The sequence below is a fragment of the Micromonospora desertarenae genome, from assembly GCF_056150265.1.
In genome coordinates this window covers 56,050-100,915 of the sequence record NZ_JAXCFQ010000005.1, presented here as the reverse complement: position 1 = coordinate 100,915, position 44,866 = coordinate 56,050, and the positions used below count along the sequence as shown (strand labels likewise).

General features: G+C 75.3%; 43 protein-coding genes, 1 tRNA gene and 1 pseudogene (1 of these 45 cut by a window edge). 24 read left to right on the top strand and 21 right to left on the bottom strand.

Annotated elements, in window-relative coordinates:
- Positions 1-490 precede the first annotated feature (490 nt).
- Complete coding sequence (locus SM577_RS12100; RefSeq protein ID WP_474586913.1) at positions 491-1,516, top strand: aspartate-semialdehyde dehydrogenase; 1,026 nt, start codon at positions 491-493, stop codon at positions 1,514-1,516.
- A 101-nt stretch (positions 1,517-1,617) separates the two neighbouring features.
- Positions 1,618-2,004 (top strand): PPOX class F420-dependent oxidoreductase, encoded by a 387-nt coding sequence (locus SM577_RS12095; RefSeq protein ID WP_474581974.1) that lies wholly within the window; start codon positions 1,618-1,620, stop codon positions 2,002-2,004.
- Positions 2,005-2,072: 68 nt separating this feature from the next.
- On the opposite strand, the gene SM577_RS12090 is transcribed toward SM577_RS12095, so the two are convergent.
- Entirely contained in the window at positions 2,073-2,654 is a 582-nt protein-coding gene (locus SM577_RS12090; RefSeq protein ID WP_474586912.1) for a nucleotidyltransferase family protein, read from the bottom strand.
- A gap of 88 nt (positions 2,655-2,742) precedes the next feature.
- On the opposite strand from SM577_RS12090, the gene SM577_RS12085 reads away from it, so the two are divergent.
- Entirely contained in the window at positions 2,743-3,159 is a 417-nt protein-coding gene (locus SM577_RS12085) for a CBS domain-containing protein (protein WP_302919133.1), read from the top strand.
- Between the two features lie 127 nt (positions 3,160-3,286).
- Here the strand turns inward: SM577_RS12085 and SM577_RS12080 are convergent, their stop codons facing one another.
- Complete coding sequence (locus SM577_RS12080; RefSeq protein WP_474586911.1) at positions 3,287-4,396, bottom strand: DNA glycosylase AlkZ-like family protein; 1,110 nt, start codon at positions 4,394-4,396, stop codon at positions 3,287-3,289.
- A gap of 239 nt (positions 4,397-4,635) precedes the next feature.
- Between SM577_RS12080 and SM577_RS12075 the strand changes: the two genes are divergently transcribed.
- Both SM577_RS12075 and SM577_RS12070 read left to right on the top strand, forming a co-directional pair.
- On the top strand, positions 4,636-5,010 hold the full coding sequence (locus tag SM577_RS12075) for an SCP2 sterol-binding domain-containing protein (RefSeq protein ID WP_302919131.1): 375 nt from the start codon (positions 4,636-4,638) through the stop codon (positions 5,008-5,010).
- A complete protein-coding gene (locus SM577_RS12070) occupies positions 5,007-7,067 on the top strand; it encodes an amylo-alpha-1,6-glucosidase (RefSeq protein WP_302919130.1) in 2,061 nt (686 codons plus the stop codon). Before SM577_RS12075 ends, SM577_RS12070 begins: the two co-directional genes overlap by 4 nt.
- Before the next feature lie 64 nt (positions 7,068-7,131).
- Here the strand turns inward: SM577_RS12070 and SM577_RS12065 are convergent, their stop codons facing one another.
- Positions 7,132-7,779, bottom strand: a complete 648-nt coding sequence (locus tag SM577_RS12065) for an alpha/beta hydrolase (RefSeq protein ID WP_474581946.1) — start codon at positions 7,777-7,779, stop codon at positions 7,132-7,134.
- A gap of 116 nt (positions 7,780-7,895) precedes the next feature.
- Here SM577_RS12065 and SM577_RS12060 point away from each other — a divergent pair, with 116 nt between their 5' ends.
- From SM577_RS12060 to SM577_RS12050, 3 genes are all read left to right on the top strand, one after another.
- On the top strand, positions 7,896-8,645 hold the full coding sequence (locus SM577_RS12060; protein WP_302919128.1) for a lysophospholipid acyltransferase family protein: 750 nt from the start codon (positions 7,896-7,898) through the stop codon (positions 8,643-8,645).
- Positions 8,646-8,834: 189 nt separating this feature from the next.
- A complete protein-coding gene (locus SM577_RS12055) occupies positions 8,835-9,443 on the top strand; it encodes a cysteine hydrolase family protein (protein WP_302919127.1) in 609 nt (202 codons plus the stop codon).
- 3 nt (positions 9,444-9,446) lie between these two features.
- A complete protein-coding gene (locus tag SM577_RS12050; protein ID WP_474586910.1) occupies positions 9,447-10,427 on the top strand; it encodes a GlxA family transcriptional regulator in 981 nt (326 codons plus the stop codon).
- On the opposite strand, the gene SM577_RS12045 is transcribed toward SM577_RS12050, so the two are convergent.
- The 6 genes from SM577_RS12045 to SM577_RS12020 all read right to left on the bottom strand — a co-directional run bounded on the left by SM577_RS12045 (position 10,309) and on the right by SM577_RS12020 (position 15,767).
- Positions 10,309-11,037 carry a hypothetical protein gene (locus SM577_RS12045; protein WP_302919125.1) on the bottom strand — a complete coding sequence of 243 codons (729 nt, stop codon included), beginning with the start codon at positions 11,035-11,037 and terminating at the stop codon, positions 10,309-10,311. The two genes, SM577_RS12050 and SM577_RS12045, sit on opposite strands and share 119 nt — an antisense overlap.
- Positions 11,038-11,111: 74 nt before the next feature.
- Positions 11,112-11,825 carry a response regulator transcription factor gene (locus SM577_RS12040; protein ID WP_302919124.1) on the bottom strand — a complete coding sequence of 238 codons (714 nt, stop codon included), beginning with the start codon at positions 11,823-11,825 and terminating at the stop codon, positions 11,112-11,114.
- Positions 11,798-12,955: a hypothetical protein gene (locus SM577_RS12035; protein ID WP_474587063.1), complete on the bottom strand. Its 1,158-nt coding sequence runs from the start codon at positions 12,953-12,955 to the stop codon at positions 11,798-11,800. The genes SM577_RS12040 and SM577_RS12035 overlap by 28 nt, the downstream gene beginning before the upstream one ends.
- A 46-nt stretch (positions 12,956-13,001) precedes the next feature.
- Positions 13,002-14,180: a sensor histidine kinase gene (locus SM577_RS12030; protein WP_474586909.1), complete on the bottom strand. Its 1,179-nt coding sequence runs from the start codon at positions 14,178-14,180 to the stop codon at positions 13,002-13,004.
- Between the two features lie 122 nt (positions 14,181-14,302).
- Positions 14,303-15,112: a class I SAM-dependent methyltransferase gene (locus SM577_RS12025; protein WP_474586908.1), complete on the bottom strand. Its 810-nt coding sequence runs from the start codon at positions 15,110-15,112 to the stop codon at positions 14,303-14,305.
- 40 nt (positions 15,113-15,152) lie between these two features.
- Positions 15,153-15,767, bottom strand: coding sequence for a DinB family protein (locus SM577_RS12020; RefSeq protein ID WP_474581942.1), 615 nt, complete (start codon positions 15,765-15,767; stop codon positions 15,153-15,155).
- A 227-nt stretch (positions 15,768-15,994) separates the two neighbouring features.
- On the opposite strand from SM577_RS12020, the gene SM577_RS12015 reads away from it, so the two are divergent.
- Positions 15,995-16,867 (top strand): alpha/beta fold hydrolase, encoded by an 873-nt coding sequence (locus tag SM577_RS12015; RefSeq protein ID WP_474586907.1) that lies wholly within the window; start codon positions 15,995-15,997, stop codon positions 16,865-16,867.
- 75 nt (positions 16,868-16,942) lie between these two features.
- Here the strand turns inward: SM577_RS12015 and SM577_RS12010 are convergent, their stop codons facing one another.
- The 4 genes from SM577_RS12010 to SM577_RS11995 all read right to left on the bottom strand — a co-directional run bounded on the left by SM577_RS12010 (position 16,943) and on the right by SM577_RS11995 (position 19,914).
- On the bottom strand, positions 16,943-18,043 hold the full coding sequence (locus tag SM577_RS12010) for a PLP-dependent cysteine synthase family protein (protein WP_474586906.1): 1,101 nt from the start codon (positions 18,041-18,043) through the stop codon (positions 16,943-16,945).
- A 219-nt stretch (positions 18,044-18,262) separates the two neighbouring features.
- Entirely contained in the window at positions 18,263-18,760 is a 498-nt protein-coding gene (locus tag SM577_RS12005; RefSeq protein ID WP_302919118.1) for a DinB family protein, read from the bottom strand.
- A gap of 46 nt (positions 18,761-18,806) precedes the next feature.
- A complete protein-coding gene (locus tag SM577_RS12000) occupies positions 18,807-19,211 on the bottom strand; it encodes a RidA family protein (RefSeq protein WP_474586905.1) in 405 nt (134 codons plus the stop codon).
- Positions 19,212-19,479: 268 nt separating this feature from the next.
- Positions 19,480-19,914 carry a YybH family protein gene (locus tag SM577_RS11995; protein WP_302919116.1) on the bottom strand — a complete coding sequence of 145 codons (435 nt, stop codon included), beginning with the start codon at positions 19,912-19,914 and terminating at the stop codon, positions 19,480-19,482.
- A 66-nt stretch (positions 19,915-19,980) separates the two neighbouring features.
- Between SM577_RS11995 and SM577_RS11990 the strand changes: the two genes are divergently transcribed.
- The gene (locus SM577_RS11990) at positions 19,981-20,322 is read left to right on the top strand and encodes a winged helix-turn-helix transcriptional regulator (protein WP_302919661.1); all 342 of its coding nucleotides are present in this window, start codon (positions 19,981-19,983) and stop codon (positions 20,320-20,322) included.
- A 130-nt stretch (positions 20,323-20,452) separates the two neighbouring features.
- On the opposite strand, the gene SM577_RS11985 is transcribed toward SM577_RS11990, so the two are convergent.
- A tRNA-Arg gene (locus tag SM577_RS11985) sits at positions 20,453-20,525 on the bottom strand.
- 168 nt (positions 20,526-20,693) lie between these two features.
- Between SM577_RS11985 and SM577_RS11980 the strand changes: the two genes are divergently transcribed.
- Complete coding sequence (locus SM577_RS11980; protein WP_474586904.1) at positions 20,694-21,386, top strand: hypothetical protein; 693 nt, start codon at positions 20,694-20,696, stop codon at positions 21,384-21,386.
- Between the two features lie 31 nt (positions 21,387-21,417).
- On the opposite strand, the gene SM577_RS11975 is transcribed toward SM577_RS11980, so the two are convergent.
- On the bottom strand, positions 21,418-22,467 hold the full coding sequence (locus tag SM577_RS11975; RefSeq protein WP_474581939.1) for an alpha/beta hydrolase: 1,050 nt from the start codon (positions 22,465-22,467) through the stop codon (positions 21,418-21,420).
- Between the two features lie 101 nt (positions 22,468-22,568).
- Positions 22,569-22,994 (bottom strand): HPF/RaiA family ribosome-associated protein, encoded by a 426-nt coding sequence (locus SM577_RS11970; protein ID WP_474581938.1) that lies wholly within the window; start codon positions 22,992-22,994, stop codon positions 22,569-22,571.
- A 432-nt stretch (positions 22,995-23,426) separates the two neighbouring features.
- On the opposite strand from SM577_RS11970, the gene SM577_RS11965 reads away from it, so the two are divergent.
- The 4 genes from SM577_RS11965 (at position 23,427) to SM577_RS11950 (ending at position 28,294) form a co-directional block, all read left to right on the top strand.
- Positions 23,427-24,290, top strand: a complete 864-nt coding sequence (locus tag SM577_RS11965) for a single-stranded DNA-binding protein (RefSeq protein WP_474586903.1) — start codon at positions 23,427-23,429, stop codon at positions 24,288-24,290.
- Positions 24,291-24,566: 276 nt separating this feature from the next.
- Positions 24,567-25,568, top strand: a complete 1,002-nt coding sequence (locus SM577_RS11960; RefSeq protein WP_474586902.1) for a cobalamin biosynthesis protein — start codon at positions 24,567-24,569, stop codon at positions 25,566-25,568.
- Positions 25,565-27,115 (top strand): cobyric acid synthase, encoded by a 1,551-nt coding sequence (locus SM577_RS11955; RefSeq protein WP_474586901.1) that lies wholly within the window; start codon positions 25,565-25,567, stop codon positions 27,113-27,115. Before SM577_RS11960 ends, SM577_RS11955 begins: the two co-directional genes overlap by 4 nt.
- 135 nt (positions 27,116-27,250) lie before the next feature.
- Positions 27,251-28,294 carry a hypothetical protein gene (locus SM577_RS11950; protein ID WP_474581934.1) on the top strand — a complete coding sequence of 348 codons (1,044 nt, stop codon included), beginning with the start codon at positions 27,251-27,253 and terminating at the stop codon, positions 28,292-28,294.
- 61 nt (positions 28,295-28,355) lie between these two features.
- Here the strand turns inward: SM577_RS11950 and SM577_RS11945 are convergent, their stop codons facing one another.
- Positions 28,356-28,757 carry a rhodanese-like domain-containing protein gene (locus SM577_RS11945; RefSeq protein ID WP_302919660.1) on the bottom strand — a complete coding sequence of 134 codons (402 nt, stop codon included), beginning with the start codon at positions 28,755-28,757 and terminating at the stop codon, positions 28,356-28,358.
- A 228-nt stretch (positions 28,758-28,985) separates the two neighbouring features.
- Here SM577_RS11945 and SM577_RS11940 point away from each other — a divergent pair.
- The 4 genes and pseudogenes from SM577_RS11940 to SM577_RS11925 all read left to right on the top strand — a co-directional run.
- Positions 28,986-29,694 (top strand): annotated as a pseudogene (locus tag SM577_RS11940) (uridine kinase family protein); the annotation flags it as partial.
- The gene (locus SM577_RS11935; RefSeq protein ID WP_302919659.1) at positions 29,684-31,036 is read left to right on the top strand and encodes a dipeptidase; all 1,353 of its coding nucleotides are present in this window, start codon (positions 29,684-29,686) and stop codon (positions 31,034-31,036) included. The pseudogene SM577_RS11940 and the gene SM577_RS11935, both read left to right, overlap by 11 nt.
- Before the next feature lie 77 nt (positions 31,037-31,113).
- Positions 31,114-31,320, top strand: coding sequence for a hypothetical protein (locus SM577_RS11930; protein WP_109902554.1), 207 nt, complete (start codon positions 31,114-31,116; stop codon positions 31,318-31,320).
- A 119-nt stretch (positions 31,321-31,439) separates the two neighbouring features.
- Positions 31,440-33,023: an ATP-dependent DNA ligase gene (locus tag SM577_RS11925; RefSeq protein ID WP_474586900.1), complete on the top strand. Its 1,584-nt coding sequence runs from the start codon at positions 31,440-31,442 to the stop codon at positions 33,021-33,023.
- A gap of 34 nt (positions 33,024-33,057) precedes the next feature.
- Here the strand turns inward: SM577_RS11925 and SM577_RS11920 are convergent, their stop codons facing one another.
- Entirely contained in the window at positions 33,058-33,882 is an 825-nt protein-coding gene (locus SM577_RS11920; protein WP_302919106.1) for an SURF1 family cytochrome oxidase biogenesis protein, read from the bottom strand.
- Positions 33,883-34,042: 160 nt separating this feature from the next.
- Here SM577_RS11920 and SM577_RS11915 point away from each other — a divergent pair, with 160 nt between their 5' ends.
- The gene (locus SM577_RS11915) at positions 34,043-35,434 is read left to right on the top strand and encodes a cobyrinate a,c-diamide synthase (RefSeq protein WP_474586899.1); all 1,392 of its coding nucleotides are present in this window, start codon (positions 34,043-34,045) and stop codon (positions 35,432-35,434) included.
- Positions 35,431-36,000 carry a GNAT family N-acetyltransferase gene (locus SM577_RS11910; protein ID WP_302919104.1) on the top strand — a complete coding sequence of 190 codons (570 nt, stop codon included), beginning with the start codon at positions 35,431-35,433 and terminating at the stop codon, positions 35,998-36,000. The genes SM577_RS11915 and SM577_RS11910 overlap by 4 nt, the downstream gene beginning before the upstream one ends.
- A gap of 118 nt (positions 36,001-36,118) precedes the next feature.
- Here SM577_RS11910 and SM577_RS11905 read toward each other — a convergent pair whose 3' ends face one another.
- On the bottom strand, positions 36,119-38,251 hold the full coding sequence (locus SM577_RS11905; protein ID WP_302919103.1) for a transglycosylase domain-containing protein: 2,133 nt from the start codon (positions 38,249-38,251) through the stop codon (positions 36,119-36,121).
- Positions 38,252-38,373: 122 nt separating this feature from the next.
- On the opposite strand from SM577_RS11905, the gene cobC reads away from it, so the two are divergent.
- The 3 genes from cobC to cobA are packed head-to-tail and all read left to right on the top strand — an operon-like array spanning position 38,374 to position 41,821.
- Positions 38,374-39,471 (top strand): Rv2231c family pyridoxal phosphate-dependent protein CobC, encoded by a 1,098-nt coding sequence (gene cobC, locus SM577_RS11900; protein ID WP_474581931.1) that lies wholly within the window; start codon positions 38,374-38,376, stop codon positions 39,469-39,471.
- The gene (gene cobT / locus SM577_RS11895; RefSeq protein ID WP_474587062.1) at positions 39,471-40,541 is read left to right on the top strand and encodes a nicotinate-nucleotide--dimethylbenzimidazole phosphoribosyltransferase; all 1,071 of its coding nucleotides are present in this window, start codon (positions 39,471-39,473) and stop codon (positions 40,539-40,541) included. The genes cobC and cobT overlap by 1 nt, the downstream gene beginning before the upstream one ends.
- A gap of 38 nt (positions 40,542-40,579) precedes the next feature.
- A complete protein-coding gene (gene cobA / locus SM577_RS11890) occupies positions 40,580-41,821 on the top strand; it encodes a uroporphyrinogen-III C-methyltransferase (protein WP_474587061.1) in 1,242 nt (413 codons plus the stop codon).
- Between the two features lie 75 nt (positions 41,822-41,896).
- Here cobA and otsB read toward each other — a convergent pair whose 3' ends face one another.
- Both otsB and SM577_RS11880 read right to left on the bottom strand, forming a co-directional pair.
- The gene (otsB, locus tag SM577_RS11885) at positions 41,897-44,458 is read right to left on the bottom strand and encodes a trehalose-phosphatase (protein WP_302919656.1); all 2,562 of its coding nucleotides are present in this window, start codon (positions 44,456-44,458) and stop codon (positions 41,897-41,899) included.
- A gap of 41 nt (positions 44,459-44,499) precedes the next feature.
- Positions 44,500-44,866 carry the final stretch of an alpha,alpha-trehalose-phosphate synthase (UDP-forming) gene (locus tag SM577_RS11880; protein ID WP_302919101.1) on the bottom strand. Its footprint extends 1,034 nt past the window's final position, so only the last 367 of its 1,401 coding nucleotides appear in the window; the start codon falls outside the window, past its right edge; it ends in the stop codon at positions 44,500-44,502.

The window sequence follows — 44,866 nt, the reverse complement described above, 5'->3', positions numbered from 1 at the left end:
GCGCTCTCCGTGGGGGTCGGCCGGGGGTGTGGCCCGCCGTGCCCGGCTCGGGGCGGTCAGGCTTGATCCCTGCGCCGGTCACGGCGGGCCACACCCCGTCGTGGGCCGGGTGCGTCCAGGGGTGCCGGGAACGAGACAGCGCCATGCTTCCTTGATCCACACCGGGTCGGGGATATGGGGGTGTCCGGCGGCGGATGGCGCAACTTCGGGGACCTTGAGTGGGATCAAGCCGGCTGTGATGTGGGTCGCTGGTGGGCTTCGGCGGGGTGGCGGGTTGGCGGGGGCGCCGGGCGTGGGACCGGTGGGGATGCTGCGGTGGGGGTGGCGGTGGTCCGCGAATCTTCCGGAGCGGGGCGCGTAGGGGCGAGGTCGTTGCGGCCGGCGGGCCGTTCCGGCGCGCGGGCGGCGCCGGCCGGGCCTGGTGTGGCGTGGGCCCGGGCGGTGGGAAAGCGTTCCCGGTCGGGGGCCGGGGCTGGGTAGCCTCGCGGGCATGAGGATCGGCATTGTGGGGGCCACCGGCCAGGTCGGTGGCGTGATGCGGCAGGTGCTGGGCGAGCGGGAGTTCCCGGCGGAGCAGGTGCGGTTGTTCGCCTCGGCCCGGTCGGCCGGGCGGGCGCTGCCCTGGCGGGACGGCGAGATCACCGTGGAGGACGCGGCCACCGCCGACTACACCGGCCTGGACATCGTGCTCTTCTCCGCCGGCAAGGGCACCGCCAAGGAGCTCGCACCCCGGGTCGCCGCCGCCGGCGCGGTCGTGATCGACAACTCGTCCGCGTTCCGGATGGACCCGGAGGTGCCGCTGGTCGTCGCCGAGGTGAACCCGCACGCCGCCGCCGTACGCCCGAAGGGCATCATCGCCAACCCGAACTGCACCACGATGGCCGCGATGCCGGTGCTGCGCCCGCTGCACGAGGAGGCGGAGCTGGTCAGCCTGGTCGTCTCGACGTACCAGGCGGTCTCCGGCGCCGGCCTGGCCGGCGTGGCCGAGCTGGACGAGCAGGTCCGCAAGGTCGTCGAGCACGCCAGCGGCCTCACCTTCGACGGCGCCGCCGTCGAGTTCCCCGCCCCGCGCTCCTTCGCCCAGCCGATCGCGTTCAACGTGCTCCCGCTGGCCGGCTCGGTCGTCGACGACGGCTCGGAGGAGACCGACGAGGAGCAGAAGCTGCGCAACGAGAGCCGCAAGATCCTCGAGATCCCCGGGCTGAAGGTCTCCGGCACCTGCGTCCGGGTGCCCGTCTTCACCGGCCACTCGCTCCAGGTCAACGCCCGGTTCGCCCGGCCGATCACCCCGCAACGGGCCCGCGAGCTGCTGGCCGACGCGCCCGGCGTGGCGCTCAGCGACGTGCCCACCCCACTGCAGGCCGCCGGGCAGGACCCGACCTACGTGGGTCGGATCCGGGCCGACGAGACCGTCGAGCACGGTCTCGCCCTGTTCTGCTCCAACGACAACCTGCGCAAGGGCGCGGCGCTCAACGCCGTGCAGATCGCCGAACTGGTGGCCGCCGAGCTGGGCTGACCCGGAGCGGGGATGACGGGGCGAGGCGACTCGACGAGGAGGACGCGGTGCCGGACGACCGTACCCAGGAAGCGCTGACCGACCTGATCGCCGGCCGGTGGATGGGGGTGCTGGCCACCATCCGCCGGGACGGGCGGCCGCAGCTGTCCACCGTGGTCTACGCCTTCGACCGGGAGCGCGGCCTGATCCGGGTGTCGGTGACCGACGACCGGGCCAAGACGGCCAACCTCCGCCGGGACCCGCGGGCCAGCTTCCACGTGAGCAGCGACGACGGCTGGGCGTACGCGGTCGCGGAGGCGCGCGCCGAGCTGACCCCGGTGGCCGCCGACCCGGCCGACGCGACCGTCGAGGAACTGGTCGGGCTCTACCGGTCGATCCAGGGCGAGCATCCGGACTGGGACGACTACCGGCGCGCGATGGTCGCCGAACGGCGGCTGGTGCTGCGGCTGCACGTCGAGCGCGTCTACGGCGCCCCGCCCCGCGGCTGACCCGCGCGGACCGCGCCCGCGCCGATCCGCCCGGCACAACGGGTCGGATCCGTCGGGTGCTTGGCGCGTCAGCCCGGCTCGACGACCGTGACACCGGGCCAGCGCTGGGCGGGGCGGTGCCGGGCCAGCCGCTGCCGCGACCGGGCCACGTCCACCCGGACCGGGTTGTGCCGCCAGACCCCGCCGAGCAGGTCGGCCAGCCCGTACGGGGCGCAGACCTCCAGCCGGTCGGTCGCGTCCAGGCGGACCGCCACCGCGGTGGCGTACTCGGGCCAGGTGGCCACCGCCTCGGCCACGCTCCGGTAGGGCGGGATCGGGTCACCGCCGAACGTGTCCGCGTACCAGGTGTGCACGGCGGCCTGGTTGCGCGCCTCCCAGGGCGGCTCGGCCCAGGCCGCCACCAGTCGGGCGGTGGCCCGGTGGTCGTTGTCGCGGCTGAGATCCCCGGGGTCGAAGAAGACCACGTCCACGTCCCGGACCGCCCCGGGATCGAACCCGTCCCCGTAGCGCTCGCCCCAGACCAGGTCGCGCAGGGTGCCCGCGCCGATCCAGGCGTCCGGCAACCCCGAGTCGCGTACCACGGCCAGCGCCCGCAGCACCCACGGGCTGCCCCGGACCAGCTCGCCCAGCTCCCGCTCGTCCCGACCCACGCCGACACGCTAGCCGGGCGCGGGGCCGGGGCGTTACCCCGGCGGGGCGGCGGGTAGACCGCCGGTGCCGAACCGAGAGGGGAGCACCATGACAACGGTCGGAGAGTTCATGACGACCCGGTTGGTGACGATGGACGGCAACGACACGCTCACCGCGGCGGCGCAGGAGATGCGTGACAGCGCCATCGGCGACGTGGTGGTGACCGACGGCGACAACGTGGTCGGCATCGTCACGGACCGGGACATCACGGTCCGGGCCGTCGCGGAGAACCTGGACCCGAACACCACCGCGCTCAACCGGATCACCAGCAAGGACGTGATCACGGTGAGCCAGTACGACGACGCGGTGGCCGCCGCGGACCTGATGCGGACCTACGCCGTGCGCCGGTTGCCGGTCGTCGACGACGGGCGCCTGGTCGGGCTGGTGTCCATGGGCGACCTCGCGGTCGAGCGGGAGCCCCAGTCGGTGCTCGCCGACATCAGCGCCGACGACCCGAACAACTGACCTGTCCGCCGCGGTAGGCCGGCTCTCCGGTGCGGGGAGCCGGCTTCGCGGCGTTCCGTGGCGCCGTGTGAGCCCGCGCCCCGCCGCGCCCGGGTGGCGTCGGCGCGGCCCCGCGGCGTGCGGGACGTCAGGCCGGTTCGACGCCCACCCGCACCTCGGTGGCGCCCCGCGCGGCGGCCACGACGGACGCCTCGGCTTCCAGCTCGCGGCGGGCGCGGCCCGGCAGCGCGCGGCCGTCGAACGGGGTGACCGTCACCTCCAGAGCGCCCCGGCCCGCCACCTTCGCCCGCCAGACACCGGCCACCTCGCCGTCGACCAGCAGCGCGCCGGGATTGCCGATGATCCGCCAGAGTTGCTTCTGGTGGGCCTTCTCCGGCACCAGCACGTCGCGGTCCCGGGCCTGGAGGAACGGGTCACCGGGCGGCAGCAGCCGGACTCCCGGCGCCGGCCGGGCCTCGCGCAGCGCGTCGAGCCGGTCGGCCGGCAGCCAGGCCCGCCGCCCGGCCACCCGCACCTCGGCCAGCCCTTCGGGCCACACCCCGCGCAACGCGCCGGCGCTGGTGCCGAGGAAGCCGGCCACCTCGGCCGGGGCGGCCGGGCCGAGCAACCGCAGGTAGGCCAGCACCAGCGCGTCGGTGCCCGCCGCGCGCTCCGGCGGGCCGGTCCAGCCGGACAGCGGGGCGAGCGTCGCCGACCGCCCGGAGACCGCCAGGCGTACCCCGCCGGCGAGGCCGGCCTGCTGGAAGAGCGCCCCGGAGATGTGCCGGGCGCCGCACGGCTCGCAGTCGTACGTCAGCTCGGCCGGCACCCGGTCGCTCACCGCGCGGCTCACGTCGCCGCGGGCCATCGGCGCGGTGACCACGGCGGCGAACGCGTCCGCCGTGACCCGGAAGGCGGCCAGCCCGAGCCGGGCCCCCTCGCGGATGCGGCCGGGCAGGCGTCGGGTGGCGTCCGCGTCGTCCAGCGGCCAGATCGCGGCGGCCAGCTCGGGTAGCTCGGCGCGCCGGTGCAGGTGCGGCGCCCCGCGCATCGACCAGACCAGCTCCAGCCGGTCGTCGCCGGTGGGCGCGCCCCGGGCGGCGAGCGCCAGCCGGGCCGAGCCGTACGGAGTGTCCTGCACGCCCAGGTCGAGCACCGCGAGGTCGGCCGCGGCGCGCCCCGGGCGGTGCAGCTCCTGCGCGGCCGCCCGGTAGGCGAGGACCTGCTCCCGGCTGACCTCCGTCCCGCCCCTGGCCATCCGACCTCCCGACCTCCACCCCGGCTCTCCCGGGGCTCCTGCGCCCGGCTTTCCCGGAGGCTACTGCCCGGCCGGGAGAACCGGGCGCCGGCTCACCCGATCCGGGCGAGGTTGACGCCGCTCCGGCCGGGGACCCGGTGCACCGAGGCCGAACGCCGGACGGTGGGACGTACGTGGCACAACGCCCCCACCCGGGCCGGCGGGGAGCCGGGACCGACCGACGGGGAGGAGAGGGCCCGATGGTGGACGCGACCACGAGGTTCTTCGAGGATCTCGACCGGCGGGGGTTCGAACCCGTGCTGGCGAAGACCAAGGGGACCCTGCGCTTCGATCTGCACGAGGGGGCGCAGACCACGCACTGGCTGCTGCGGATGGATCGGGGCCGGGTCGAGGTGACCCAGGAGGACGCCGAGGCGGACACCGTCGTCGGGACCACGCCGGAGTTGTTCGAGGACCTGGCCACCGGGCGGGAGAACGGGATCGCGGCGCTGTTCCGCGGGGACATGACGGTGACCGGTGACGCCCGGCTGGTGGTGCAGGTCGAACGGCTCTTCCCCGGCCCGCCGGACAGTCGCGGGCCGCGCCGGCGCTTCGAGAGGGGGATGCAGCGATGAGCCAGAGCAGCACCATCCGGATCCTGGACGGCAACACCTTCGTGGTCTCCGAGGACACCGGCGACATCGAGGCGACGCCGACCGAGCCGACCGGCCTCTTCTCCCTCGACATGCGGTACCTGTCCACCTGGGTACTGACCATCAACGGGGAGCGGCTCAACGCCCTCTCCTACGACGATCTCCAGTACTACGAGGCCCGGTTCTTCCTGGTGCCCGGGGTGGCGACGCACTACATCGACGCCAAGCTCTCGGTGATCCGGGAACGCGCGGTCGGCGGCAGCTTCCGCGAGCAGTTGACCATCCTCAACCACGACGAGAAGCCGGTCGACCTGGAGATCCGGATTGACGCGGCGGCCGACTTCGCCGACCTGTTCCAGGTCAAGGACGAGATCCTGAACAAGAAGGGCGAGCTCTACTCCGAGGCGGAGCCGGACCGGCTGCGGCTCGGCTACCGGCGGGGCAACTTCAAGCGGGAGACGGTGATCTGCTCGTCCGTGCCGGCCCGCTACGACCGGCAGGGCCTCGCGTACACCGTCCACCTGGAACCCAACGAGCAGTGGGACACCCGGATCGACGTCCAGACGATGGCGGTCGGGCCGGGTGGCCGGGACCTGCGGATGGGGTTGCGGGCGCACGGCAACGAGCGGCTCGCCCTCCAGCACGACCTGGAGGAGTGGCTGCGCAACGCGCCCAAGGTGAACACCCAGCACGAGGAGTTGGCCAGCACCTACCGGCGGAGCCTGATCGACCTGGCGGCGCTGCGCTTCTCGCCGCTCTCCCTCGGCGGGGCGACCCTGCCGGCCGCCGGCCTGCCCTGGTTCATGACCATGTTCGGCCGGGACAGCATCCTGACCTGCCTGCAGACGCTTCCCTTCACGCCGCAGCTGTCCCAGACCACGCTGCGGATCCTGGCCGCGTTGCAGGGCACCCGGTTCGACGACTTCCGGGACGAGGACCCCGGGCGGATCCTGCACGAGATGCGCTACGGCGAGACCGCGGCCTTCGAGGAGCAGCCGCACACGCCGTACTACGGCTCGGTGGACGCCACCCCCTTGTTCGTGGTGCTGCTCGACGAGTACGAGAAGTGGACCGGGGACGCCGCGCTGGTCAAGGAGTTGGAGCAGGAGTCGCGGGCGGCGTTGAAGTGGGTCGACGACTACGCCGACCTGGTCGGCAACGGCTACATCTGGTACGAGCGGCGCAACAGCGACACCGGCCTGGAGAACCAGTGCTGGAAGGACTCCTGGGACTCGGTCTCCTACCGAGACGGCAAGCTGCCGCCGTTCCCCCGGGCCACCTGCGAGGTGCAGGGGTACGCGTACGACGCGAAGATGCGCGCCGCGCGGCTGGCCCGCGAGTTCTGGGACGACCCCGAGTACGCCGACCGGCTGGAGCGCGAGGCGGCGCAGTTGAAGGAGCGGTTCAACCGGGACTTCTGGGTGGAGGACGGCGAGTTCTACGCGCTCGCCCTCGACCCGGACGGCCGGCAGTGCGACGTGCTCAGCTCCAACATCGGGCACCTGCTGTGGAGCGGCATCGTCGACCACGAGCGGGCCGAGAAGATCGCCCAGCATCTGGTCGGGCCCCGGCTCTTCTCCGGTTGGGGGGTGCGGACGCTGGCCGAGGGCGAGGTCCGTTACAACCCGATCGGCTACCACAACGGGACGATCTGGCCGTTCGACAACTCCTTCATCGCCTGGGGCCTGCGCCGGTACGGCTTCGCCGAGGAGTCGGCGATCATCGCCAGCGGCATCCTGGACGCCGCCCGCTACTTCCAGGGCCGGCTGCCGGAGGCGTTCGGCGGCTACCCGCGCGAGCTGACCAAGTTCCCGGTCGAGTACCCGACCGCGTGCAGCCCGCAGGCGTGGTCGACCGGCACCCCGATGCTGCTGCTGCGCACCATGCTCGGCCTGGAACCGCACGAGGGGCACCTCGCGGTGGAGCCGCGGCTGCCGGTCGGGATGGGCCGCATCGAGGTGCTGGACATCCCGGGCCGGTGGGGCCGGGTGGACGCGTTCGCCCGGGGCCGGATGGAGATCGAGGAGCCGGCCGGCTGACCGGAGCGTCCAGCCGCCGGCGGACCGGGTCTGCTCCGCCGGCGGCTCCGCTCGCTCACCGGCGTCAGGCGGGTGGCAGGACGGTGTCCAGGAACGCCCCGGCCACCGCGGCCAGGTCCGGGCGGTGCAGGTCGAGCGCGTGCCCGCCGTGGGTGATCCAGGCGTGCACCGGGTGCCCGGCGGCCAGCAGCGCCGCCGCCAGGTCCACCGACTGGCTGACCGGCACCGACCGGTCGTCGACGCCGTGTACCAGCAGCACCGGCACCCGGTTGCCGGCGTGCGTGCCGACGGTCGCGTCCACGGTCGCCGGGTCGCCGGCGGCGGGCGGATGGCCGAGCAGACCGGCCCACGGGTCGTCGGGGCGGCGCAGCCGCCGCCAGTCGGCGGCCAGCGGGTCGACGGGCGGCCAGTAGGCCAGGGCGGCGGTCACGTCGTCCGGCCGGTCCACCCCGCGCAGCGCCAGGTGCAGGGCGAGCATGCCGCCCGCCGAGTCACCCGCCACCAGCAGCGGACGACCCTCGGCCGCCGCGCGGGCCTGCCGGGCCGCCGCGCGTACGTCGTCGAGCTGGGCCGGCCAGTGCGCCCGGTCGACCAGCCGGTAGGTGGCCGGCACCACGCGCAGGCCGTGGCGGGCCAGGGCGGCGCCGTCCTCGGTCGAGCGGGCCCGCCAACCGCCGCCGTGGATCCAGAGCAGCACCGCACGTTCGGTCATCCCGCCAGCCTGCCCCGGCCCGGCCGGGCCCGCCCACCCGGTATGCCGACGGCAGACGGGCCGACGGGTCGATCGACCCTGGCGTGACTCACAGCTCCGCGGGGTACCGTCTGCGGATGCCGGAACTCGTGTACCCGCCTGTGATCGCCGCCGCCAAGACGATGTTCCGCGTCCTCGACCTGAAGATCACCGTCGAGGGCGCGCACCATGTCCCGCGTACCGGCGGGGCGGTGCTGGCCAGCAACCACGTCAGCTACCTGGACTTCATCTTCTGCGGCCTGGGCGCGCACCCGGCGAAGCGGCTGGTCCGCTTCATGGCCAAGCAGTCCGTGTTCCGGCACAAGGTGTCCGGCCCGCTGATGCGCGGCATGCGACACATCCCGGTGGACCGCCGCGCGGGCGCCGGGTCGTACGCGACAGCGGTCAGCGCGCTGCGCCGGGGTGAGGTGGTCGGCGTCTTCCCGGAGGCCACGATCAGCCGGTCGTTCACGGTGAAGGAGCTCAAGAGCGGCGCCACCCGGATGGCCCAGGAGGCCGGCGTGCCGGTCCTGCCGGTGGCGCTCTGGGGCACCCAGCGGCTCTGGACCAAGGGCCGCCCGCGTACGCTCACCCGCCGGCACACCCCGATCACCATCCTGGTCGGCGAGCCGATGGACCCGGCCGGTTACCCGGACGCGAACGCGATGACCGCCGAGCTGAAGCACCGGCTGGCCGCGCTGGTCGACCGGGCCCAGCGGGAGTATCCGGAGGCGCCCGCCGGCCCGGACGACAGCTGGTGGCTTCCCGCCCACCTGGGCGGCACCGCCCCCACCCCGGAAGAGGCGGCCGCCCTCGACGCCGGCCCCCGCCGCACCTCCCCGGCCTGACCCACCTCCCCGCGATCTTGCACTCGGTGCCCCGGCAAACGCGGCAAAGGCCCCAGAGAAGGGGCGGAAAGTGCAAGATCGCGGAAGCGTGGGCTGGGGTGGGGTGGGGTGGGAGGGTGGCCGGATCGTTCCGCAGCGGGGCAGGATGGTGTCTGCCGGCACGACCCCCGGCCAGCCAGGATTCAGGGCATGAGCAGAGCAGCACTCGTCGTCATCGACGTCCAGGAGTCCTTCCGGCAGCGCCCGATCTGGGCGTACGCCTCGAACCCCGACATCGTCGGCGCGGTCGACCGGCTGGTCGCCGCGGCGCGCGACCGGGGCGACCTGGTGGTCTGGGTCCTGCACGCCGAACCCGGCAGCGGCGGCGTCTTCGACCCGGCGCACGGGCACGTCCGGCTGATCGAGGGGCTGGCCCCCGCGGCGGGGGAGCCGACCCTGGTGAAGACGTCGCACAACGCGTTCACCACCACCAACCTCCAGCAGATGCTCACCCTGGCGGGCATCCGCGAGATCACCGTCTGCGGGATCCGCACCGAGCAGTGCGTGGAGACCACCACCCGGGTCGGCTGCGACCTCGGCTACGAGATGACCTTCGTGACCGACGCCACGGTGACCTTCCCGACCCCGCACCGGGACCTGCCGGAGACCGCCACCCTGGCCGAGATCCTCGCCGACCCGCGCACCCTCTCCACCGACGAGATGATCGCCCGCACCGAGTACGCGCTGGCCGGCCGGTTCGCCACCGTCCGGACCGTGGCCGAGGTGACCGGCGCCGTCCCGGCCGGCGCGCGGGGCTGAGCCGTGGCCCGGGTCGTCTTCCTGCTCGTCCCGCAGGTGCACCTGCTGGACCTCGCCGGGCCGGCCCAGGTCTTCTCCACCGCCGCCGATCTCGGGTACGACTACCGCCTGCACTACGTCGCGGACCGGCCGCAGGTGCCGACCGTGCAGGGCGTCCCGCTGGTGGCCGGGCTGGACTGGCCCGAGTTGACCCGCGACGACCTGGTGGTGGTGCCCGGGTGGCGGACCAGCGCGCACGGCCCGCAGGGGCCGGTCGGCCCGGACGGCCTGCGGCGGCTGGCCGACCACCACGCCCGGGGCGGGACGGTGGCCAGCGTCTGCGCCGGCGCGTACGCCCTGGGTCGGGCCGGCCTGCTCGACGGCCGGCGCTGCACCACCCACCACGACGTGCAGGACGACCTGGACCGCCGGTTCCCGGCGGCCCGGGTGGTCCGGGACGTGCTCTACGTGGTCGACGACCGGGTGGTCACCTCGGCGGGCATCGCCAGCGGCATCGACGTGGCGCTGCACCTGGTGGCCACCCGGCACGGCCCGGCGGCGGCCGCCCGGATCGCCCGCACGCTGGTCGTCTACGCCCGGCGCAACGGCCACGAGCAGCAGGCCAGTGCCATGATGCGGCACCGCTCGCACCTGTCCGACGCGGTGCACCGGGTGCAGGACCTGATCGACTCCCGGTTCGCCGAGCCGCTGCCGCTGGCCGAGCTGGCCGCCGCCGGCGGGGTCGCCGAGCGCACCCTCACCCGGCTGTTCCGCCAGGCCACCGGGCTGACCCCGCTCGGCTACCAGCAGCTGCTGCGGGTGGAACGCGCCGAGCACCTGATCGGGCACGGCAGCACGGTGGAGGCCGCGGCCCGCACCGTGGGGTTCACCGACGCCCGCATGCTGCGCCGGCTGCGGGCCCGCGCGAACCGGAGCCCGAGCCCGTCGGGTGGTAGTAGTCGTCCCGGGAGCGGAACTCCACCGGAAGCGACCCGGGCAGCGTGATCCGCCCGTCGCCGGCCAGCGGCCCGCCTCCGGCGCGTAGCCGCAAGACGTCCCGCTCGGCCGGGGAGAGGTCGACCAGCTGCGGCCGGGTCAGCCGGAAGGTCGCCACCGACCGGCGTACCTGCCGGGCCAGCTCGGTGACCTCGTCGACCGGGCCGGCCAGGGCGAGTGCCGGCTGCCAGATGGTGCGCAGCGCGTCGCAGACCACCAGCAGTCGGGCCGGTCGGTCCGGTCCGGCCGGCACCAGCTCCAGCCGGGACGGCCACTGCCAGCGGATCTGACCACTGACCAGGCCCGGCGTCCGGGCGCGGCGGCGGTGCCGGGCGTTGTCCCGCGCCCCGCCGACCACGGCGAGCTGCCACCCGCTGCCCGCGTACGCGATCCGCCGGTCGGTGACGGTCACCGACACCGCGGCGGGCAGCGCCCACCGCTGCCACGCCTCGGTCGGGCCGAGCAGGTAGCCGGCGGCGTGCAGCCGGTGCCGCCACAGCACCCGCTCACCCGGGTCGGGCACCAGCTCGTGGCGCCGGTCGAGCACCGGGGCGACGTCGTCGTCCGGCGCGTCGAACCGGTGCGGACCGATGAAGAAGGGGGACGCGTCGTCATGCATGGTCAGGATCTCCCGGAGCAGACGGCCTTACCCACCGAGCGTCGCCGAACCGGGCCACGGTGTCATGACACCCGTTAGGGGGTCGGCCGGTCGTAGGACGCTTGTGACCGGTAGATGCCGATCTCCTCCGGCCGGATGAGGCCGTCCTCGATCGCCCGGGCGAGCAGTGCCGCCTTCGTGGCGGCCGGTCGCCCCGCCCGGGTGTACTTGATCCGCGCCCGGTCGACGTACTGCTTGACCGTGTGTTCGCTGATCCGCATCCGGCGGGCCACCGACGCCTTCGACATCGACTGGAACCACAGCAGCAGCGCCTCGCGTTCCTTGTCCGACAGGACCGGCCGGTCCGGGCGGGCGTCGCCGACGATCGCCCCGGCCAGCGCCGGCGGCACGTACGGGCGGTCGCTGGCCGCGGCCAGCACGGTGGCCACGCAGTGCTCCCGGCCCTCGTGCTTGGCGAGGAACGCCACCGCCCCCGCGTCCAGCGCGGCGAGCATGGTCTGCGGGTCGGTGTGCTCGGAGTAGACCACCACCCGCCGGCCGGCCGCGCTCAACTCGGCGAGCTTGTCCAGCGCCATCCGGCCGTGCAGCCGCAGGTCGAGCAGGACCACGTCGGCGGCCGGGGCGGCCCGCAGCACCTCGTCCGGATCGTCGCCGGTGGCCAGTACGGTCAGCCGCGGCTCGGTGGCCAGCCAGGCCCGTACCCCCTCGACCACCACCGGATGGTCGTCGACGATCGCCACGCCCACCGGTCGCTCGCCGGTCACCGGCGCCACCGGGTCTGCGTCCATCTGATCTCCCCGTCGTGTTCGTGAAGCAGTTCCACCCGGCCGTCGCCGTCGTCGTCGCAGGCCGTCGGTGGCCCGCTGCCGGCCGGGCCGTCCCGGTCCGGCGCGACGAGGCTCACCACCACCTCGTCCGGCCCGGCGACCACGGTCAGCCGGGCCCAGTCGCGGGCGCCGGCCAGGGCGGCGGTGGGCGGGTCGACCAGCCGCCGGCGAACCTCCACCGGGAGCGGCGGGGGCGTGCCGATGGTGACCAGGTCGATCGGCAGGCCGCTCCGTTCGGCCAGGTCCGCCGCCGCCCGCAGCTCGTGCAGCAGCGGGTCCGGCACGTCGTCGGATTCGGCGATGAGCCGGCGCAGCCGGGCCGCGGCCAGCACGCAGCGGCGCTGCACGTCCGGGTCGGCCGGGTCGGCCCGCCCGTCCGCCAGCTCGGCGAGCACCTTCTCGGCGGTCCCGCTGACCAGCGCCAACCGTTCCCGGCGGTCGCGGCGGGCCCGCTCGGCGGCCTCCCGCTCCGCCGCCATCGCGTGCGCCGTCGCCGCGGCGGCGGCCCGCTGCCGGGCCAGCGTGGCGATCACCGCGCCGCCCACGAAGACCGCCACCGGCAGCGACAGGGTGCCGTAGACGTACATCGCGTAGCGGGCCAGGTCGGCGGGGGCGGTCGCGCCGTGACCGAGCACGGCGACCAGCGCGATCAGCGAGTGCGCGGCCAGCAGGGCGAGCAGCCCGATCACCCGCCGCCCCCAGAGCACCAGCACGAAGAACCAGCCGAGCGTGCCCCACCCCCAGTTGGCGGCGGTGAAGAGCTGCTCCCCGCCGGCCGCCGCGAAGACCGCCGCGTCGACCACCAGCAGCAGCATCGCCAGCGGCCAGGCCGGCAGCGGGGCACCGCGCAGCAGCCGTACGCCGGCCAGCACGCCGGTCGCCGCGACGACCAGCCAGCCGGCCGCCGCCACCGCCGGGGCCGCGAGGTCGGCCCGGGCCGCCAGCACGGCGGGCAGCGCGATCGCGGTGTGCCAGGCGAGTGCGATGGCCACCACCACGATCCGGGCACCCCGGTCGGAGACGCTGGCCACGGCCGCCGCCGCCTGTCGCGCCTCGACCGCCACCGGCCCGGCCACCGTGGACCCGGCCACCGTGGACCCCGTGCCGGTGGGTCCGGCGGTCGTGGCGCGGGCGGTCTCAGTGGACACCGGGCCACTCCAGCCGGATCCGGGTGCCGGCGCCGGGTGCGGACTCGACCACGGCCCGCCCGCCGACGGTGGCCATCCGGCCGCGGACCGACTCCCGCAGGCCGTACCGGTGGGCCGGCACGCGCTCCGGGTCGAAGCCGGGGCCGTCGTCGGCGACCTCCACCGCGACGGTGCCGGCCACCCGGTCCAGCCGCAGCGCGGCGGTGGCGCCGGGCGCGTGCCGGACCACGTTGGACAGCGCGGCGTACGCGCTCTCGGCGAGCGCCTCGGCGACCGGCCCGGGCACCGCGCAGGGTGTCAGCTCGGCGGTCACCCGCAGTTCGGGCAGCCGGTGCAGCACCGCGGTGAGCCGGTCGGCCAGCGGCGCCGGCCCGTCGTCCGGCGCCGACCGCGCGTCGGCCAGCGCGGTGAGGGTACGCAGGTCGGCGGCGCAGCGCTCGCGCAGCCGCGGCGAGGGGCCGGCCACCGCGCCGAGCCCGACCATGGTGAGGGTGGCCAGCACGGTGTCGTGCAGGTCCCGGTTCTGCCGCCGCTCGGCGTCCCGGGCGGTCCGGGCCACCAGCGCGTCCCGGGTCAACCGCTGGTGCTCGGCGAAGCCGCGGTCGGCCCGGCCGATCCGGCGGCGCATCACCGCTGTCATCATCGCCGTGCAGGCCGTCTGCACCAGCAGGGTCGCCGCGTGCGCGGTCGCCTCGTCGGGGTTGCCGGCGGTGTGCGCGCCGGCCGCGTAGGCGGCGGTGACCAGCAGCCCGGCCGGGACCGACCAGCGTGCCGGCGCGGTGGCCTGGGTGTTGATCACGGTGGTGCTGGCCAGCACCGCGACCCAGCTCCCCTCGCCGGGCAGCACCTCCGGTGCCACCAGAACCGGGATCGCCAGGCAGGTGGCGGCGGTCAGCGCCACGTCCCCGGCGACCAGCGGCCCGGTGACGCCGTGCCGCAGCGCCCGCACCGCGTACCAGAGGGACCAGGCGGTCAGCGCGGCCACGGCCGGGACCAGCAGCGCCGGCTCCACGGGCGGGGTGCGGACCGCGAGCGCCACCGCCGCGCCGACCAGCCCGCAGGTCAGCCGGAGCAGTGCGGGGAGGGTGGTGAAGATGAGCGCGAACGCGCCGCCGGCCGGGTTGTCCAGCAGGGCCGGGGGCGTGGTCGGAGTGGGAACGGCCGACATCGGGGAGAAGTCCTTTGCGACAACGACCCGATCCGGGCCCGCGCTGCGGAGATAGACGCCGGAGAATAACACGCGTTTTCGGCGGGGTGACCCTCAGTGTGCGGCGTGTCGCTGCTCGGTCATCATGCCGGCGTCCGCGCCGCGGCCAGCAGGTGCGCGCTGGTGCCGAGCACCTCGGGGTCGCGTTCGAAGAGGGCCGCGCAGCGCAGCACCTCGGCGAAGAGCGTGCCGTCGGCCTCCGGGCGGCCGGCCAGCGGCAGCAGCGGCCAGAGCGGACCCTCGATGCCGTACAGCTCGGGCCGGGGCAGCCCGGCGGCCCGGAACTCGTCGACCACCTCCGCCGGGCGGTGGAAGTAGGCGGTGGTGAAACCGGAGACCGGGTCGTTGACGCCGGAGGCGTAGGCGGCGAGCAGGGCGGGACGGGTGCGGTCGTCGACCCGACCCTGCCGTATCAGGTCCAGCAGCGGGGCGTGCCGGCTGATCGTCGCGGTGACCACCAGGCCACCCGGCCGGGTCAGCCGCAGCGCCTCGCCGAGTGCGGCGATCCGGTCGGCGCGGTCGGTGAGGTGGTAGAGCGGCCCGAGCAGCAGGGTCGCGTCGGCGCACCGGTCGGCCAGTGGGAGCCGGCGGGCGTCGCCGACCGTCGCGGTCACCGCCGGGCACGCCTGCCGGGCCGCCGCCGCGTGCGCCGGAACGAGGTCGACCAGGTGCACCCGGTGACCCGCGTCCGCCAGCCAGCCGGCGTGCGCGCCGGGGCCGCCGCCGACGTCGAGCACGGTTGCCGGTGCCGCCGGCAGCAGCCGGGCCAGCAGGTCGCGGGTACGCAGCGCCTCCAGCCGTCCGTGCGGCGACCGGGACAGCCGGTCCGCCTCGACGAAGACGTCGGTGTAGTACCGCACGACGTCGGGCTCGGCAGGTCGGTGCTCCGGCATCCGTCGATGGTGGACGAGCCCGGTCGACCCGTCACCCGGTTTACCCTCGCGCGCTCCCCGGCCGGCCGGCGTCACCGTCGCGGGTACCCGCGCCGGTCGCGTCGCGGTGGGCGTGGAGGTCGCGGAGCAGGGCGACCTCGGCGAGGTGGTGGATCGCCTCGCGGTTGATGTGCAGCACCAGCGACGCCAGCGGGAGGTCGGCGTAGGGGCCCTCGGCCGGGCCGCACCGCCGGGCCAGCCCGTCGTGGCCCAGGCCGCGCACGCCGTCGAGCCAGCGGTCGTACGCCTCGTCGAGTTGGCGCAGCGCGGCGGCGGCCGTGCCGGCGTACGGGAAGGAGCCGTAGTCGACCGGCGGGCCGCCGAAGTGGGCGGCGTTGCGGGCGCCGAACACGCCGACGATGACGTGGCCGAGCCGCCAGGCGATCGTGGTGACCGGTGGCGGGTCGGGCTCGGGGACCGCGAAGTCGATCAGGTGGTCGCCCTGCCCGACCGCCATCGGCGCGCTGCTCGTGCCGCGTGGCCGTACGCCCCAGCAGCCCGGCACCGGCTCCCAGTGGTATTCGGCGTCGGTCAGCCCGTCGAGGCGCGGCCGGGCCTGCTGACGCCAGTGCCAGTCGAGCTGCTCGACCAGCTCGTGGTTCCAGTCGACGTCCATACCGGGCACGTTACGCCCGGGGTGCGACCCTCGCCCGGCTCGCGACCGGCACCGTCCCCGGCGACCGGCCGCCATACTCGGGTCGAGCGCGTAACGTCCCTGACGGTTCGCGCCGCGAGTCGGTTGGCCGGCCGGCGATGGTGCGGCGGGGCCGGACCGGGACACCGATACCGGCGCGTGGGCGCCGGGTCCGATGAGTTTCCACCGCGGGAGGGGTCAACACCGTCATGACGAACACGCACACGCTGGAGACCGCCGAGGCCGACATCGTCTACGACGTGCGCGGCCCGCTGCCCACCGCCGACGGACGCCCACCGCTGTTCATGATCGGTCAGCCGATGGAGGCCGCCGGCTTCGCCACCCTGGCCTCGTACCTGCCCGACCGCACAGTGGTCACCTACGACCCGCGCGGCCTCGGCCGCAGCCGCCGCAAGGACGGCCGGGTCGACCACGCGCCCACCGTCCAGGCCGCCGACGTGCACGCCGTCATCGAGGCGCTGGGCGTCGGGCCGGTCGAGATGTTCGCCAGCAGTGGCGGCGCGGTGACCGCGCTGGCGCTGGTGGCGGCCTATCCCCACGATGTGACCACCCTGGTGGCCCACGAGCCACCCCTCCTCTCGCTGCTGCCCGACGCCGAGGCGGCCGAGCGCGCCCGCGCCGACATCCGGGACGTGTACCAGGCCAAGGGATCGAACGCGGGCATGGCGGCCTTCATCGCCATGACCTCCTGGCAGGGCGAGTTCACCGCCGACTACTTCGCCCAGCCCGCGCCGGACCCGGGCCAGTTCGGGATGCCGAGTGAGGACGACGGTTCGCGTGACGATCCGCTCCTGTCGGACCGGTCCTGGGCGGTCAGCAGCTATCGCCCGGACCTGGAGGCGCTGGCCGCGGCACCGACCCGCATCGTGGTCGCCGTCGGTGAGGAGTCCGCCGGCGTCCTCACCGGACGGACCACGGTGGCCACCGCCGAGCTGCTCGGCCAGCGGCCGAGCGTGTTCCCCAGCCACCACGGCGGCTTCCTCGGCGGCGAGTTCGGCTACGCCGGCCAGCCGGAGGCGTTCGCCCGCAGGCTGCGCGCGGTCCTCGACGGCGACGACTGACGGGAAACCCCCTGCCGCCGACGGTGGTCGCCCGGTGCGCGGATCACGACCGATCCGCGCACCGGGCGGGCCCGGTCAGGAGGGCTCGATCCACCGGCCGGCGGTGAGGAAACGGTCGATCGTCCCGGTGTACGGGCCCGGGTCGAGTGACCTCTCCCGGATCCAGCCGTCGTCGTAGTAGGTGCCGCGGTAGGCGTCGGCGCCGTCGCAGATCAACGTGGCGATGCTGCCGGATTCGCCCTGTTCGCGCATGCGGTGGGCGATGCGCAGCGCGCCCCAGAAGTTGCTGCCCGTGGAGGGGCCCACCGACCATCCGGTGGTCGCCGCCAGGTGCCGCATCGCGGCGAGGCTCGCCGCGTCCGGTACGGGCATGGCCAGATCGATGACCCCGGGCAGGAACGCCGGCTCGACCCGGGGTCGGCCGATGCCCTCGATCCGGGACGGCATTCCGGTGCCGTAGCCGTCGTAGCCGGTGACCCAACTCGGCCAGTACGCCGAGTTCTCCGGGTCCACCAGCGCGAGGCGGGTGGGGTAGCCGTGGTAGCGGATGTGGCGTCCCACCGTGGCACTGGTCGATCCGGTGCCGGCACCCACGACCGTCCACGCCGGCGCCCGGCCCTCCTGCTCCAGGACCTGCGCCAACAGGGCCGCCCCGACGCTGTCCGGGGCGCGCCAGTCCTCCGCCTGCGCCGCCGCGGCGAAGTGGTCGAGGTGGTGACCACCGAGCTCGGCGGCGAGCCGGACGGCCTCGTCGTAGATGGCCGCGGGCGGATCGAACGGGTGGCAGCGGCCGCCGTACCGCTCGATCCGCGCTCGTTTGGCCGGCGCCGTCTTCCCCGGCACGACGGCGACGAACGCCACGCCGATCAGCTGGGCGAAGTAGGCGGTGGCGACCGCGGCGTTTCCGGCGGTTGCCGCGACGACAGTGATGCCCGGCCGGATGTCGCCCCGGGCGACCGCGTCCTCCACGAGCCGCCGGACCACCCGGTGCTTGAGGCTTCCGGTGGGACGCAGGGACTCGTCCCGGAAGTACAGCGGGATTCCCCACGACTGCGGCAGCGGGTAGCGGCGCAACGGGATGGGCGGCTCGGCGGCGGCTTCGGCGCGGAGCCGCGCCAACGCCTGCTGCGCCCACCGGCGCATTCCGGCCTGCGTCGAGTCGCCAGGATCGGTCACAGTGGCCCCCGTGCTGGTGAAGATCAACGCGTGCACCTCATCGTAGGGCTCGCGGCGCGTGGCGACCTGTGCGCACCCACTCGACGGGTGGGTCCGCCGCCGGTGTGGCGGGCGGCTGACCTGCGTAATCGGTTTGCCGCTGGTCAGCGCGGTCGGGTAGGAATGGCGGCGGCGCCGGCAGCCTGCGTGATCGACCGGATGGCCGGTCGAGATCCGCCACTACTCGTCGAGAAGCTGCTCTCGAAGGATGTCCGCGTGCCCACAGTGCTGGGCGAGTTCGCGCAGCACGTGGAGGTACACCCACCGCAGCGGAACCGGGCCGCGCCGGTGCCCGTGCAGGATGTCGTCCAGCTCCAGGGACGCGGTCGCCCGGCGGGATGCTTCGCAGGCTTCGCGGTGTGCCGCCTGGACGGTGGCGATCGTGTCGTCGTCATCGAGGACGAACGACTCCTCCGACGACGCGGGGATGCCGATCTCGGCGCGCGACCGGCCCGTGACGGCTTCGTCGAACCAGACCTTCTCGACGAAGGTCGCGTGCTTCACCAGACCCAGCAGCGTGGTCCGGGAGGCCACCAGCGACCGGCGCGCCTGTTCCTCGGTCAGCCCGTCCAGGCAGCCGTTGAGCGCGCCGCGGTGCTCGTCGAGGAACGCCTCGAACTGGGCCCGGGCTGGCAGTGCGACGACCTGGTCGGCGAAGGTGGGCGGGAAGGAAGGCATGGGCGAAGCATCCCAGACCGCCGCCGGTGGGCAACCGGTAGCTGGCCTAGTGCTCGGCGATCGCCGCGACCGCCTCGATCTCGATCAGGAGGTCCGGTCGGAACAGGCCCGCCACCTGGACCAGTGAGCTGGTCGGCGGCCGTTCCACGTTGACGAACTCGTCCCGTACCGCCCGTACGGTGGCCAGCGCCGAGGTATCGACGACGTAGAAGGTGAGCTTGAAGACGTCGTCCCACGTCGCGCCCGCGGCGGTCAGCGCGGCACCGACGTTCCGCATGGCTTGGCGGGTCTGAGCCGCCCAGTCCCCGGCGGGTGCCGCGGTGCCGTCCGCGGCGATGGGCACCTGACCGGACGTCCAGATCAGCCGGCTGCCCGGGCCGATGGTGGCCACGTGGCTGTAGCCGTTGGGCTGCGGGAGCGTCTCTGGCGTAGCGAGTTCGATGTGCGCCATGGCGAGCACTCTACGACCGGACACAGCCAGTAACGGAGCTGGGCCAACCCTGGGTACGCACCTCGACGGGCACCACAAGGGCTACCCGCCTTCCCGGACGGGGCCAAGGTCGTACCTCCGGTAGGACGCTCCACCTTGTCCCCGCCCGGGGAGGCTGGACGGTCTGGCGCCGGCCCGACGAGGAGATCCTCTCCAGGCAGCGCTTCACCGGCCCTACGGTCGCTCTGGTCAGCAGCACCACCGGCACCGGGGCCGGGACGTAGGTGCGCTACCGCTGACCGTGGTGAATCTCCGGCTCGGCGGTGCCGAACGGGTTGTCGATGACGTACCGCCAGCGGCCGTCGGGACCGCGGCGGGCGACATCGGTGGCGGTGCCTTCGATGTGCACGGGTCGGCCGTCGCGATCGGTGCCGTCAATGGTCCAGTCCACGATGAGCAGGGCGACATCGTCGGCCACGTAGACGTGCCGGGGCCGCACCTCGATGGGGAGCCCGAGGTCGAGGAAGCGCTGGTTGGCCGCGATCCGGGCGGCACCGGTGACGGGCTGGCCCGGGACGGTGACCAGTAGGCCTCCAGGTTCGTAGACCTGCTCGACCGCCGCGACGTCCCCGGAGTTGAAGGCGCGGGCGAACACCGACGGGTGCTGGGCCGCGCTGTCGCTGAGCGGGACACTCGTGGAGTGGGTGTGGAGATCGGAAGACATGCTGACAGTCAAGGTGCTGCTCGCGCAGGTAACCAAACGGTGAGCGGCGGCTGGGCTCGCGACCTGGTGCCGGACCAGCGCGGCGCGACCCGCCGGCCGGAGCCTGGCTGCCCCGTCGAGGTCGCCCTGGCCGCGGTGAGCGGCCGGTGGGCCACCCTGGTGCTGCGGGAGTTGATGCACGGCCCCCGATCGTTCGGCCAGCTTCAGGCGGCGCTGCCCGACCTGAGCGCCAAGGTGCTCAGCGAGCGGCTCGCGGCGCTGACCCGGCAGGGCCTGGTCGAGCGTGACCGCTCCCGCACCTTCCCGCCGAGCACCTGCTACCGCCTCACCCGTGCCGGTACCGAGCTGCGCCCGCTGCTGGTCGAGCTCTACCGGACCGGGGACGCGCTGCTGCGCGAGCGGGCATGACGGGCGATGAACGTCCGCGGGTGCCAGCTGGGAGGCGAGGCGGGTGAGAGCGGGTCCGCCACGCTCCTCGGATCAGCGGGCAGGCCGGGCCAGCCACCCACGCGAGCCGATCAACTTTGGGAAGTGGAGGCGCGCCCGGCAGGATTCGAACCTGCGGCCTTGGGATTAGAAGTCCCCTGCTCTATCCGCTGAGCTACGGGCGCATGGTGCGGTCGTCGCGCCAGAAGGGTACCGCCGCCCCCGCCGGCAGCGGTGGAACGGGTGCCCGGCTGGTCACGCCGCGGATCAGCGTCGCACGTGCTGCCGACCGGTGGCACCCGGATTCCGGCCCGCCGCCCACCGCGGCGCCTTTGGTCCGTACCCTCGGCCTCGTGCTGCTTGACCCGGATGCCGAGAACGAGGTCGCCTACGAGTTGTGCCAGCTCGTCGGGCGCGCCATCCTGCCGTTCCGTGGGATCGGGCAGGTCCCGGCGACCGCGGGCACCGCGTTCTTCTTCCGTGACCCGGTGGGGGAGTACCTGCTGACCGCCGACGCGCTCACCGACGCGCCGCTGGGTGAACTCGGCCTGCGGGCGAGCCTGACCGAGCCGGCGGGGGCGGCCGGCGACGTCGTGCCGGCGCCGGAGTCGTGGCTGCACCGGACCGAGATCGGTGTCGCGATCCTGCCCACCGCCGGGCTGCACGAGGACGCGCGGCGGGCCGGCTGGCGGTGGCGTACCCAGCAGGTGACCGACGGCGTCGCGGCCGGCTCGGACGTGGTGACCCGGATCGGCGCGGCGCCGGGGTCCGCGTTCGTGCTGGCCAACGGGGTCCGGGAGGACGGATCCCGGCCGCTGGAGGTGGCGATCGAGCGGGTGGTGCGGGCCGGGGACGCCGTCCGGATCACCACGGAGCTGCCGCCCGGCTACGTCGGCGCGCCGGTCTTCGGCGTGCAGGCCGACGCCGCCGGTGAGGTCGCGCTGCACTGCCTGGGCCTGGTGCTGCCGGCCACCGTGGGCGGGCACCCGGTGGCGACGTTCGACCGGATCCGGGCCGCCATCCCGGCGGCACCCGGCGCCGCCTGAGCCACCCGGATCCGGCGGTCCGCCCGGGCGGTCAGCCGCCCTGCGCGGTCGCGTCCGCCGGGTCCGGTTCGTCCGCCGGTCGCCGGCCGCCGGGCACGCCGGCGTCGCCGGGCGTCGGGCGTACGTCGGTCGGTCCGGCACCGAGGAACGCCTCGGCCCAGCGGCCCACCTCGGCGAAGACCTTCTCCCGTACGGCCGGGCCGGAGAGCGTGAGGTCGTGCATGCCGCCGTCGAAGCGCGCCACCGTCACGTGCCGGCCGAGCCGGGGCGCCCAGCGGACCATGTGCTCGACGTCCAGCACGGCGTCGGCGAGCGCGGCCGACTCGTGCCACCGGGTGCCCTTGAACGAGCGGGTCGAGCAGGCCAGCAGCACCGGTACCTGGATGTCCAGCCCGGCGCGCAGTTGCCGCTGGCCGGTGCGGATCGCGTTGAGCCAGCCGGCCCGGACCGGGAACCCGGCGAGCGGCTTCCACTCCAGGTCGTACTGCCACTCGCCGCGCCGGTCGGCGTGGATCGTCTCGCTGTAGACGGTGCCGAGCCCGAACGGCAGGACCCGGCGCGGCACCCGGCGGCCCAGCCGCGCGGCGGCCGCGGCGACCGGCCGGCGCAGCAGCCAGGGGGCGTTCAGGTCGAAGAACGGGCTGTTCAGGAAGACCCCGTCGATGATCCCGGCGTCCCGCCGGGCGTGCGCCCAGAGCGGCATGACCAGGCCGCCCGTGGAGTGCCCCATGGCCAGCAGGGTGTCGTGCCCGTCGTCCGCGCGGATGATCCTCGCCGCGGCGTCCAGCTCGGGGAAGTAGTCGGCGATGTCGCGGCAGAAGTTCGGGGTCTGGTGCGGCAGCAGGCTGCGGCCGTGCTTGCGCAGGTCGAGCGCGTAGAAGTCCCAGCCCCGCTCGGCGAAGAAGTGGCCGAGGTGGGCCTGGAAGAAGTAGTCGGTGAAGCCGTGCGTGTAGAGCACGGCGCGCCCGGTGGGGCGGTCGGCCCGGCGGCGGACCAGGGTGGCCACCACTGGCCCCTCGTCGTCGGTGCCCAGGTCGATCGTCTGCCGCTCGTACGGCGGGCCCAGCACGTCCGGTTCCACGTCGGTGACGGTACGCCCGGAAGCTACCCGGCGGTAGCCCTGCGGTGCGTCCGCGTCCCCGTCCGCCCGCACCGACGGACGGGGACACGGAGGCGTACGCCTCAGGCGGTCTCCGCGTCGGCGCGGGCCGGGTCGACGTCGCCCGCCGGTTCCCCGGCCCGCTGGGCCGGCTGCCCGATCTCCCGCACGTGCTTGTTGTGCCGCGGCTCCTGCCTCGTCTTCGCGTCGTTGAGCCGTCGCCGCAGGTCGTCGCGGGCGTCGTTGAGCGCGGCCCGCAGGTCCTCCTCGGCCGAGGTGGTGACGATCTTCTGCCGGCCGGCGATCCAGCACTCCAGGGTGACCTTCTGACCCCGGGAGTCCCGGTCCTTCACCGACACCTCCAGCTCGGTGGCGTCGGCGTGGAAGGCGGCCAGCCGGGCGTCGAGGGTGGCGAACTGTTCCACGATCCAGTTCCGGTCACCCTGGGAGAACCCGGCGCCGACGCGCAGGCACTCGGCCACCGTGGCGGGGTTCGCGACGGCGCTCATCGCCGCACCTGGCCGAGGACGTGGGCGGAACGGGTGGTGGTCGTCATCATGGCGCTGACCCTTTCGTTCGACGTCGTGCTGTCGGCGGTGCGGTTGATCAAATCCCTACCCAGCCGGGTCCCGTCCGGAACGCGACGCTTGTCGCACCTCGATCCTCCGGCCGTGATCACCGCCGGCCCAGGGCCGGGCGGGCGTCGGACCCGGGCCGCTCGACCCTTGATCGACGGCGGGTGGCGTGCCCGGGCGGGCGCACGCCGGGTCGAGCGCGACCGGTGGGGTGACGTAGCACATCGGCTGCTTGATCAGGGCGTTGTCCACAGCCGGTCGGGCTGTCCACAGGCCGGCGGCACGGGCTGGCGTCGGGGGTGCCGCCGGCCCAGGCTCGGCACGAGTCGACTCGCCAAGCCAAGCCCGATCTCCCCTGGAGGGACGATGTTCGACACGTACGTCACGATCGTCGGCAACGTGCTGACCGCGCCGGAGTGGCGCCGGACCACCCAGAGCAACACCCTGGTGGCCAACTTCAAGGTCGCCTCGACCGCCCGCCGGCTCGACCGCGACAGCGGCCGCTGGGTCGACGGCAACAGCCTGCGGGTCCGCGTCAACTGCTGGCGCAAGCTGGCCGAGGGAGTGGCCGCCTCGGTCATGGTCGGCGACCCGGTGGTGGTCTGCGGCCGGCTCTACACCCGCGACTGGACCGACGACGCCGGCAACCACCGCACGCTCTACGAACTGGAGGCGGTCGCGGTCGGGCACGACCTGTCCCGGGGCCGGGGCCGCTTCCTGCGCAACCGGCCCAGCCTGACCACCAGCACCGTCGAGGACGCCGAGGCGGAGCAGCGGGTGCACGGCGAGCCGACCGAGCCGGTGCCGACCGGCCAGGCTCCGGTCCGGCCGGACGACCGCCCGCTCGACGACGACTTCGAGCTGCCCGGCTTCGCCGCCCCGCGGTCCGGTCGCGACCTGCCGGCCGACGCCGCCTTCGCCGGCCCGCTCGACCCCTTCGACGAGCGGGCGGACGACGATGACGACGGACTCGGCGACGGGGGGTCGACGGCCGACGGTCCGGCGGCCGACAGCGTGGAGCTGACCGTCGAGGGCCTGGGCGGCGGCACGGGCGGTACGGGGCCGCTGGGCGCGGACGACGGGCTGGCCGGTGACGCCGACGAGTTGGCGCCGCTGGGCGGCGCGGCCGAGACGGCGGACGGCGAGCTGGGGCCGGCGCCGCAGGCACCGGAGACGGCCCCCGGCGGGCGCGGTCGACGGGGTCGGGGCCGGGTGCCGCAGCCGGCGTGAGCGCCGGGCGCGGAGGTGTCCCGACGACGGGGGCGGAGTGCCGGCGGTCCGCCGTCGCCACCCCGCTTCGGCCGCACCTCCGCGCCGCCCGCCCAGCCCGGGAACGCTCAGCTTCCGGCACGTAGTGGTGCCCGGCGCCGCCGGACACCACACCGTTCCGGAAGTCGCGGTCCGAGCGCGGGAGGTCGCGTGCGGCGGGAGCGTGCCGTGCGGGTGTGCGGGGCGGGGATGGGAGCGTGGGCCTGGTCTAGGCTGGCCGGCCGGAGGTGGTGACGGGTGCGGCAGGCTGCGCCGGTGGCGAACGCGGTGGGACTGGCCGCTGGATACGCCCTGGACACGCTCCTCGGCGACCCGAGGCGGTGGCATCCGGTGGCCGGCTTCGGCCGCGCCGCGGGCGCCCTGGAACGGCGGGTGTACCGACCGGACCGGTCGGCCGGCGCCGCGTTCGCGGCGCTGGCGGTCGGCGCGCCGGTGCTGCTCGGTGCGGCGGCCACGATCGCCACCCGACGCCACCCGGTGGCCCGGGCGGTGCTGGTCGCCGCGGGCACCTGGACCGTGCTCGGCGGGCGCACCCTGCGGCACGAGGCCACCGTGATGGGTCGGGCGCTGCGCGACGGTGACCTGCCGGCGGCCCGGCACCGGCTCGGCCACCTCTGCGGGCGGGACCCGTCCGCGCTCGACGAGCCCGAACTGGCCCGGGCCACGGTCGAGTCGGTCGCCGAGAACACCTCCGACGCGGTGGTCGCCCCGCTGCTGTGGGGCGCGGTCGCCGGGCTGCCCGGGCTGCTCGGCTACCGCGCGGCGAACACCCTCGACGCGATGGTCGGCCACCGCTCGCCGCGCTACGCCCGGTTCGGCACCCCGGCCGCCCGCCTCGACGACCTGCTCAACCTGGTCCCCGCGCGGGTGACCGGGCTGCTCACCGTCGCGCTGGCACCGAGCGGGCACGGCGACCGGGACCGGGCCTGGCGGGTCTGGCGCCGGGACCGCAACGACCACCCGAGCCCGAACGCCGGGCAGTGCGAGGCGGCGATGGCCGGCGCGCTCGGCGTGCGGCTGGGTGGGCGCAACGTCTACTTCGGGCGCTCGGAGGTGCGCCCGTTCCTCGGTGACGGGCCCCGCCCCGAGGGCCGGCACCTGAAGCGGGCGGCCCGGATCTCCGGCGCGGTCGGGCTGGCCGCGCTGGGGCTGGCCGTCGCGTACCCGCTGACCGTGGGTCGGCTGGTGAGCGCCGCCGGGCGCCGGGTCCTCGGCGGCGGGCGGGGGAGCGCGTCGTGAGCGGGGGGCTGCTGGTCGCCGGCACCACCTCGGACGCCGGCAAGAGCGTGCTCACCGCGGGCATCTGCCGGTGGCTGCACCGCCGGGGTGTCAAGGTGGCGCCGTTCAAGGCGCAGAACATGTCCAACAACTCGGCGGTGGTGGTCGGGCCGGACGGCCGGGGCGGCGAGATCGGCCGGGCGCAGGCGATGCAGGCCGCCGCCTGCGGCCTCGCCCCCGACCTGCGGTTCAACCCGGTGCTGCTCAAGCCCGGCAGCGACCTGGCCAGTCAGGTGGTGCTGCTCGGCGAGGCGGTCGACACGGTCACCGCCGGCAACTTCCGCCAGTTGCGGCCCCGGCTCGCCGAGACGGCGTACGCGGCGCTGGCCGACCTGCGGGCCAGCTACGACGTGGTGGTCTGCGAGGGCGCCGGCAGCCCCGCGGAGATCAACCTGCGCGGCGGCGACTACGTCAACATGGGGCTGGCCCGGCACGCCAACCTGCCAACCATCGTGGTCGGCGACATCGACCGGGGCGGCGTCTTCGCCTCGATGTTCGGCACCCTGGCCCTGCTCGACCCGGCCGACCAGGCGCTGATCGCCGGCTTCGTGATCAACAAGTTCCGCGGCGACCGCGGGCTGCTCCAGCCCGGGCTGGACATGCTGCGCCGGGTCACCGGCCGCCCGACGTACGGGGTGCTGCCCTGGTCGCTCGACCTGTGGCTGGACGCGGAGGACTCCCTCGCCTACGGCCGGGTGCTCGGCCGGCCGGCCGCCCCGCACGGCACCGACTGGCTGGACGTGGCAGTGGTCCGGCTGCCCCGGATCAGCAACGCCACCGACGTCGAGGCGCTCGCCACCGAGCCGGGCGTACGGGTCCGGCTGACCGTCGAACCGGCCGAGCTGGCCGCCGCCGACCTGGTGGTGCTGCCCGGCTCGAAGTCGACAGTGGCCGACCTGGCCTGGCTGCGGGAGACCGGGCTCGCCGACGCCGTGCTGGCGCACGTGGCGGCGGGCAAGCCGCTGCTCGGCATCTGCGGTGGCTTCCAGATGCTGGCCCGGGCGATCCACGACCCGGTGGAGAGCCGGCGGGGCAGCGTGCCCGGCCTGGGCCTGCTGCCCGTCGAGATCACCTTCGACCCGCGCAAGACCGTCCGGCAGTCCACCGGCACGGCCGGCCCCGGCGTGCCGGTGCGCGGCTACGAGATCCACCACGGCTACGTCTCGGCGGCCGACCCCGCCCTGACCCCGCTGTTGACCTACGCGGACGGCACCGGGGAGGGGGCCGTCGTCGGCGCCGTGCACGGCACCCACTGGCACGGCGCGTTCGAGTCCGACGAGTTCCGCCGGCGCTTCCTCACCGAGGCCGCCCGGCTGGCCGGCCGGCACGGCTTCCGGGTCGCGCCGGACACCGCGTTCGCGGCCGCCCGGGAACGTTCCCTCGACCTGCTCGGCGACCTGGTCGAGGAGCACCTGGACACCGAGGCGCTCTGGCGGCTGGTCGAGTCCGGCCCGCCGCCCGGCCTGCCGTTCGTCCCGCCCGGCGCGCCACCCGGCACCGACCACTGACCGGCCCGGTGGCGACCGGCGGTGGCCGGCGGGGCGGCGACCAGGGCGGCGACGGCCGGCGCGGACGCCGACGGGACACCACCGCGGCGGCGGGATCGTTAGAGTGCGCCGGTGTTCTTGAATGGTTCCGGAAAGTTGACCGATCGCTGCGCCGAGGTGGAGGCGGCCGTGCGGGCGCACGACAGTGCCCGGATGACCGAGGCCGTACCGCGGTTGTGGGAGGCAGCCCAGCAGGCCACGCCGGCCGAGCTGGACGAGACGCTGTCCCGCTGCGTCGCGCTCCTGCCCGAGCTGGGCATCAGCGCGGGCGGGCAGTTCGCGGTGCTCTGCGGCGCGCTGGTGGAGCTCGGGGCCCGACCGGACCCGCTGGTCCGCGCCGTCGCCGACGGGCTGCTGGACGCGCTCACCGAGGCCGAGCGGTTCCGGGCCGGGTGGGAACGGGTCCACCCCGACGAGGAACTGCCCGAGCCGGGTGACCCGGCCGCGCTGGAGCCGGCGGTCGCCGCGATGACCGCGGCCGGCGACGACGAGGGCGGCGCCCTCCGGGCGGCGCTGGGCTGGCTCTCGGCCGGCAACTGGGCGATGCCGGCGACGACGCTGCTGCAGCACTCGACGGCCCTGCGGGAGACGTTCCCGCACCGGGCCCGGCTGCGGGAGCTGGGCAGCGGGCTGGCCGACGTCCGCGGCGACCTGGACTGCATGCTCGGGCTGCTGCGACTGCTCGACGCCGAGCGGCTGCTCGTCCTGCACCGGGAGACCGGGCGGGGTTGGTGGGTCACCGTCGACGGCGTGGGTGACAACTTCCAGCTGCACACGCTGCTGGCCGCAGCGCTGGCCGAACCGGGCCGGATCGAGGGGCTCACCGTCGACCCGGCGTGGGTCGCGGTCGCCACCGACGCGCCACCGGAGCGGTTCGGCGGCCTGGTGACCGGCAGTTTCAACCTGGTCGACGGCCACGGCGCGTGGATCTGGAACGAGGGACTCCCGGCCGACATCCCGCTGCTGGACGGAGTCCGGGTCGTCGTGCTCGATCCGCCGTCCTACACCCGCAGCTGGGAGAACGTCCGCCGGTATCCGACCGTGCGCGGCTCGCTGGCCGTGGACGGGGAACTCGGCGCCGCCGACGCGGCGGCCTGGCTCGCCAGGGTCGCACCCGCCGGAAACCCGGTGGGCGACTGACCCCCGGCGGCGAGAGCCGGCGGACCCGCCGAGCCGAGCCGCACCGCCGCCGGGGATCCGGTCAGTAGCGGACGTCGGCCGGCCGGTCGGACATCGGCAGCCCGGCGGCCAGCCACGCCTGCACCCCGCCGATCATGTCCGTGGCCCGGTGCAGTCCCAGCGCCCGCAGGCTCGCCACCGCCAGGCTGGAGCTGTAGCCGTGCCGGCAGGCCAGCACGATCCGCAGGTCGTACCCGGTGGCCTCGGGGATCCGCCAGGCGCTGGCCGGGTCCAACCGCCACTCCAGGACCGTGCGGTCGACGACGATGGCGCCGGGCAGTTCGCCCTGTTCCTGCCGCTGCCGTTCGGTGCGGGTGTCGATCAGCAGGGCCCCGGTGCGGACCGCCTCGACGGTCTGGTGCGGGGTCAGCCGGCGTACCCCGGCGCGGGCCTGTTCCAGCAGGGCGTCGACGCCCGGACTCATCACGCTGTGGGACACCAGCCGATCATCCCGTCCCGTCCGGGCGTCCGGCCGGGGAACGGCCCCGGTCCGTGCCACGACCGCCCGAACGGGCGACCCGCGCGCCACCGCCACCGCGATCCGCACCGTGCCGCCGGCACCGCGGTCCGCACCGGCACCGACGCCGGCCGGGAACCGGGGGCCGCCGGCCCGGGCGGCGGGCCGGCCCGCGGGGCCGGTTACCGTCGGCGGGTGGCGGTGGTCGTGGTCGAGGCGTACGCCCAACTGGCCCGCCGCGTGCTGGCCGCGCCGGCGCGGTTGGGACGGACCCGGCTGGTGGCCGTCGACGGGCCCAGCGGCGCGGGCAAGAGCTTCTTCGCGGCGCGTCTCGCGGACGCCCTCGCCGCGCTCCCCGGCGGCGGGCGACCACCGGTGGTGCACACCGACGACCTGCTCGACGGCTGGGCCGACCAGCTCACCTTCTGGCCCCGGCTGGAGGCGTGCGTGCTGGCGCCGCTGCGCGCCGGCCGGCCGGGCGCCTACCAGCGGTACAGCTGGGTACGGCAGCGCTTCCTGCCGCGTCCGGTGCCGGTGCCGGTGACGCCGGTGCTGCTCGTCGAGGGGGTGAGCGCGGCCCGGGCGGCCGCCCGGCCGGACCTCACGCTCGCCGTCTTCGTCACCGCCCCGGCGCCGCTGCGGCTGGCCCGGGCGGTCGAGCGCGACGGCGCGCAGATCCTGCCGGAGCTGCGCCGCTGGCACGCCGGCGAGCGGGCGCACTTCGCCGCCGACCGCACCCGGGCGCGGGCCGACCTGGTGGTCGACGGGGCGCCGAGGCTGCCGCACGACCGTGACCGCTACTACCAGCGGCTGCGCTGACCAGCGTCGGCACCGCCTCGGGCGGTGCGGGCCGGTAAGGCCGGCATACGATGCCGGTCATGACCACACCGACCATGTCCGAGTCCGACCTGCGGGCCGCCGTCGAGCGGGAACTGCCCGGCGTCCGCGCCGACCTGGAGCGCCTGGTGCGTATCCCCGGCATCGCGTTCGAGGGTTTCGACCACTCGCACGTCGAGCGTTCCGCCGAGGCGGTGGCCGAGCTGCTGCGCGGCTGCGGCCTCGACGTGAAGATCGTGCGCTCCGGCGGGCAACCGGCCGTGATCGGGAAGAAGGCGGCCCCGCCCGGTGCGCCGACGGTGCTGCTCTACGCCCACCACGACGTGCAGCCGGTCGGCGACCTGTCGCTGTGGGAGTCCGACCCGTTCGAGCCGGTGGAGCGGGACGGCCGCCTCTACGGTCGCGGCGCCGCCGACGACAAGGCCGGGATCATGGCGCACGTGGCGGCGCTGCGCGCGTTCGGCGACGCCCTCCCGGTCGGCGTGGTGCTCTTCATCGAGGGCGAGGAGGAGTACGGCTCCGACTCGCTGGAGCGGCTGCTCGCCGAGCACCGCGAGGAGATCACCTCGGACGTCATCGTGATCGCCGACTCCGGCAACTGGGACATCGGCGTACCGGCGCTGACCACCTCGCTGCGCGGCATCGTGAACTGCTTCGTCGAGGTGCGCACGCTCGACCACGCGGTGCACAGCGGGATGTTCGGCGGCGCGGTGCCGGACGCGCTCACCACCCTGGTGCGGCTGCTGGCCACCCTGCACACCGACGCCGGCGACGTGGCGGTGGAGGGCCTCGTCGGGCGGGAGGGCGCCACGGTCGACTACCCGGAGGACCGGTTCCGCGCCGAGGCCGGGTTGGTCGAGGGCGTGTCGTTCATCGGCACCGGCCGGATCACCGACCGGCTCTGGACCAAGCCGGCGCTGGCCGTGCTGGGCATCGACGCGCCGGCCACCGGCGAGGCGCCGAACGCCCTGGTGCCGGCGGCCAAGGCCAAGCTGAGCATCCGGCTCGCGCCGGGCGACGACCCCAAGCGGGCGTACGCGGCGCTGCGCACCCACCTGGAGAAGCACGTGCCGTGGGGGGCGCGGGTGGAGGTCAGCTTCGAGCACGACGGCTTCCCGTGCGTCATCGACGCCGCCGGTCCGATGTTCGACGCCGCCCGGTCGGCCTTCCGCACCGCCTGGGACGGCACCGACCCGGTGGACATCGGCGTCGGCGGGTCGATCCCGTTCATCGCCACCTTCCAGGAGATGTTCCCGCAGGCGGCGATCCTGGTGACCGGTGTGGAGGACCCGCACGCCCGGGCGCACGGCCCGAACGAGAGCCTGCACCTGGGCGAGTTCGCGCGGGTCTGCCTGGCCGAGACGCTGCTGCTGGCCAAGGTGGCCGAGGCGGGCACGAAGGGCCGGTAGGCGTCGGAACCGTAACTTCCCGGTTGATGTGGGAGTTTGCGGTGTGTCGGGCGCCGGGCTGTTATAGCCTTTCGAACATGAGTACGAACGAGGTGATGGCCCGGCTGGGGGCCGCCGTCAGCGCTCTGGGGGACGTCGACGTCTCCGCGTGGCCCGAGGACACGCTCAAGGAACAGCTCGGCGAGCTCTCCGCCGCCCTGGTCGCGCTGGACGCGGTGCTCTCCCGGGTCGCCGACGAGGTCCGTGCCCGCGGCCTGCGCATCGAGGAGCCCGTCTCGGCCTGACCGGCCCGCCGGTCCGCGCGGTGGGTGTCCCGGCCGGCGTGGCGATTGGTCCTGGGGGCCGCGCCGGCCGGGCACGGCAATGCCGCGGTGGTGTCGGGGGTGGCTGGCAGGATGAATCCGTGCGGTTCATCGACCTGGCAGCCACCTCCGCCGCCGTCGCCGCCACCAGCGGCCGGCGCGCCAAGGTGGAGCTGCTCGCCGACGCCCTGCGCCGGCTCGACCCGGCGGAGATCGCGGCCGGCGCCGGCTGGCTCGCCGGCGAGCTGCGCCAGCGGCAGACCGGGGTGGGCTGGGCGAGCCTGCGCGACCTGCCGCCCGCCGCCGAGCAGCCCACGCTGACCGTGGCCGCTGTCGACGCGGCGATCGACGAGATCGCCGCGGTGCACGGTCCCGGTTCGCAGGCCCGGCGTCGGGCGCTGCTCGGAGGGCTCTTCGCCGCCGCCACCGCCGACGAGCAACGCCTGCTCACCGCGCTCTTCGGCGGCGAGCTGCGGCAGGGCGCCCAGGCGGGGCTGCTCGCCGACGCGGTGGCCCGGGCGGCCGAGGTGCCGCTCACCGCCGTCCGGCGGGCCCTGCTGCTCGCCGGTGACCTGCGGGCCGTGGCGGTGGCCGCGCTCACCGGGGGCGCCCCGGCGCTGGCCACCTTCGGCCTGCGGGTCGGGCGCCCGCTGGCGCCGATGCTGGCGCAGAGCGCACCCTCGGTCGACGAGGCGCTCGCCGCGACCGGCACGCCGGCCGTGGTCGACGTCAAGCTCGACGGCATCCGGATCCAGGTGCACCGCTCCGGGTCGGAGATCGCCGTGTTCAGCCGCAGCCTCGACGACATCACCACCCGGGTGCCCGAGGTGGTCGCCGCCGTCCGGGCGCTGCCCGGTCGCGAGCTGGTGCTCGACGGCGAGGCCATCGGGCTGGACGCGGCCGGGCGGCCACTGCCGTTCCAGGAGACCGCCAGCCGCGCCGCCCGGCGCACCACCCCGAGCACCACCGGGCGCACCCCGGTCGCCCCGGCGGTGCTCGCCGCCGCCGAGACCACCGGCCAGCCGGTGCTCACCCCGTACTTCTTCGACCTGCTGCACCTCGACGGCGCGGATCTGATCGACCTGCCCGGCCGGGAGCGCTGGGCCGCGCTGGCCGGCGCGGTCGACGCCTCGCTGCTGGTCGGGCGGATGGAGGTCGACGGGCCGGAGCGGGCCGGCGCGGCGTTCGCCGCGGCGGTCGACGCCGGCCAGGAGGGCGTCGTGGTCAAGTCGCCCGACGCGCCCTACGACGCCGGCCGGCGCGGCTCCGCCTGGGTGAAGGTGAAGCCCCGGCACACCCTCGACCTGGTGGTGCTCGCGGTGGAGTGGGGCAGCGGCCGGCGCACCGGCTGGCTGTCGAACCTGCACCTCGGCGCCCGCGACCCGCGCACCGGCGAGTTCGTGATGCTCGGCAAGACGTTCAAGGGCCTCACCGACGAGCTGCTGCGCTGGCAGACCGAGCGCTTCCTCGACCTGGCCGTGGAGAAGGGCGACTGGGTGGTGCGGGTCCGGCCCGAGCAGGTGGTCGAGATCGCCTTCGACGGGGTGCAGACCAGCTCCCGCTATCCGGGTGGCATGGCCCTGCGCTTCGCCCGGGTGGTGCGCTACCGCGACGACAAGACCGCCGCCGAGGCCGACACCATCGACGCGGTCCGCGCCATCCACGCCGGCCGGGCCACCGGCTGACGCCCGGCCCGCCGGGCGGAACCCCGCGTGCCGCTCAGGCCGAGGTGCTCGGGGCGGGCTCGGCGGCCCGGTCGACCGGCCGCCGCGGCGCCGCCCCGGACAGCCGGCGGGCCTCCCGGCGGGCCACCCAGACGTAGCCGAACAGCGTCATCCCGGCGAAGAGCCACCACTGCACGACGTAGCCGAAGTTCTGCCAGTTGTTGGCGTGCCCGACCGGCACCGCCACGAAGGCCGGGTCGGCCGCCGGCGTCTGCTCGTCCAGCAGCAGGTACGCCCCGTGCACCGGGTAGGGCAGCTCGCGGGCGAGCTGGGGGACGCCGATCCGCCGGGTCTCCAGCCGGCCCTCGCGCCGGGACACCCCGACCGAGCCGCTCTCGCTGGCGTGCACCCGGCCCACCACCGTGACCTCGCCGGGCGGGGCGGCCGGCACCTGCGGCTGGGCGACGGCGCCACCCGGGGCCGGCGGGATCCAGCCCCGGTCCACCAGCACCGCCGTGCCGTCGGCCAGGACGAGCGGGGTGAGCACCTCGAAGCCGACCCGGTTCTCCGCCGTCCGGCCACGGACCAGGACCACGTTCGCGGTGTCGTACCGGCCGGTCACGGTGACCCGGGTCCAGGTCTTCTCCTCGGCCGGCGCGGGGCCGGCCGTGCCGCTGCCGCCGGTCGGCGCGGGCACCGCCTCCCGCAGCGGCACCGGGGCCATCCGCAGGCCGGCGTCGATCCGCTCGTTGATCTCGGTGCGACCCCGGTAGCGGTCCAGCTGCCAGTTGCCGAGCAGCACCATCACCGTCGCGGCCACCAGGGTCAGCGCGAGGATGCCCAGCCAGCGCGGCGTCAGCAGGAACCGGTACACCCCCACGAGGCTACCCGTATGACCCGGGCCACCCGCGCCGGACCGGGTGCCGCCGCGACCCGTCCGTCGCGCGGCGCTCGCCCGCGCGGCGGTTCGGCTATCGTCACGCGGGCGGGCCGCGGCTGCGGTCCGTGGCCGCGTACCCGCCGCCGCGAGGGAGTCGATGATGACCGTGGTGCCGCGCCTGGTGCTCAGCGCGCCGTCCTCCGGGCACGGCAAGAACGCGCTGGCGATCGGGTTGCTCGCCGCACTCGCCGACCGGGGCGACGCGGTCGCCGGGTTCAAGGTCGGCCCGGACCAGGTCGACGCGGCGTACCTCGGGCTCGCCGCCGGGCGGCCCGGGCGCAACCTGGACCCCCGGCTGGTCGGCGCGGACCGGATCGCCCCCCTGCTCGGGCACGGCGCCGCCGGGGCCGCGCTCGCTCTGGTGCAGGGCAGCATGGGCCTCTACGACAGCCTCGCCGGCCGCCCGGAGACCGAGTCGACGGCAGCCGTCGCGATAGCGCTGCGCAGCCCGGTCGTGCTGGTGGTCGACGTGGCCGCCATCGGGCAGTCGGTGGCCGCGCTGGTGCACGGCTTCCGGTCGTACGACGAGCAGATCTGGCTGGGCGGGGTGATCCTCAACCGGGTCGCCTCGGCCCGGCACGAGGCGCTGCTGCGCGAGGCGCTTGACGACATCGGCGTGCCGGTCTACGGCGCGCTGCGCCGCCAGGACCTGCCCCCGGTGCTGCCGGCACGCCGGTTGGGTGCCGTACCCGCGCTGTCCGGCTCCGGCGAGGCCACCCGGGCGGTGCGCCGCCTCGGCGAGGCGGTCGCCGCCACCGTCGACCTGGACCGGCTGCTCGGGCTGGCCCGCTCCGCCCCGCCGCTGCCCGCCGCGCCCTGGTCGCCGAACCCGGCCGGCGAGCCGCCGGCGGGGGAGCGCCCGGTGGTGGCGCTCGCCGGCGGGCCGGGCGGCAGCTACAGCCACGCCGAGACCGCCGAGCTGCTGCGGGCGGCCGGGGCCGAGGTGGTCACGCTCGATCCGCTGCGCGACGAGGCGCTGCCGGCCGGCAGCCGGGCGCTGGTGGTCGGCGGCGGCCTGCCCGAGTCGTACGCGGAGCAGCTCTCCGCCAACCGCCGGCTCTGCATAGCGGTCGCCGAGCTGGCCCGCACCGGCCGGCCGGTGGTGGCCGAGGGCGCCGGCCTGCTCTGGCTGGCCCGGGAGCTGGACGGGCTGCCGATGTGCGGGGTGCTCGACGCGGTCGGCGCCAGCCGGGAGGGCATGGTGGTCGGCTACCGCGAGGCGACCGCGGTGACCGGCAGCGTGGTCGCGCCGGCCGGGGCCGTGGTGGCCGGGCACAAGGCGCACCGGGCGGTGCTCACCCCGCGGGCCGGGCAGCGTCCGGTCTGGAGCTGGTCGGGCGGTTCCCCGGAGGGCTTCGTCTGGCGGGGCGTGCACGCCTCGCAGCTGGTGGTGCACTGGGCCGCGGATCCGGCGATCGCCGCCCGGTTGGTGACCGCCGCGGCGGCGGAGCCGGCGGCCGAGGGGGCCCGGCCCGGCGGGGTGCCGGCGTGATCGGTCAGGTGGCGATCCGCCGGTTCCCGGCGCTGACCGTCTCCACCCCGCGTACCGAGGTGCGCCAGCTGGCGGCGGCGGACGCGCCCGCGGCGGACGAGGTCTTCGCCGACAAGCAGACCCAGCGCTGGCTGCCGCTGGCCGACTCGACGGGCCAGATCGACGGCCACGCCTGGTGCACCGACCTGGCCCGGCAGCGGCGGGACAGCGGCGACGGGGACCACTACGGGGTGGTCCGCCGGGAGGACGGCCGGGTGGTCGGCTGCCTCTGGACCCGGCGTACCGACTGGGGTGCCCGGTGCACCGAGATCTCCTACGCGATGGCGCCGCACGCCCGCGGGTTCGGCCTGGCCGCCGAGGCGGTCGACGCGCTGGCCATCGCCTTGATCCTGGAGCACGGCTTCCAGCGGGTCGAGCTGCGGGTGGCGCCGGGCAACCTGGCCTCGCGCCGGGTGGCCGAGAAGGCCGGCTTCAGCTACGAGGGCCTGCTCCGCAACGCCGGCTACGCCCGCGGCGGCCGGGTCGACCTGGAGGTCTGGTCCTTCGTGACCGCCGACCTCCACTGACCCCGCCGCCGGGCCGGCCGGCGCCGCCGTGGTCGCGGGCCAGGCGGGCCCGCCGCCGTGGTCGAGGGGCCGGGCGGTCTCGGGCTCGGACCCCGTGGCCGACCCGGCCCCGAGGTGGTCAGCCGACCATGCGGTCGGAGGGTGGGGTGAACTGGCGGGTCGGCTTGCCCTTGAGGGCGTCGCGGAGGGTCTCCGCGACCGCGGCGATCGGGATCTGCGACTGGCCGTCGCCGACCGCGTTGAACGGGTTGTCCGGGTCCGAGATGAAGCTCGCCGCGGCCAGCTCCGGGGTGTAGCCGACGAACCAGGCGGACCGGGTGCTGTCAGTGGTACCCGTCTTGCCGGCCACCGGCCGCCCGACCGTGCCCCGCACGCTGTCCGCCGTCGACCAGCCGCCGCAGCTGCCGCGGGCCGGGGTGTCGCCGGTGGGGCAGCGGGCGGCGTCGGTGGCGGCCCGGGCCGCGTCCGCGCTCACCACCTGCCGGCAGCGCGGCTTGGCGACCTCGCGTTCGATCCCGCCGGCGGTCCGGTACGTGGTCGGCGTGCCGTCCCGGTTGTGGATGGACTGCACCGGGATCGCCTCGCAGTACCGCCCGTCCGCCGCGATGGCCGCGTACGCGTTGGCCATCTCCAGGGGGGTGGCGTCGGAGACGCCCAGGGTGAACGCGCCCCACTTCTTCGCCTTGTCCGGGGACGCCTGCTCCCGGTCCACGTCGGTACGCCAGCGCAGCCCGAGCTGCTCGGCCAGCCGGACCGCCTTGTCCGCGCCGACCTGCTCCTCCAGCCAGACGAAGTAGGTGTTGACCGACTTGCCGAAGCCGGACCACATGGTCTGGGTGCCGGACATCGCGCCGCTGGCGTTGGACGGCGCCCAGCCGTCGTAGACCTCCGAGCGGTACCGGTGCGGGGCGTTGAACGAGGTGGACAGCGGCATGCCCGCGTTGAGCGCGGCCAGCATCGGGAACATCTTGAACGTCGATCCGGCCTGGTAGCCCGGCAGGTCGCCGCCGCCGAGCAGTGGCGCCACCGTGTTCGGGTAGTTCGCCTTCATCTTCGGGTCGGCCTCGGGGTTGGAGCTGGGCGGGTTCTCGGCCAGGTCCAGCGAGTAGGTCCGGTTCACCGCCATCGCCTTCACCCGCCCGGTGCCCGGTTCGGAGACCACGATGCCGTTGGCGAACGGGCTGCCGGTGTTCTCCTTGGCGCCGACGTTCTTCTCGGCCGCCTCCTGGATCTTCGGGTCCATGCTCAGCACGATCCGGTAGCCGCCCCGGCGCAGCTTGTCCATCCGCTCCAGCCGGTTGTCCCCGAACGCGGGCTGCGCGCTCCACCAGTTCTTCAGGTAGTCGCAGGCGAAGCCCCAGCTGTTCCACTTCTCGGGGATCGAGGCGCAGTCGTTCGGCGGGTAGCTCAGCTTGAGCCGGATCGGCTCGCTCTTGGCCTGCGCCGCGTCGTCGGGCGAGAGGTAGCCGAGCTGGGCCATCCGGTCCAGCACGTAGTTGCGCCGGGCGGTGGCGTCCTTCTGGTCCGAGCTGGCCGGGTCGTACTCGGACGGGGACTTGACCAGGCCGGCGAGGGTGGCCGCCTCGACCGGGCTGAGGTCCTTCGGGGTCTTGGAGAAGAAGATCTCGCTGGCCGCGTAGATGCCGTACGCGCGGTGGCCGAAGTACGCCGAGTTCAGGTAGCGCTCGAGGATCTCCTCCTTGCTCAGCTCCTTCTCCAGGTCGAGCGCCATCCGCATCTCGCGGATCTTGCGCAGGCTGGTCTGCTGGGTGGCCTCCTGGACCTCCTTCGGGGTCTTCGCGCTGTCCCGCAGCGCCATCCGGACGTACTGCATGGTCAGCGTCGAGGCGCCCTGGGAGACGCCGCTGGAGCGGGCGTTGGCCACGAAGGCGCGGGCGACGCCCTTCGGGTCGACGCCGTGGTGCTGGTAGAAGCGGGAGTCCTCGGCCGCGACGATCGCCTGCTGGATGTTCGGCGACATGTCCGACAGCTTGGTGTACTGCCGGTACTCCTCGTAGAACATGGTCAGCACGGTGCGGCCGTCCGGCGCGTACAGGTACGACGTCTCGGCGGGCAACGCGCTGGTCAGGATCTTGGTCTTGTGCTCCAGCGCGTGCGCGGTGACCTTGGCGCCGATGCCGGTGGCGGCGGCCACCGGATACGCCACGGCGGCGACCACGATGCCGGCGATCAGCCCGGCGCGGAGGAGGGGAAGGAGACGACCAGCGGCAGCAAGGGGTCGGTTGCTCACACGGCCAAGTTATGACATTTCCGATTCATCCATGAGAAGTATTCATGAACGCCACCGGTGGTGACGCGCCCCACGCCCGGACACGCTGTCCCGTGGGCCGGCTTCCCGGCAGGATCGCGGTCATGCGCGGTCAGCCGATCGGGGCGCCCACCGGCGTCGGGCCCGACCCCGCCCACGAGCCCGACCTCGCCCACCACGGCGACGCGGAGGTGGGCGAGGGTCTGGTCGACCTCGCCGTCAACGTCCGCCGCGCCCCGATGCCGGCCTGGCTGGCCGAGCCGATCGCCGCGTCGCTGGCCGACCTCGCCCGGTACCCCGACCCCGCGCCCGCCCGGGCCGCCGTCGCCGCCCGGCACGGCCGCCCGCCCGCCGAGGTGCTGCTCACCGCCGGCGCCGCCGAGGGCTTCGTGCTGCTCGCCCAGGCGCTGCGCGGGGTCCGCCGGCCGGTCGTGGTGCACCCCCAGTTCACCGAACCGGAGGCGGCGCTCCGGGCGGCCGGCCACCGGGTCGACCGGGTGCTGCTCGACCCCGCCGACGACTTCCGGCTCGACCCGGCCCGGGTGCCCGCGGACGCCGACCTCGTCATGATCGGCAACCCCACCAACCCCACCTCGGTGCTGCACCCCGCCGCCGACCTGGCCGCGCTGGCCCGCCCGGGCCGGGTGCTGGTGGTCGACGAGGCGTTCGCCGACACCACCGCCGCGCCCGGCGTACCCGGCGAGCCGGAGTCGCTGGCCGCCCGGCGGGACCTGCCCGGCCTGCTGGTGGTGCGCAGCCTCACCAAGACCTGGGGGCTGGCCGGGCTGCGCATCGGCTACCTGCTCGGCGCCGCCGAGCTGCTCGACCGGCTCGCCGCCGTCCAGCCGCTCTGGGCGGTCTCCACGCCGGCGCTGGCCGCCGCGTCCGCCTGCGCCGGCCCCGCCGCGGTCCAGGCCGAGCGCGCCATCGCCGCCCGGCTCGCGGCCGACCGCGACCACCTGGTCGCCCGCCTGTCGGCACTGCCGGGGGTACGCGTCGCCGGCCGCCCGGCCAGCGCGTTCGTGCTGGTCCACCTGCCCGGCGCCACCGCCGTGCGTACCGCCCTGCGGGAGCGCGGCTGGGCGGTACGCCGGGGCGACACCTTCCCCGGCCTCGGCCCCGACTGGCTGCGGGTCGCCGTCCGCGACCCGGCCACCACCGACGCGTTCACCGAGGTACTGGCGCGGATCCTGGAGGCATGATGCTGGAGACCACGATCGCGGCGATCGGGCCGCTGGACGAGCCGGCGATGGCCGCCGCCCGCGACCTGCAGGGCCGGCTGACCAAGCCCGCCGGTTCGCTCGGCGCCCTGGAGGAGCTCTCGGTACGCCTCGCCGGCCTGGCCGGGGCCTGCCCGCCGCCGCTGCCCGAGCCGGCCGCCGTGGCGATCTTCGCCGGCGACCACGGCGTGCACGCCCAGGGGGTGACCCCCTGGCCGCAGGAGGTCACCGCCCAGATGATCGGCAACTTCCTGGCCGGCGGGGCGGTGGTGAACGCGTTCGCCCGGCAGGCCGGCGCCTCGGTCACCGTGGTCGACGTCGGCGTGGCCACCCCGGTGCCCGCCGCCCCGGCGAGCGACGCCGGCGCGCCCCGGCTGGTGGCGGCGAACGTCCGGGCCGGCACCCGGGACCTGGCGGTGACCGCCGCGCTCACCCGCGACGAGGCCCGGGCCGCGGTGGAGACCGGCATCCGGGTGGCCGGCGAACTGATCGACGGCGGGGCGGGCATCCTGCTCACCGGCGACATGGGCATCGGCAACACCACCCCGGCCGCCGCGCTGATCGCCGCGTTCACCGGGATCGACCCGGCGGAGACGACCGGCCGGGGGACCGGGGTGGACGACCCGACGTACCAGCGCAAGATCGACGTGGTGCGGGACGCGCTGCGCCGGCACCGGCCCGACCCGGCCGACCCGCTGGGCGTGCTGGCCGCCGTCGGCGGCCTGGAGCACGCCGCGCTCGCCGGGCTGATCCTCGGCGCCGCCGCCCGCCGCACGCCGGTGCTGCTGGACGGGGTGATCGCGGTCTCCGCCGCGCTCGCCGCCGCGGCCCTCGCGCCGGACGCCACCGGGGCGATGGTCGCCGGACACCGCTCCGCCGAGCCGGGCGCCACCGTCGCGCTGCGCCGGCTCGGTCTCGACCCGCTGATCGACCTCGGGCTGCGCCTCGGCGAGGGCACCGGCGCGCTGCTCGCGCTGCCGGTGGTCACCGGCGCGGTCCGGGTGCTGCACGAGGTGGCCACCTTCGACTCCGCCGGGGTGGCCGAGAAGTGAACGCGCTGGGCAGCGTGCCGCCCCCGGGGCGGGACCCGGTGAGCGGCAACCCGTACCCGCTCGGGCTGCGGCTGGCGGGGCGGCGGGTGGTCGTGGTGGGTGGCGGGGCGGTGGCCACCCGGCGGGTGCCGGCCCTGCTCGACGCCGGCGCGGACGTCCTGCTGGTCGCCCCGGAGCTGACCCCGGCGCTGCGGGCGCACGCCGACGCCGGCCGGCTGCACTGGGTGCCGCGCCGGTTCGCCCCCGACGACCTGGACAGGGCCTGGCTGGTCCAGGTCGCGGTCGACGACCCGATCGCCGCCGCGTCGGTCAGCGCGGCCGCCGCCGAGCGGCGCATCTTCTGCGTACGCGCCGACGACCGGGCGGCCGCCACCGCGTGGACCCCGGCGGTGACCCGGCACGGCCCGGTCACCGTGGCCGTGCTCGGCGGCGGTGACCCGCGCCGGGCGATGAGCGTGCGGGACGCGGTGCGGGACCTGCTCACCGCCCGGATCGAACCGGCCGCGACCGGAGCGGCGGCCGGTGCCGCGGCCGGCCGGGTGGCGCTGGTCGGCGCCGGGCCGGGCGACCCGGAGCTGATCACCGTCAAGGGCTGGCGGCTGCTCACCGCGGCCGACGTGGTGGTCGCCGACCGGCTGGTCCCCGGGCTGCTCCTGGACGAACTGCGCGCCGACGTGGAGCTGGTCGACGCCTCGAAGATCCCGTACGGCCCGGCCCGCGCGCAGGAGGAGATCAACCGGATCCTGGTGGACCGCGCGCTGGCCGGGCGGTTCGTGGTCCGGCTCAAGGGCGGCGACCCGTACGTCTTCGGCCGGGGCGGGGAGGAGCTGCTCGCCTGCGCGGCGGCCGGCGTGCCGGTGACCGTGGTGCCGGGGGTGACCAGTTCGATCGCCGCGCCCGCGGTGGCCGGCATCCCGGTCACCCACCGGGCGGTCGCGCACGAGTTCACAGTGGTCTCCGGGCACGTGGCCCCCGACTCGCCGGCCTCGCTGGTGCGGTGGGAGCACCTGGCCGGGCTGCGCGGCACCCTGGTGATCCTGATGGGTCTGAAGAACCTGGCCGAGATAACCGCCACGCTGATCGCCCACGGCCGGCCCGCGGCGACGCCGGCGGCGGTGGTGCAGGAGGCCACCACCGGCGCCCAGCGGGTGCTCCGGTCGACCCTCGCCTCGGTCGCGGCGGACGTGGCGGGGGCGGGATTGCGGCCGCCGGCCGTGGTGGTGGTCGGCGACGTCGTCCCGGTGCTCTCGCCGGGGGCCGTCGGCGGCCCCGCCGACTGAGCACAGCTGTCACCGCCGACGCCGACGGCGGCCGGAGGATCGGGTCTCCGGCCGCCGTCGGGTGGAACCGTCAGGTCACTGCTTGAGCATGTTGTCCAGCAGGAGGGCGCAGCGGATAACGCCCAGGTGGCTGTAGGCCTGCGGGTGGTTGCCCAGCCCGCGCTCGGCCAGCGGGTCGTACTGCTCGGGAAGCAGCCCGGTCGGCCCGGCCGTGTCGATCATCTGGGCGAACAGTTCCTCGGCGTCGTCCCGCCGGCCGGTGCGCAGGTACGCCTCGACCAGCCAGGCGGTGCAGATGTGGAAGCCGCCCTCGCGGCCGGGCAGGCCGTCGTCCCAGTGGTAGCGGTAGACCACCGGGCCGCTGCGCAGGTCGGCCTCGATCTTGAGCACCGTGGAGAGGAAGCGCGGGTCGTCGCCGGGGAGCAGGCCGGACAGGCCGATCCAGAGCGACGAGGCGTCCATGTCCTCATCCCCGTACGCGACGCTGTACGCCTCGGCGTGCTCGTGCCAGCCGTACTCCAGCACGTTGGCGCCGATCCGGTCGCGCAGTTCCACCCACTCCGGCCGGTCGTCGCCGCCGTGCTGGCGGACCACGTGCAGCGCCCGGTCGACGGTCATCCAGCACATCGTCTTGGAGAAGATGTGGTGCCGCGGCGGGAGGCGGGCCTCCCAGATGCCGTGGTCGGGCTCGTGCCAGCGGCGGCGGACCGCCTCGACCATGTTCTCCAGCACCCGCCACTCGTCCTCGCGGACCGAGCCGCGGGCGTCGGCGACGGCGGCGATCAGGTCGGCCACCGGGCCGAAGACGTCCAGCTGGAGCTGGTGGTTGGCCAGGTTGCCGACCCGCACCGGGCGGGAGCCGGCGTAGCCGGGCAGGGTGTCGATGACCGCCTCGGCGCCCAGTTCGTAGCCGTCCACGGTGTAGAGCGGGTGCAGCCGCTCGGGGTGCCCGCCGGTGCGCTCGACGACGCCGTCGATCCACCGCAACAGCCCTTCGGCCTCCTCGGTCGAACCGAGGTCGACCAGCGCCCGGGCGGTCAGCGCCGCGTCGCGCAGCCAGCAGTACCGGTAGTCCCAGTTGCGGACCCCGCCCAGCTCCTCCGGCAGGGAGGTGGTGGCCGCGGCCAGGATCGAGCCGGTGGCCTGGTGGCAGAGCCCGCGCAGGGTGAGCGCGCTGCGGGCGACCAGGTCCCGCGCGGTGTTCGGCAGCCGCAGCGAGGCGACCCAGTCCTTCCACGGCTGCTCGGCCGCGGCCTGCCGCTCGTGGATCGGCAGCCGGTGGTGTTCCAGGCTCTGCGTGCCGAAGCGCATCTCCAGCACCACCTGGCCGCCGGCGGCACGCAGGTCGACGACCGCCTTCGCGGTCTCGTAGACGCCGTCGCCGGTCACCTCCCACTCGACGCCGGGGGAGTAGAGCGCGACCGGCTCGTTGGAGCCGAGCACCAGCAGGCCGTCGCCGAGCGGTTGCAGCTGCACGGCCACCTGGCCGAACTCGGGCCGGGGCGCGAATTCGATCCGGGCCCGGCCGGTGCCGGTGAGCACCCGGACCAGGGTGGAGTCGCCGCTGACGATGACCGGGCCGTCCGGCGTGGTCTCGCTGTCCGGCGTGTCGAGCCAGTCGGTGACGGTCAGGCCAGACCAGCGGGTCTCCACCGTCATCGTGCCCGAGCGGTACCGCTGGCCCAGCGGGATGCCGCCGCGTTCCGGCGCGACGCTGAAGTATCCGGCCGGGCTGCCGCCGACCAGGTCGGCGAAGATGGCCGCCGAGTCCGGCTTGGGGTGGCAGAGCCAGGTGACCTTGGCGTCCGGGGTGAGCAGTGCGACGGTGCGGCCGTTGGCCAGCATCGAGTGCCGCTCGATCGGCACCGCCCGCTCGCCGAAGAGCCAGTGCCGGCGGGTCTCCAGCAACAGCCCGAGGGCCCGCGCCGCCTCGATCGGTTCGGCGACCCGGAACTGCGCCTGGGTGTCGCCGGGCCCGATCTTGATGCCGACGTCCGGCCCGTGCAGGTTGCCGAAGGCGTTCTCGTCGGTGACGTCGTCGCCGATGAAGAGCACGGCGCTGGCGGAGAGCTGGGTGCGCAGCTGGTCGACGGCGGTGCCCTTGTGGGTGGCCACCACCGACAGCTCGATGACCTCCTTGCCCTGGGTGACCGTGACGCCGTCCCAGGTGGCGGGGCCGCTGCGGACCGCCTCGATGGCCGCCGCGGCGACCTGCGGGTCCACCCCGCGGGTGTGCACCGCGACGCTCGCCGGCTTGCGCTCCAGCCGGATGCCCGGGTGGGCGGCGGCGATCTCGCGCAGCGCGTCGCGCAGCCGGGTGCGTACCGCGATCAGCTCGGGGGAGAGCCGCTCGACGAAACCGATGTCGAACTCGGAGCCGTGGCTGCCGACCAGGTGGACCTCGCTGGGCAGCCGGGAGAGCGCGGCCAGGTCGCGCAGCGCCCGGCCGGAGACCACCGCCACGGTGGTCTGCGGCAGCGCCGCGAGCGCGCGCACCGCCGCCACCGACTCGGGCAGCGGTACGGCCTTGCTCGGGTCCTCGACGATCGGCGCCAGCGTGCCGTCGTAGTCGCAGGCGATCAGGAGCTGCGGCACCCGGGCGATCCGGCCGATGGCCGTGCGCAGCTCAGCGTCCATCACCCCGGTGACGATGGGCGCCGCGTCGCTGACGGACGCGTTCACGCGGCCTCCGCCTCGGGCACACCCAGCTCGGTGAGGAACGACTTGGCCCAGTGACCCACGTCGTGGGTACGCAGGTGGCGTTGCATTATCCGCATCCGGCGGCGGGCCTCCGGCTTCTCCACGTGCACGGCCCGCAGCAGCGCGTCCTTGACCGCGTCCGGGTCGTGTGGGTTGCACAGGAACGCCTGGCGCAGCTCGGTGGCGGCGCCGGCGAACTCACTGAGCACGAGCGCGCCGCCCTGGTCGGCGCGCGATGCGACGTACTCCTTGGCCACCAGATTCATTCCGTCTCGCAGCGGGGTCACCATCATCACGTCGGCAGCGACGTACATCGCGGCCAGTTCACTGCGACTGTACGACTGA

Bases quoted from the DNA above. Each gene is read 5' to 3' on its own strand.
- SM577_RS12025 (WP_474586908.1), bottom strand. From the start codon at position 15,112: ATGCCGGAGCACCGACCTGCCGAGCCCGACGTCGTGCGGTACTACACC.
- otsB (WP_302919656.1), bottom strand. From the start codon at position 44,458: ATGGACGCTGAGCTGCGCACGGCCATCGGCCGGATCGCCCGGGTGCCG.
- SM577_RS11970 (WP_474581938.1), bottom strand. From the start codon at position 22,994: ATGAGCGCCGTCGCGAACCCCGCCACGGTGGCCGAGTGCCTGCGCGTC.
- SM577_RS12040 (WP_302919124.1), bottom strand. From the start codon at position 11,825: ATGGACGCAGACCCGGTGGCGCCGGTGACCGGCGAGCGACCGGTGGGC.
- SM577_RS12000 (WP_474586905.1), bottom strand. From the start codon at position 19,211: ATGGCGCACATCGAACTCGCTACGCCAGAGACGCTCCCGCAGCCCAAC.
- SM577_RS11995 (WP_302919116.1), bottom strand. From the start codon at position 19,914: ATGTCTTCCGATCTCCACACCCACTCCACGAGTGTCCCGCTCAGCGAC.
- SM577_RS12005 (WP_302919118.1), bottom strand. From the start codon at position 18,760: ATGCCTTCCTTCCCGCCCACCTTCGCCGACCAGGTCGTCGCACTGCCA.
- SM577_RS12015 (WP_474586907.1), top strand. From the start codon at position 15,995: ATGACGAACACGCACACGCTGGAGACCGCCGAGGCCGACATCGTCTAC.
- SM577_RS12065 (WP_474581946.1), bottom strand. From the start codon at position 7,779: ATGACCGAACGTGCGGTGCTGCTCTGGATCCACGGCGGCGGTTGGCGG.
- SM577_RS12100 (WP_474586913.1), top strand. From the start codon at position 491: ATGAGGATCGGCATTGTGGGGGCCACCGGCCAGGTCGGTGGCGTGATG.
- SM577_RS12070 (WP_302919130.1), top strand. From the start codon at position 5,007: ATGAGCCAGAGCAGCACCATCCGGATCCTGGACGGCAACACCTTCGTG.
- SM577_RS11965 (WP_474586903.1), top strand. From the start codon at position 23,427: ATGTTCGACACGTACGTCACGATCGTCGGCAACGTGCTGACCGCGCCG.
- SM577_RS12080 (WP_474586911.1), bottom strand. From the start codon at position 4,396: ATGGCCAGGGGCGGGACGGAGGTCAGCCGGGAGCAGGTCCTCGCCTAC.
- SM577_RS12055 (WP_302919127.1), top strand. From the start codon at position 8,835: ATGAGCAGAGCAGCACTCGTCGTCATCGACGTCCAGGAGTCCTTCCGG.
- SM577_RS11930 (WP_109902554.1), top strand. From the start codon at position 31,114: ATGAGTACGAACGAGGTGATGGCCCGGCTGGGGGCCGCCGTCAGCGCT.
- SM577_RS11945 (WP_302919660.1), bottom strand. From the start codon at position 28,757: ATGAGTCCGGGCGTCGACGCCCTGCTGGAACAGGCCCGCGCCGGGGTA.
- SM577_RS12030 (WP_474586909.1), bottom strand. From the start codon at position 14,180: ATGTCGGCCGTTCCCACTCCGACCACGCCCCCGGCCCTGCTGGACAAC.
- SM577_RS12060 (WP_302919128.1), top strand. From the start codon at position 7,896: ATGCCGGAACTCGTGTACCCGCCTGTGATCGCCGCCGCCAAGACGATG.
- cobT (WP_474587062.1), top strand. From the start codon at position 39,471: ATGCTGGAGACCACGATCGCGGCGATCGGGCCGCTGGACGAGCCGGCG.
- SM577_RS12045 (WP_302919125.1), bottom strand. From the start codon at position 11,037: ATGCATGACGACGCGTCCCCCTTCTTCATCGGTCCGCACCGGTTCGAC.
- SM577_RS12095 (WP_474581974.1), top strand. From the start codon at position 1,618: ATGGGGGTGCTGGCCACCATCCGCCGGGACGGGCGGCCGCAGCTGTCC.
- SM577_RS12020 (WP_474581942.1), bottom strand. From the start codon at position 15,767: ATGGACGTCGACTGGAACCACGAGCTGGTCGAGCAGCTCGACTGGCAC.
- cobC (WP_474581931.1), top strand. From the start codon at position 38,374: ATGCGCGGTCAGCCGATCGGGGCGCCCACCGGCGTCGGGCCCGACCCC.
- SM577_RS12085 (WP_302919133.1), top strand. From the start codon at position 2,743: ATGACAACGGTCGGAGAGTTCATGACGACCCGGTTGGTGACGATGGAC.
- SM577_RS12075 (WP_302919131.1), top strand. From the start codon at position 4,636: ATGGTGGACGCGACCACGAGGTTCTTCGAGGATCTCGACCGGCGGGGG.
- SM577_RS11935 (WP_302919659.1), top strand. From the start codon at position 29,684: ATGTCCGAGTCCGACCTGCGGGCCGCCGTCGAGCGGGAACTGCCCGGC.
- SM577_RS11915 (WP_474586899.1), top strand. From the start codon at position 34,043: ATGACCGTGGTGCCGCGCCTGGTGCTCAGCGCGCCGTCCTCCGGGCAC.